The sequence below is a fragment of the Nesterenkonia sp. CL21 genome (genome assembly GCF_031705515.1).
In the GTDB taxonomy this organism is placed as follows: domain Bacteria; phylum Actinomycetota; class Actinomycetes; order Actinomycetales; family Micrococcaceae; genus Nesterenkonia; species Nesterenkonia aethiopica.
Genome location: NZ_JAUTWR010000001.1, coordinates 456,544 through 514,214, shown reverse-complemented (window position 1 = coordinate 514,214; position 57,671 = coordinate 456,544). Strand labels below are relative to the sequence as shown.

The following is a 57,671-nucleotide window of genomic DNA, read 5'->3' as shown; positions in this document are numbered from 1 at the left end:
GCTCGTCCATCAGCTGGTTGGTCTTCTTCGCCGGAACCATGGAGCGCACGGCCACCCAGTTCTCGTCGGCCAGCGGAGAGATGGTCGGCGACTCCAGTCCGGGGGTGATCGCGCTGGCGGCCTGAAGGTGCTCACGACGGATGTCGTAGTCCATCATCACGTACTGCCGAGCCACGAGCACGCCCTGCAGACGGCGGGTCACCCGGTCGGTCCCGGCGGGACGCTCCCCGTGGCGGGAGATCATGATCGCCTCAGAGCGCATGATCGCCTCCCCGAAGGTCTCCATGCCGGCGGCCTTGAGCGTGTTCCCGGTCTCCACGACGTCGGCGATCGCATCGGCCACTCCCAGACGCACCGCGGTCTCGACCGCGCCGTCGAGGTGGACGACCTCCACGTCGTCGAGCCCCTGGTCCTCGAGCCACCGACTGAGCAGACCGTCATAGCTGGTGGCGATCCGCTTGCCGGCCAGGTCCTCGGCCGAGCGGAACCGCCCAGCCGGTCCGGCCAGCCGGAACGTGGACCCGCCGAAGCCCAGTCCCATGATCTCCTCGGCGCCATGGTCCACGCGCGCGTCCTGGAAGAGGTCGCGTCCGGTGATCCCGACGTCGAGGGTCCCGGAGCCGACATAGACGGCGATGTCCCGGGGCCTGAGGTAGAAGAACTCGACGCCGTTCTCCTCGTCGACCATGACCAGCTCGCGCTTGTCACGGCGCTGGACGTATCCGGCCTCGGAGAGCATGGCCATGGCGGCCTCGGAGAGGGCGCCCTTGTTCGGTACAGCTACACGCAGCATGGAGGTGTCGTTCCCTGTTCGGATGTCGTTCGGGTGTGGTGCACGGAGCCGTCGGCCTGCGGCCGACCCTCAGAGATGTCGATAGACGTCTTCGAGGCTGAGCCCCTTGGCCAGCATCATCACCTGCAGGTGGTACAGCAGCTGGGAGATCTCCTCGGCGGCGGCCTCGTCGGTCTCATGCTCACAGGCCATCCAGACCTCGGCGGCCTCCTCGACGATCTTCTTGCCGATGCTGTGGACGCCGGCGTCGAGGGCAGCCACCGTGCCGGACCCCTCGGGGCGGGCGACGGCCTTCTCGGCGAGTTCGGCGTAGAGCTGGTCGAAGTTCTTCACCGTCCCAGGGTATGCCTTTCCGTGGGTCGAGGACGATTTCCTGCGCGGATGCGTCACCTGGGACGTCATGACGTGAGCCGTGCCACCTCGATGGCGGCGGAGACGGCGGCATGCGCCGCCTCGAAGCCCTTGTCCTCCTTCGAGCCGTCCAGACCTGCGCGATCCAGGGCCTGCTGCTCGTCATCGCAGGTCAGCAGGCCGAAGCCGACCGGGACGCCGGAGTCCAGGGCCACCCGGCCCAGCCCGTCCGTGGCCGCCTGGCATACGTAGTCGAAGTGCGGGGTGCCGCCACGGATGACCACGCCGAGGGCGATGACGACGTCGTGGCGCGTCGCGGCGGCCGCGCTGAGAACCGGCAGCTCGAAGCTGCCCGGGGCGCGGACCAGGGTCACGTCATGGATGCCGATGCCGTCCAGGAAGCGACGGGCGCCGGCGATCAGGCCGTCCATGACCGGGGTGTGCCAGCGGGAGGCCACCACGGCCACACGGAGGGGCTTCTCGGCGGCCGCGGTGCGCAGCTGCTCCAGCTCGGTGGCGTCGATCTCAGGGGTTCCGGTGCTGCTCATCTCTCTCCTTGTTCGTCAAGCGGACGCGTGCGCTCCGCAGGCTCCTCATGGTCGGCCACCAGCTCCTCCGGCGGCAGGTCATGCCCTGCGCCACGGGCCTCACGATCCTCCAGGCCCAAGTGGTCCAGCAGGTGGCGCATCCGGTCCCGCTTGGTGCGCAGGTACCGGCGGTTCTCGTCATGGACGACACCGTCGGCCGGCACCTGCTCGACGTCCAGTCCGGCCTTCTGCAGGGATTCGACCTTGTCCGGGTTGTTGGTCAGCAGCCTCAGGCGGGTGATGCCGCAGCTGTGCAGGATCGCCGCCGCGCCGGTGTAGTTCCGCAGCTCCGCGGCCAGGCCCAGCATCTCATTGGCCTCGACCGTGTCCGCGCCCTCCTCCTGGAGCTTGTAGGCACGCAGTTTGTTGGCCAGACCGATCCCCCGGCCTTCGTGGCCGCGCAGGTACAGCAGGTGGCCGCCGTCGCGCTGGATCGACTCCAGGGCGGAGGCCAGCTGGGTGCCGCAGTCGCAGCGGTGGGAGCCCAGCACATCACCGGTGACACACTCCGAGTGCATCCGGATCAGGGGGCGGTGCTCCTGGGCGCCGGCCTCGGAGGCCGGGCGGGACCGGGCGGAGATCAGCAGGTGCTCATGGCCGGTCGAGTGCTCGGTCCATACCTGGGCGGCGAAGATCCCATGGTCGGTGGGCAGGGTCACCACGGGGCCAGAGGTCACCAGGGCGCTGGACTCCTCCTCGGGGTGCTCCCAGGACGCCTGCACGGCGTCCATGACGGCCTCCGGACTGGGCTCGCCGCCGCGGTAGGCGATGAGGTCCGCGATGGAGATCAGCGCCAACCGGTGATCGTCGGCGAACTCGCGCAGCGCCGGCAGTCGCATCATGCGCCCGTCGTCGTGGACCAGCTCGGCGATGACCCCGACCTCCGGGTGCCCGGAGAGCCGGCAGAGATCGACGGCGGCTTCGGTGTGGCCGTCCCGACCCAGCACGCCGGCGTCGTCGGCGATGAGCGGGAACAGATGTCCGGGCCGCGTGAGGTCTTCGGGCCCTGAGGCGGCGTCGGCCAGCAGCGCAGCCGTGCGGGCGCGGTCGGCCGCGCTGATGCCGGTGGTGATGCCGGAGGCGGCGTCGCAGCTGATGGTGTAGGCGGTGCCCTTGGGGTCCTGGTTGTCGGTGACCATGGGAGGCAGGCGCAGATGGTCGGCCCGCTCCCGGCTCATCGGCACGCAGATCACCCCGGAGGAGTGCCGCACCGTGAAGGCCATGAGCTCCTCGGTGGCCGCCGCCGCGGGGAAGATGAGGTCGCCTTCATTCTCCCGGTCGGCATCGTCGACGACGACGACGGGGCGGCCCTTCGCCAGCTGGTTCAGGGCGACCTCCACAGGGTCGAGCACCGGCGCGGGAGTGTCGGGACGGCGCACCGCCGGCGTGACGGCCGCACCGGGTGCGGAGGCCGCAGGCGCGGGCTCAACGAGCGCGGGCCCCTCCGCGCCGCGCTCGAGTGTGCTGCTGCCCGCCTCGGCGTCGAGGTCGAGCATCCTGCGGGTGTACTTGGCCAGCACGTCCACCTCGAGGTTGACCTGGCCGCCGTCTGCGAGTCCGCCGAGCGTCGTCTCGGCGAGCGTGGTGGGGATCAGGCCCACCTCGAACCATGCCTCGAGCGCACCGGGTGCGGAGACCGCGGTGACGGTCAGCGAGACGCCGTCGACGGCGATGGAGCCCTTCTCCGCCAGGAAGGGTGCCAGATCCCGCGGCACGGCGAAGCGGTGGCGCCCGTCGTGGAGGTCACGCTCCACCAGGGTGCCCATCCCGTCGACATGGCCCTGGACGACGTGACCGTCGAGCCGGGCTCCCGAGGGGAGGCACCGTTCGAGGTTGACGGCGTCGCCGACGCCGAGCTGTCCCATCGTGGTGCGTTTGAGCGTCTCGGTGATGAGGTCCACGGTGACGTTCTCATCGTCGATGGCCGTGGCGCTCACGCACACGCCGTTGACGGCGATCGAGCCTCCCAGGGCCAGTCCCTCGACGTGTCCCGGCGCCTCGAAGGTCAGCCGTTCCACCCCGCGGGCCGGGTCGGGGTGCCGTTCGAGCACCCGGCCGACGCCTGTCACGATTCCGGTGAACATGGGTCTGTGCAGCTCCTGTCTTCTCCGGCGCCGGCCATGTCGGCCGCCGCGTCCGATGCGTGATGGGTGGGCGCGGATGCGCCGCGCGGCCCGATGCTGAGCGGGTCCGTGCTCTGCTCCGGCCAGGTCAGAGCGCCCTCTGCCGGCTGGAGATGGACGCAGACGTCGTCGTCGAGGATCCGGACTGCTCCGCCCTCCGCCTGATCGCGGGTGTAGCGCCTCGCCTCGGCCAGCGTGGTGACGCCGATGTCCCCCACGCTGGACGCCCCGGCGCCGAGGATAAGCGGCGCCTGGTACGCGAAGATCTCGTCGACCAGATCCTGGGCGAAGAACGCGGCGAGCACCCGGGAGCCGCCTTCGACCAGCACATGACGGACCGGATGCCCGTCATGCTCGATCGCCCCCAGCCGCTGCAGCGCCTCGAGGGGGTCGTGGGTGCGCAGCTGCACCCAGCCGTCTCCCTCGGGCCGCCCCTGTCGCAGCCGGGCACGTTCCGCCAGCGGTCGCCGCCCCATCACGCAGCGCAGCGGCTGCCGGTCGGCCAGGGTCCCGTCCGGCAGGCGGGCAGTGAGCCGGGGATCGTCCACCTCGGCGGTGTTGCTGCCCACCAGGATCGCGTCGATGCGACGCCGGATGCGGTGCGTGTGCAGCCGGGAGGCCGATGAGGTGATCCATTGACTGGTGCCGTCAGCGGCGGCGATGCGCCCGTCGAGGCTCTGGGCGAGGTGCACGGTGACGAAGGGCCGACCCTCCCGGCGCGCCCGGGCCCAGCGGTTGTTGACCGCGAGCGCAGGGCCGGAGAGCACGCCGGAGACCACCTCGACGCCAGCTGCGCGAAGCACCGCCGCTCCTCCGGAGGCGTCAGGCGTCGGGTCGTCGGCCCCATAGACGACACGTCCCACGCCGGCCTCGAGGATCGCCTCGGTGCACGGGGGCTGACGGCCGTGGTGGCGGCAGGGCTCCAGCGTGCAGTAGAGCGTGGCCCCGTGGAGATCCACGGCTCCGTGGTCACCGCCCGCCGCGACCTGACGCAGCGCGTCACGCTCGGCATGGAGGTGTCCGGCCCCCCGGTGGTGTCCCACTGCCAGGACCTCTCCCTCCGGGGAGACCAGCACCGCGCCGACCAGGGGGTTCGCGCCGCGCGGCCCACGGTGCGCGGCCTCGATCGCGAGCCGCATGGTCTGCTCATGCGCACCGGCGGGATCCGGTGGGCAGACGACGTCGACCGGTTCATCCATCGAGGGACACCTCCCGAGGCCGTGATCGGGACGCCCCCGGGGCGCCGGGGGTCTCCCCGGTGTCTGCGGCGACGTCGTGGCGGACGCCAGTCGTCGCGACGTCTGCGGTCTGACGTCGCTGGACTCGGCTCCAGACGATGAATCCGATCAGCGTGAACACGCCGTAGACGGCGTACATTCCGGCGGAGGCGTAGTAGCCGGCCGACCACAGCAGCGGCACTCCGACGACGTCGACCGCGATCCACAGCAGCCAGAACTCGACCCAGCGGCGGGCCATGCCGTAGGTGGCCAGCAGCGATCCCACAAAGGTCCACGCATCGGCCCACACCGGCTCATAGGAGCCGAGGGCACGCAGCACGGGCGTCAGCGCGGCGGTGCCGAGCACCAGGGCCAGGATCAGGGCGAGCCGGGCACGCGGGGGCGCCCAGCGGGGGGCGACGGCGGCGACTCCGCCGCCGGACTGCTGCGCCCGACGCGCCGACCTCCACTGGTGCCAGCCGTAGACCGAGACGATGAGGAACATGACCTGCCGCCCAGCCTGCCCAAGCAGCGCGGGGTCATCGCTGAGACCCAAGAAGGATCCCAGGAAGACGGTCAGCAGAAGCAGGTTGCCGGCGATGCCCACCGGCCAGGCCCAGACACGGCGCAGCATGCCGCCGAGGGCGCAGGCCAGGCCGAAGACATTGCCGAGGACCTCACGGAGCAGCAGAGGACTGCCGAAGACCAGGACTTCGGCCTCGAGAAGCCAGCGCAGGGCGTCCATTCAGCAGCTCGTCCTTCCCAGACCCGACGGTGGAGTCGGCTCCGGGGATGACGATGCCTGCGCGGCGGCCGGAAAGACGTCGAGGGTGCGCCAGAGGCACCGCCGTCGACCGGCCTTCGTGCTTCTCCCATCCAGACTGTGACTGTCGGTACCGGAGTTCCACCGGTTCAACCGAGGCCGCCGAGGCGGCTCGGGTCGCGGACTTTCACCGCCGGTTCGGACTTTCACCGACCCCGGAGCACGAAGTGTGTCGGGGACAAGTCTGCCACACCGACGACGAAGGCCCGGAATCCACGAGGGATTCCGGGCCTTCTGCTGAGCGGATGACGAGATTCGAACTCGCGACCCTCACCATGGCAAGGTGATGCTCTAGCCAGCTGAGCTACATCCGCACGAGTGATCAGTATAGACCACTCAGTGCGCGATACTGGGATCGAACCAGTGACCTCTTCCGTGTCAGGGAAGCGCGCTACCGCTGCGCCAATCGCGCCTATTCAGCTGTTCGGACCGCAGGCGGGCCGAGCGAGGTGGGGACGGGAATCGAACCCGCGTATACGGCTTTGCAGGCCGCTGCCTCGCCACTCGGCCACCCCACCGTCCCCGTCTCCGGGATTCGGGATCGACTCCTTCGAGCCCATCGAGCGGATGACGAGATTCGAACTCGCGACCCTCACCATGGCAAGGTGATGCTCTAGCCAGCTGAGCTACATCCGCACATCGGCTTCTCCGCGGCATTCCGGAAGGCCTTTCGACCGTCCGTGCTGTCCGCTTTCCGACGACATGAAACTCTAGCTCAGCCCTCGGCCCCTCGTCCAATCGAGCCCCTGTGACCACCCTCACATACCCGCCTGTGACCTGGCGGATCCCTGTCATTCCGGGGGTTCCGGGCTTCACCGGTGAGCCGCATCGCGCTCCGAGGCGACGCGCGGGCAGCGCCGGACACGCGTCCGGGCCTCCCTGCGGACCCGAGACGCCTGCGTGGCAGACTGGACCCGATGACACAGCCCACTCTCGCCCACGCCACCGAGTTCGGTCGGATGTACTCCCGCTCGCTCACCTCCGCGCCCGAGGTCCCCTCCATCACCACGGTGATCGGCCAGGAGCACAAGGACCTCACCGGATGGGCAGGCCACCTGGCCACCCAGGAACTGATCCAGGACGATCGCCTCGCCGCCGCCGTCGGCTCCGCCTCCCAGCTGAAGACCCTGGCCCGTCACGCTGCCTCGGCCGCCGAGCGGTTCCGCGACGCGGCGGCGCAACGCGGTGATCGCGTCCACCACTACGCGGAGCAGGTCGCGCTGCGTGCTCTGGGCACCGACCACGAGGTCGACACCGCGCGGGCGACGCTGGTCCAGCATGGCGAGACCGCCTTCGCCGACCGCTTCGACGAATGGTGGGACCTCTACGGGGTGCGCCCCCTGGCCGCGGAGGTCACGGTCTGGAACCACACGATCGGCTACGCCGGAACCCTGGACCTGATCGCCGAGATCGCCGGGCGGACCTGCGTGATCGACTTCAAGACCAAGGGCCTCGACCGCAGGGGCCGCGCCAAGCCGCTGAGCGAATCCGTCGTCATGCAGCTGGTGGCCGGCATGCAGGCCGAGGAGCGGCTGGTCGACGCGCAGGCCGGCATCTGGGAGCCCTGGCCCCACGGACAGGACTGCCTTCTGATGGCGGTGGCCGTCTCGGAGACGGAGGTCGTCCCCGTCCAGGCGACCCCCGCGGCGCTGAAGGCGCACTGGCACAAGTTCTGGGCGCTGCGGCAGGTCTGGGAGCACGGACGCCGGACTGCTGAGGCCGGGCCCTCGCTGCGCCCGCTCGCACCCCCGCCCGCAGCGGCGTCGGCAGGTGCGACGACGTCGACGGCGAAAGCCCCCGGAGGCGACGGGGTGCCGCCTGTCACACCGGCGGCCTGACCACGCCGAGCGTCGAGCGACCAGCACCGTGCGGCAGTAGGATCGAGGACATGGCAGTTCTCCCGCTCCGCACCCTCGGCGATCCCGTCCTGCGCACCCCGGCTCAGGAGGTCCCCGCGCTGGATGCACGCATCGTCCAGCTCGTCGAGGACATGTACCAGACGATGGACGCCGCCGGCGGCATCGGGCTGGCCGCCCCGCAGATCGGAGTCGGGCTGAGGATCTTCACCTTCGACGCCGCCGGCTCCCGCGGCGCCGTCATCAACCCGGAGCTCTCCCTGACCGGTCCGATCGGTCCCACCCCCCGCGAGCCGAGCCGACCGGCGGAGGGCGAGAACCTGCTGCGCGAAGGGTGCCTGTCGGTCGACGGCGTCTACTCCCCCGTCGACCGGTCGCAGACCGTCGTCCTCACCGGGACGACGCCCGAGGGCGCCGCAGTGCACGTCGAGGCCGCCGGACTCCTCGCGGCCTGCTTCCAGCACGAGGTCGACCATCTCGACGGCCGCCTGTTCATCGACAGGCTCACCGGAGAGGACCGCCGGCACGCCATGCGCGCACTGCGTGAGCCCTCCGCGGGCGGGAAGGGGCCACAGCGCCGAGCCGCCGGGGCCGGGCCGGAGTCCCGCCACGACGCAGGCTCCGGAAGCAGCTTCTTCGCCGGACCCCGCACCTGAGGCGAGAGGACATCATGACCCCCGCACCGAGACCACGGATCCTGTCCGAGGACGACCTCCACGAGGCCCATGGCGCCGTGGACCCCGCCGACCTGCGCGCCGGAGCCCGTCAGGGCCGCATCATCTTCGCCGGCACCCCACCCATCGCTGCCGACTGTCTGCGCTCCCTGCTGGACGACGGCGTCCAGGTGGCGGGCGTGCTGACCCGCCCCGACGCCCCCGTAGGACGCCGCCGCCGGCTGACCCCCTCCCCTGTCGCGCAGGCCGCCGAAGACGCCGACGTCCCCGTGGTCAAGGCTGACCGAGTCGACGCGGCGACCCTGGAGGAGCTGACCGCCCTCGACGCCGAACTGGGGGTGGTCGTGGCCTACGGGGCCCTTCTGCCCGCCCCCGCGCTCGAGGCCCTCCCGCGCGGCTGGGTGAACCTGCATTACTCTGCGCTGCCGCGTCACCGCGGAGCCGCACCCGTACAGCATGCGATCCTCGCCGGGGACGCCACCGCTGCGGCGACGGTCTTCCAGCTGGAGACCGGCATGGACACCGGTCCGATCCATGCCATGTGCGAAGTCCCTCTCTCGCCCGAGCACAGCGCCGGCGTCGTCCTGCAGGACCTCACACGCCTCGGCGGCGCTCTGCTGACCACGCTGCTGCCCGAACTCCTCACCGGAGCCTCCGTGCCGGTCCCGCAGGAGGGCGCCCCGAGCCATGCCCGCAAGCTCACCCGGGAGGACGCCTACGTGGATCCTCACCAGGAGGCTGAGGCCGTGGTCCGACGCATCAACGCGACGATCCCGGAGCCGGGGGCCTGGACCCTCCACGACGACCAGCGGCTCAAGCTGGGCACCGCGAGGGTGTACGAGGCGGAGCTGCCGGAGCCGCTGGCTCGGTCCCGACCCGGCGAGGTCTCGCTCGCCCCGGCGGATCGCACGCCCCAGCACCCCGAGGTCGTGCTCCGCGCCGTCGACGGGGGCGTGGTGCTCAGCGCGGTCCAGCCTGCGGGCAAGCGGATGATCGCCGCCGCGGACTGGCTCCGCGGGCTGCGTGGCCGCGTGACGCTGGGGGCGGCCGCCCCCACCCCCGACGGCCCCACCACCAGCACACGCCCCACCGACACGTCCCGGGAGGACCGATGAGCGGACAGCGCCCACGCCGAGACGGCACCCCCGGAGCCGACGGCGGTCGCCGCCGGGAAGACCACCGGGAGGACCGCCGGGACGCCACCGGCCGACAGCGGAACCGCGGAGGCCCCGACGGGTCCCGGCCGCGCAGCCGCAGCGCCCAGGCGCCGAGCGGGAGACGGAGGAAGGCCGACCCCGCCCGACTGGTGGCCTTCCGAGTCCTGCGGGCGGTGAGTCGCGACGACGCCTACGCGAACCTCACACTCCCCGGAGAGATCCGTCGCGCCCGGCTGGACCGTCGGGACGCAGGTTTCGCCACCGAACTCGCCTACGGCGCCCTGCGCGCCCAGGGGACCTACGACGCGATCATTGCGGCCTGCGTGGACCGGCCCTTGGACGCGCTCGACGCGCCGGTGCTCGATGCCCTGCGCCTCGGCGCCCACCAGCTCCTGGGGATGCGAGTGGACGCCCATGCCGCCGTCTCGGAGACCGTGGCCTTGGTGCGCGCCGAGATCGGGGCCGGACCGGGAGGCTTCGTCAACGCCGTGCTGCGGCGCCTGAGCGCCGAGGACCGTGAGACGTGGATGACGCGGCTTGCCGAGGAGAAGTCGCTGGAGCCGGGCTCCGACGAGGACCTCGGCCTCCGGCACGCGCACCCCTCCTGGGTGGTGCGGGCCATGAAGCAGGCGCTGCGACTCGACGGTCGCTCCGGCGAGCTGGAGGCCGCCCTCGCCGCTGACAATGCCGCCCCGGTGGTGCATCTGGTCGACCTCCCCGCCGCTGGGGAGCCGCGTCTCGCCGGCGCCTTGGCGGCAGGCGCGGAGCCCAGCGACCTGCTCGAGGGGGCGGCGGTGTTCCGCGGAGGGGACGTCGGACGCCTGCCCGGCGTCCGCGAGGGTGAGCTGCGCGTCCAGGACATCGGCTCGCAATGGATCGCCCGCGCCGTGGCGGGTTCCTTCACCCCTGAGACCGTGGACCCCGACGTCGCCGGTGAACACTGGTTGGACCTGTGCGCAGGCCCCGGCGGCAAGGCGGCCCTGCTGGCCGCGCTGGCCGCTGAGCAGGACGCTGCGCTGGTGGCCAACGAGCCCTCTGCGCATCGCGCCGAGCTGGTACGCCAGGCCCTGGCTCCGATCCGGACCGACGCCTGGACGGTGCGCGAAGGCGACGGCCGCACCATCGGCGAGGATCCGGCCGTGGCTGATCTGGTCTCCACCCATGGCGGGTTCGACCGGATCCTGGTGGACGCCCCCTGCACCGGGCTGGGAGCCCTGCGGCGGCGCCCCGAGGCACGCTGGCGTCGCCGCCCCGCAGACCTCGCGGAGCTGACGGTGCTGCAGGAGGATCTGCTCGACGCCGCCGCCGATGTGCTCGCGCCCGGCGGGCTGCTGGCCTACGTGACCTGTTCACCGCATGTGGCCGAGACAGTGGTGCAGGTCGAGGATCTGCTGCGGCGTCGCCCGGGCCTGCGGCTGCTGGACGCCCATGACGCCATGACGGCCGTCAGCTCTCCGCAGGGGGCCGAGCTCCTCCGCTCCGAGCCCCTGCGCGAAGCAGGCGGCGAGACCAGCACGAACAGCCGAACGGTGCAGCTGTGGCCCCATGTCCACGGCACCGATGCGATGTTCTTCGCCCTCCTGTTCCGCCCCACCCAGTCCGACTGACGCATAGGATCAGACCCGTGAACACTCCTGCCGACCCTGCTGCCAGCCCTGCTGCCGACCCTGCTGCCGACCTGGCGGCCGACGCCCAGCACCGACGCTCCCCCTGCATCCACCCGAGCATCCTCAACGCGGACTTCGCGAACCTCGCACGGGAGATCTCCCGGATCAGCACCGCAGACGCCGTGCATGTGGACGTCATGGACAACCACTTCGTCCCGAACCTCACCCTCGGGCTGCCGGTGGTGGAGTCGATCCGGAAGACCACCGACCTGCCCCTGGACATCCACCTGATGATCGAGGACCCCGACATCTGGGCTCCGCAGTACGCGGAGCTGGGCTGCGAGTCGGTGACCTTCCACGCGGAGGCGGCGAAGGCCCCGGTCCGCCTGGCCCGGGAGCTGCACGCCCAGCAGGCCCAGGCGGCGATGGCGCTCAAGCCGGCCACCGGGATCGAACCCTACCTGGACATGCTCGGCGAGCTGGACATGCTGTTGATGATGACGGTGGAACCCGGCTTCGGGGGCCAGGCGTTCCTGGATCTGGTGCTGCCCAAGATCCGACGGGCCCGCCGTGCGGTCGACGACCTCGGCGGGGAGATCGCCATCCAGGTCGACGGCGGCATCAACGCCGAGACCATCCTGCGTGCCGCGGACGCGGGCGCCGACACCTTCGTGGCCGGCTCGGCGGTCTATTCCGCTGAGGATCCCGACGCCGCGATCGCCGACCTGCGGGCGCTGCTGGCCCGCTGAGAGGGGCCGACACACAGTCGGGCCTCACGGCCCGGAACAGGCCCGGAGATGACAGAACCGGCGGTGCTCTCAACCTTCCCCTGAAGAGAGCACCGCCGGTACATCTGGAAGTCTAGCGGAAACCGAAGCGCGGCTGCACCACCGTGGTGTGGTCGCCTCCGACCGGGTGCAGCTCCTCGCGGCGCAGCTCCCCGATGGCCTCCTCGAAGTCATCGAGGTTGTCGAAGCCCCGGTAGACGGAGGCGAAACGCAGATAGGCGACCACGTCGAGCTTGCGCAGCGGTCCCAGAATCGCCAGGCCGACGTCGTTGGCGTCCACCTCGGCATTGCCCGAGGCGCGGACCGCCTCCTCCACCTCCTGGGCGAGGACGGCCAGGTCATCGCTGGAGACCGGGCGGCCCTGGCAGGCCTTGCGCACACCATTGATGACCTTCGAGCGGTCGAACGGCTCAGCGGCGCCAGAGCGCTTGATCACGTTGAGGGAGGTCGTCTCCATGGTGGTGAACCGCTTGGAGCACTGGGGACACTGCCGCCGACGGCGGATGCCGGAGCCGTCCTCGAGCATGCGCGAGTCCACGACTCGCGAGGAGTCATGCCGACAGTACGGACAGAACATCTCGGCACCCTCCTCTCGTCCTCATCGTGGGGCACCGGACCACGACCTGTGATGCCATGATTGTATCCACAACATGTAGAGCGGACAAAATCATTCACCACAAGATGTAGTGCCTCAGCCGTTCAGGCAGCTCGGTCCCAGCAGGACTTTCAGGTCCCCGTACAGCGACGGCGACGGCGTCACCTGGTACTGCGGACCCAGACGCATGACCTCCACCTTGTCGCCTGAGAGCAGCTGGACATGCACCTCGTTGCCGCCGCGATGCCGCTGCAGCACCTCGCCGAGCTGGGTGACGACCTTCTCGTTGGCTCGCTGGCTGGGCACGGTGAGCACCACCGGTCCGCTGTTGGCCTCGCCGTCGAGCTCCGGGACGATCATCTCCTGGGCGGAGATCGACACCGAGCCATCGTCGCGCCGCTGCAGCCGACCCTTGATGGCGACCACCAGGTCCTCGGCGAGCACCGTCGAGATCGGCTGATACGCCTTGCCGAAGAACATGACCTCGATCGACCCGGCCAGGTCCTCCACCTCGACCTTCGCATAGGGGTTCCCCGACGACTTCGCGATGCGTCGCTGCAACGTGGTGATCATGCCCGCGATCGTCACCGTCGCCCCGTCCGGGGGACCCTCCTCGCTCAGCAGCGAGGAGATCGAGCGGTCCGCATGCTGGGCCAGGACCCGCTCCAGGCCCTGCAGCGGGTGGTCGGAGACATAGAGTCCCAGCATCTCCCGTTCGAAGGCCAGCTTGTCCTTCTTGTCCCACTCGGGCAGGTCGGGCACCGTGACCTTCACCGAGTCGCCCAGGTCCACATCGGCGTCGGCGAAGAGGTCGAACTGGTTCTCGGCCTCCTTCTTCTTCTGCCCGATGGACTGGTCGATGGCCTGCTCATGCACCGAGACCAGAGCCCGCCTCGTGTCCCCGAGCTCGTCGAACGCTCCAGCCTTGATCATGGACTCCACCGTGCGCTTGTTGCACACGTGCAGCGGAACCTTCTGCAGGAAGTCTGCGAACGATTCGTAGGCGCCCTTCTCCTGGCGGGCGTCCACCAGACCGGCGACGACGTTGGCGCCCACATTGCGGACCGCACCCATGCCGAAGCGGATCATGTCATCCCCGACCGGGGTGAACGTCAGCGCCGACTCGTTCACGCTGGGCGGCGTCACTGTGATGCCCATGCGGCGGCACTCGGCCAGGTACAGGGCCAGCTTGTCCCGGTTCTCCCCCACCGAGGTGAGCAGGGCCGCCAGATACTCTGCCGGATAGTTTGCCTTCAGATAGGCGGTCCAGTACGCGACCAGCCCATAGGCGGCGGTGTGCGCCTTGTTGAACGCATAGTCGGAGAAGGGCAGCAGGATGTCCCACAGGGCCTGGGCCGCCGCCTCCGAATAGCCGCTCTCCTTCATCCCTTCGAAGAAGCCGACCTGCTGCTTGTCCAGCTCGGCCTTCTTCTTCTTGCCCATCACGCGACGCAGGATGTCGGCCTGTCCCAGCGAATAGCCCGCCACCCGCTGGGCGATGGCCATGACCTGCTCCTGGTAGATGATCAGGCCGTAGGTGGTGTCGAGGATGTCCTCCAGCGGCTCCTCGAGCTCCGCATGGATCGGGCTGACCTCCTGCTGGCCGTTCTTGCGCAGCGCGTAGTTCGTATGCGAGTTCGCGCCCATGGGCCCCGGACGATACAGCGCCAGCGCCGCGGAGATGTCCTCAAAGTTGTCCGGCCGCATCAGCCGCAGCAGGGAGCGCATGCCTCCGCCGTCGAGCTGGAACACGCCCAGCGTGTCCCCCCGGGCCAGCAGGTCATAGGCCGGCCGGTCGTCCAGGTCGAGGGTCTCCAGGTCGACGTCGATGCCTTTGTTGTTCCTGATGTTCTCCAGGGCGTCGGAGATGATCGTCAGGTTCCGCAGACCCAGGAAGTCCATCTTGATCAGACCCAGCGACTCGCAGATCGGATAGTCGAACTGGGTGATGATCGCGCCGTCCTGCTCACGCTTCATCAGCGGGATGATGTCGATCAGCGGATCCGAGGACATGATCACCCCGGCCGCGTGGACCCCCCACTGGCGCTTCAGACCCTCCAGGCCCGACGCGAGGTCGAAGATCTCCTTCATCCGCGGATCGGAGTCCAGGAACTCCCGCATCTCCACAGCCTCGGAGTAGCGGAGCGAGTTCTCGTCATAGATCTGCGACAGCGGCATGGGCTTGCCCATGGCGTCCGGCGGCATCTTCTTCGTGAGCTGGTCGCCGGTGGAGAACGGCTCACCCATCACGCGGGCCGAGTCCTTCAGCGCCTGCTTGGACTTGATGGTGCCGTAGGTGACGATCATAGCGACGCGCTCGTCGCCGTACTTGCGCACCACGTAGTCGATGACCTCGCCTCGACGACGGTCGTCGAAGTCGACGTCGAAGTCAGGCATGGACACACGGTCCGGGTTGAGGAAGCGCTCGAAGATCAGTCCGTGCTGCAGCGGGTCCAGGTCGGTGATGCGCATCGCGTAGGCGACCATCGATCCCGCGCCGGAGCCGCGGCCCGGCCCCACGCGGATGCCGTTCTCCTTGGCCCAGTTGATGAAGTCGGCGACCACCAGGAAGTAGCCGGGGAAGCCCATCTGGGTGATGATCCCGATCTCATACTCGGCCTGCTTCCGAACCTCGTCCGGCACTCCCTGGGGGAAGCGGTAGGCAAGCCCCTTCTCCACCTCCTGGACGAACCAGGACTCCTCGGTCTCACCCTCCGGGACGGGGAAGCGGGGCATGTAGGAGGCCGACTCGTTGAACTCCACCTGGCAACGCTCCGCGATCGCCAACGTGTTGTCGCAGGCCTCCGGGAAGTCGCGGAAGAGATGCCGCATCTCCGCCGCCGACTTCAGGTAGAACTCCTCGGAGTCGAACTTGAACCGGTTCGGATCGTCCAGGGTCGAGTTCGACTGCACGCACAGCAGCGCGCCGTGGGCCTTGTGGTCATGCTGGTGGGTGTAGTGGAGGTCGTTGGTGGCCACCAGCGGGAGGTTCATCTCCTTGGCCAGCTTGAGCAGATCCGCCTTGACCTTTCGCTCGATCTCGAGCCCGTGGTCCATCAGCTCGCAGTAGAAGTTCTCCTTGCCGAAGATGTCCTGGAAGTCACCGGCGGCCCGCTTGGCCTCCTCGTACTGCCCCAGGTGCAGACGGGTCTGGATCTCCCCGGACGGACAGCCGGTGGTGGCGATGATGCCCTTGCCGTAGGTCTCGAGGATCTCCCGGTCCATGCGCGGCTTGAAGTAGTAGCCCTCGATGGAGGCCAGGGAGCCCATCCGGAAGAGGTTGTGCATTCCCCGGGTGTCCTCGGCCCACATGGTCATGTGGGTATAGGCACCGCCGCCGGAGACGTCCTTCTCCCCTGCCACACCGTCGCCCCACTTCACCCGACGACGCTCGGACCGGTGCGTGCCCGGCGTCAGATACGCCTCCAGGCCGATGATGGGTTTGACATCGTACTGCTGCGCGGTCTTCCAGAACTCATAGGCCCCGAAGAGGAATCCATGGTCCGTGGTGGCCACCGCCGGCATGCCCAGACGCTGGGTCTCCTCGAAGAGCTCTCCGATCTTCGCGGCGCCGTCGAGCATCGAGTACTCGGTGTGGTTGTGCAGATGGACGAAGTCTCCGGACATCGTCAGACCTCCTCGATGATGCGCAGGGCCTCCACGAGGTCCTGAGGATACTCGGAGCGGAAGCTCACCCAGTCGCCCGAGGCGGGATGGGTGAAGCCGAGCTCATAGGCGTGCAGCCACTGACGGGTCAGCCCCAGTCGGGCCGCCAGGGTCGGATCCGCGCCATAGGTCAGGTCACCCGCGCAGGGGTGCCCCAGGGCGGAGAAGTGCACACGGATCTGATGCGTCCTCCCCGTCTCCAGTGAGACCTCCACCAGGCTGGCCCGGCCATAGGCCTCGAGCAGCCGGTAGTGCGTGCGGGAGTCTCGCCCGTCCTCGATGACGGCGAAGCGCCACTCGTGCCCGGGATGCCGACCGATGGGCGCGTCGATGGTGCCGTCGACCGGGTCTGGCAGCCCCTGCACGAGGGCGTGATAGGTCTTGCTGGGGGTCCGGGTGCGGAAGGCGTCCTTGAGCACGCTGTAGGCCCGTTCGGTCTTCGCCACGACCATGATCCCGGAGGTCCCGACGTCGAGCCGGTGCACGATGCCCCGGCGCTCCTGGGCGCCTGAGGTGGAGATCTCGACCCCCAGGGCGAGCAGGCCGCCGATCACGGTGGGCCCGGTCCAGCCGGGCGACGGGTGAGCAGCCACGCCCACGGGCTTGTCGACGACGACGATGTCATCGTCATGGTGCAGCACGTGAAGATCCTCCACGACGTCCTCCACCACCTCCAGGGGGTCGTTCCGCACGGGCACCGTCACCTGGAGCGACGTGCCCGCCGGCAGCTTCTCGGATTTCTTCACCGGACGGCCCGTGCGCCGCCCGTCCGCGTGGACCGCCGCCCCGGACGCGAGCCAGCCGGCCGCCTCCGTGCGGGAGATGCCGAAACGTTCGGCGAGCACGGCGTCCGCACGGGATCCGTCACGGTCCGAAGAGACCTCGACGAGCACCGTCGACGACTCCTCGAGGCCGGTCATCGGGGATCCTCCTCCGGTTCGCCGCCGTCGGCCTGCTCCTCAGCGTCGCGGGCCTTCCCCTCGCGCGTCCCGTCGATGTCGAGGCCGAAGACCAGCATCGCGCAGATGCCGATCATGGAGCAGACGATGAACGAATCCGCGACGTTGAAGATCGCGAAGTTCGGCACGGCGATGAAGTCGACGACCTCACCGTGTCCGAAGCCGGGCGGCCGGAAGAGTCGGTCCGTGAGGTTCCCCGCCACTCCTCCGGCGAGGCCTCCCAGGCCGAGCGCCCACAGCCACGATCCCCCAAGCCTGCGGGAGTGCCAGAGGACGAACAGCAGCACGCCGGACATCACCAGGGTGAAGAACCAGGTGTGGTCGGTGCCCAGGGAGAAGGCGGCGCCGGGATTGAGGTGGTACCGCCAGTAGAGCACCGGCGGAAGCACGTCGATCTGCTCGCCCAGTGTCATGGTCGACTCGACCCACCATTTGGTGAGCTGATCGGTGGACCAGGCCAGGACGGCCACGGCGGCGGCCGTCAGGACCGCCGCCCGGCGGGACGGGCCTTCTGCGGAGGAGGGCGTCGACACAGGAGGGAGCTGACCGGTGCTCACAGCTCGGCGCCGGTGGCTTCCTTCTCGATGGAGCCGCGGCTGTTGAGATCCGCGAGCTGGCCCTCGATGTAGTCCTTCAGACGTGCTCGGTAGTCGCGCTCGAAGCTGGTGAGCTCGCTGACCTTGGTCTCCAGGTCGGCCTTCTTACGCTCCAGGACAGCCAGGGTCCGGGATGAGGTGAGCTCCGCCTCTTCGATCATGTTCTCCGCGCGGGTCTCCGCCTCGGTCACGATCTCCGCACGCTTGCGCTCAGCCTCGGCGATGTACTCGGCCCGGGTCTTCTCACCCTCGGCGATGTACTGGTCCCGGGTGGTCTCACCCTCGGAGATGTAGGCCGCCCGCGTCTGCTCACCCTCAGTGATGTACTGCTCGCGGGTGGTCTCACCCTCGGAGATGTACGCCGCCCGGGTCTCCTCGCCCTCAGAGATGTACGCCGCGCGAGTCTGTTCGCCCTCGGCGATGTAGGCCGCCCGGGTCTGTTCACCCTCGGCGATGTAGGCCGCGCGGGTCTGCTCACCCTCAGCGACGTACTGATCGTGCAGCTTCTGAGCCATCGCGAGCACGCCGGTGGCGGTGGAGGCCACACCATCGGCGTCAGCGCCGGACTCGTCGACGGTCTGCACCTCAGGCGCCGGCTGGGCCGGCCGGGTGCCCAGCGGGTACTCCGGATACGCCGTGACGGCGCTGTCCTGGGCGGACGGAGCCTCAGGCTGCTCCTCCGACTCCGGCGCGTCGGTCTCCTCGGAGGCCTCCGGCTCGACCTCCGCCTCCGCGTCAGAGTCCTCGGTGATCGGTGCGAACGTCCCGGTGACCTCGGCGGCGGTGCCGGCGTAGCCGGACAGGCCGGCGTCCTTGAGCTCGTCGGGCTCGAGGTTCGCGGGGTGCTCCTCGAGCTGCTCCTCGAGGGCCGCGACCTGGGCCTTGAGATCCTCGTTCTCCTGGATCAGGCGACGGAACTCGACGACGACGTCATCGAGGAAGTCGTCGACAGCGTCCTTTTCGTAGCCGGGACGGAACTTGGTCTCCGGGAACTCCTTGTTCAGGAGGTCGTCGGGAGTCAGGGCCATGCAGTGTCACCTCGTCGAGAAGCGGTTCAGCGTGAAGGCGCGGTGCCCATCGTCGGCCCGCAGACCTACAGCGTCCTGGGGATGTCGAGCGGTCACCGGACAGAATACCCGGTCCGCGGCCTGGGGTTCGACCTCAACCTTCAAGCGAGGCTTGGAGCTGGACCGGAGAAGGACCTGATCAGGCCATGCCGATGCCGCGCACGACCATCTTGGCGATGACGACCCCCAGGAAGACGATGATGAATCCCATGTCCAGGGCGATTCCGCCGAGATTCAGCGGCGGGATGCGCTTCTGGAGCCAGCGGATCGGCGGGTCGGTGACCGCATAGACCGCCATGGCCACTGCCAGTGCCAGGCCCTTGGGGCGCCACTGGCGCGCATACTGCTGGGTGATGTCGAAGATGATCCGAATCACCAGGGCCAGCTGGTAGACGGTCAGCAGCAGATAGATCGGAGCGGCGATGAGGTCCACGGTTCGGCGTCGTTCCTCTGATCAGTGTCGGTGTCATGTCAGGGCTCGGGCAGATGCCCCGCAGGACCTCGTGTCAGCCCCGGAGGCTCAGCTCTGGTTGAAGAACTGCGCGGACGACGGCGAATCGCCGGCCGCGCGCTCCTCGGCGAGGACCTCCACGTTCTTGGGGGTCAGCAGAAAGACCTTGTTCGTCACACGCTCGATCGACCCGCCCAGGCCGAAGACGAGGCCTGCAGAGAAGTCGACCAGTCGCTTGGCCTCCGCCTCCCCCATATCGGTGACGTTCATGATCACCGGGATGCTGTCGCGGAAGGACTCACCGATGACCTTAGCATCGTTGTAGGAGCGCGGGTGGACGGTGGTGATTCGACGCATGGCGGAACTCTCATCCCGGGAGGAGGGGGCACGCTTGATGGGGGTCACCGGAGCACGGTACTCGGGATCCACCGCGAGGCTGGAGCTGTTGTAGGCGGAGGAGTCCCCCTGCTCGGCGGCTCCCCGCGCCTCGACGTTCCGTGCGCTGCTCGCCGCACCTGCACCGTGTGCCGCCGCATCGATCGAGACGACCTCGGACCCCCGCGAGGTGCTCGAGGCCGGGACGGCCGCCACAGGCCCGGTGCGGAGCGATGAGGCACTGGGCTCGGGAGCCCGCGACGCGGCGGATCCCTGGCGCGGAGCGGGGGCCTCAGCACGCGCCGCGGGACGCTCCTCGGCGCGTGCGCGCTCGTCTTCGTACTCGTCTCCGTCGGCCAGGCCGAGGTAGATCATGGTCTTCTTGAATGCACCGGCCATGAGGTCACTCCTGGGAAGGTCGGGACCTCCGTCGCCCCGCTCGATTCGAGCAGGAATCGCACGCAGGGCGGGAGGTCCTGGGGTTGTCACTGCGCGTCTCCGACACTATCGCGGCGCCGGGCGGTTCCCGAGGACATCCCGTCCGATGCGCAGGTGTGTCGCGCCGTGCGCCACGGCCTCCTCCAGGTCATTGCTCATTCCCGCTGAGACCATGACTGCCTCCGGATGCACCGTGCGCAGCTCCGCGGACAGTTCGGCGAGTCTGGCGAACGCCGGGCCGGGCGGCTCGTCCAGCGGCGCCACGGCCATGAGCCCCGCCAGCCGCAGGCCCTCTGCCGCCTGCACCGAATCGGCGAGCTGCGCGATCTGCTCCGGCCGTGCTCCGCCTCGAGCGTCCGAGGGGATCTCGGTGCGCAGATCCACCTGGATGAGACAGTCGACCTCACGGGCCCGCCCTGCTGCCGGCGCCCCCGCCTCCTGAGACTCGGCACTGCCGGCCGCGGCACGTCGCAGTGCCTTGAGCAGCGAGGAGCGATCCACAGAGTGGACGCTGGAGGCGTAGCGCAGGACCGATCGGGCCTTGTTGGACTGCAGCTGACCGATGAAGTGCCAGCGCGGTGGGGCGAGCGGCCGGTCTGGATGGGCCGCGGTGTGGGCGGCGATGAGCCGATCCACCGCGTCCGCCTTGGCCGAGGCCTCCTGGTCCCGGTTCTCCCCCACATCCGTGACGCCCAGATGCAGCAGCCGCAGGACATCCTCGGCGGGGAAGAACTTGGTGACCACGATCAGCTCCGGGCGTTCACGCCGGCCGACCAGCGCCACGGCCCGATCGATGCGCGCTCGGACGGCGTCGAGCCGTTCCCGGAGCTCCTCGGTGCGGTCGTCCTCCAGCTCGGGCGATGAGGTGCTGTGCAGTTCCACCCCTCCACTCTAGGTCAGGGACGGTGCGGATGCCCGGTGGCTCAGCGTGCGCGCCAGACGAGGCCCGCGAACCGACCCTCGCCCGGTGCACGCCGATGGGAGAACAGCGTGTCGTCCTCGATGGTGCAGCCGGCCAGCTGGCGGACCTCCACGCCGCGGCCGCGCAGCACTTCCTCCGCCTCGGAGCGAAGATCCAGAGCAGGTGTCCCCCAGGTCGTCTCGGAGGCGATCGCGGGCCTGCGCACGGCCAGCTCGTCCCGCATGGCGGCAGGCACCTCGTAGCAGGAGCCGCAGGCTCCCGGACCGATCCAGGCCTGGATCCGTTCGGCGCCATGCTCGTGCAGCGCCGCCACCGTGTTCTCCAGCACTCCGTCCAGGAGCCCGGCACGGCCCGCATGCGCCGCGGCCGTCACCAGGGCCTCGCCGCCAGGGGCCCTGGACGTCCCGCCCGACGCCGTGCGGCCGACCATCAGCACCGGCAGGCAGTCGGCGACCATGATGGCCAGGGGCTCGGCGCCGGCCCGGGAGAACCAGGCGTCGCCGGTCGGTGCGGCGCCCGGAGAGGCAGGATGTGCCGAGGCGTCGAGCACCGTGGCCGAGTGCACCTGATCCAGGAACCGGAGGGTCCCCGGTTCCACACCCATGCGCTGCTGCAACGCGCGACGGCGGACCTCGATCTGTTCGGCGTCCTCATCGCCCACGTGTCGGGCCAGATTGCCGGCCCTGACAGACGTGAAGGCGACGTGGACGTCGCCTCCGGCGGCTGTGTCATGCCACCAGTACAGCGAGTCCACGCCGCCAGCCTCCGTCATCGACGGGTCGTCACTTCAGGAAGTCGGGCACGTCCAGATCATCGCTGCGGCTGCCGGTGTAGTCCGACTCCACGATGTCCGGGATGTCCTGCTCCTCCTGGCCCTGATGCGCCTGGCGCTGGACCGGCGCGGTGTCGTGCTCGCCGCCGTGGTGCTGCGGAGCGGCGTGGGAGGGCTGCTGGACGGGCACGGTCCCGGGCACGGAGTTTCCGGAGACGGGGACCGTCCCCGGAACGGTCGCCGGGGCGGGACGCTGCGCGGGTGCCGGGGACGCGGCCCGCGGCGCCTGCGGAGCGGACGCCTGCGGCGCCGCCTGAGCAGGAGCCTGAGCAGGAGCCGAGGTGGCGTCGACCTGGTCGAAGCCTGCGGCGATCACCGTGACGCGAGCCTCGTCGCCGAGCGCATCGTCGATGACCGCGCCGAAGATGATGTTCGCCTCGGGATGGGCGACCTCCTGCACGAGACGGGCGGCCTCGTTGATCTCGAACAGACCCAGGTCGCTGCCGCCCTGGATGGACAGGAGCACGCCGTGGGCGCCGTCGATGGAGGCCTCGAGCAGCGGCGAGGCGATCGCCAGCTCAGCGGCCTTGACCGCACGGTCCTCGCCGTTGGCCGAGCCGATGCCCATCAGTGCCGATCCGGCGCCCTGCATCACGGACTTGACGTCGGCGAAGTCGAGGTTGATCAGACCCGGGGTGGTGATCAGGTCGGTGATGCCCTGGACACCGGAGAGCAGCACCTGGTCCGCCGAGCGGAAGGCGTCGAGGACCGAGACGTTCTTGTCGGAGATCGAGAGGAGACGATCGTTGGGGATGACGATGAGGGTGTCGACCTCGTCGCGCAGCGCCTCGATGCCGGTTTCGGCCGAGGACGCCCGGCGGCGGCCTTCGAACGTGAACGGACGGGTCACCACACCGATGGTCAGCGCACCCAGGGAGCGCGCGATGCGCGCGACGACGGGCGCACCGCCGGTGCCGGTCCCACCGCCCTCGCCGGCGGTCACGAAGACCATGTCAGCACCCGTGAGCACCTCTTCGATCTCCTGGGCGTGGTCCTCGGCGGCCTGTCGGCCGACCTCCGGGTTGGCGCCGGCGCCGAGACCTCGCGTCAGCTCGCGGCCGACGTCGAGCTTCACATCGGCGTCGCTCATCAGCAGTGCCTGGGCGTCGGTGTTGATGGCGATGAACTCGACGCCCCGCAGGCCCACCTCGATCATCCGGTTGACGGCGTTGACTCCGCCTCCACCGATGCCGACGACCTTGATCACGGCCAGGTAGTTGTTCGGTGTTGCCACGTTGTGTGTCCCTTGCTCGTCTCTCACGTCATGGGCACGGAGACCCCCGTCGCCCGCTGAGTCGCTGCGCGACTCCTCACTGTCCATCCACCGAAACCGCCTGGGCTGTTCCGGCTGACCCGTCGGACTTCCCGGCCGGACCGGTATGGTTCGCGGTCACACCGGGCCGGTGCTCGGGAAGCCCTGACGTCGCTGCGCTCGTCGAGCAGACGGGAGCCTCCGTGCTCATGACATTCTTCTGCTGGTCCACAACCCTCGGCAACGTTCAAGTTGCACTTGAACCTTAGGCATCCCGCGAACGTTCGACCTGGCTCGAAGGTTGTTCTGCCCGCCACTCTACCGGCGCCGCCTGGACACCGCCCGACCATCCGGCGCGGCGGCGCGCCACGGAGCCCTGACGGGCGAGTTCACCGCGTCACGGGCGTGTCCGGAGTGGAGATGTCGATCGTGTCGACCTCCGTGAAGTCCTCGGCCTCGGAGGCCAGGATGGCTTCCAGGACGACGGCCTTCTCAGCGCCGCGCTCGGCTCCTCCCCAGACGACGGTCCTGCCGTCGTCCAGGATCAGCCGGACCGAGTCGATCGAGTCCGCCGTCGCGGAGTCCATGGCCTCGCGCGCGCTGGCCGGCAGCTCCCCCAGCACGGCCACGATGGTGCTGAACACGGCGTCGTCCCGCAGGGCGGCCTCCTCGCTGATCCGCGGCGTCGCGTGGTCGTCCGCCTCGGGGTCCTCCGGATCCGCGAAGGTGCGGATCACCTCGCCGTGCTCGTTGTAGAACTGCAGCTCGTCGCCGTCGAGGACCTCCGCCACCGGCGGATGCTCGATGATCTCCACCGTCAGCGTGTCCGGGAGCTCCCCTTGGACCACGACGTCGTCCACCACCGGTTCCTCGGCGAGCAGCTCCTGGACCTGGGCGTTGCCCACCTGTGGCAGCGGTCTGCCGTACAGCGGCTGAAGAAGCTCCTGGGCGCGGGACTCGGTGAGCAGATCGTTGCGCTCCACCTGGATGTGATGGATCGTCAGCAGCGGCGAGAAGTACAGCACCCCGACCACGGCGACGAGGACCCCGACCAGTCCTATCGTCCACCCGAGGCGACGACGTCGGCGACGACGGGTGCTGACCACCTCGGGCTCGGGGAAGGGCAGCGGCTCGGCGTCGTCGTCCTCGTCGAGGTGCCAGTCCTGTGACTCGGAGGGAGGCCCCGCGACCGGGCGACTGCTCGATCGTTGCGGAGGCGCGTCACCGGGGTCCTCGAAGACCTCCTCGGCAGTGCGCCGTGATCGGCGCGGCATCTCGGTCTCGAGAGGCACGACGACGTCCCCCTCGGTGGGCCCGGCCCCTGCCGGGCCGCTCTCGGCGACCCGTGAGGCGGTCTCCTGCGCAGGGGCCTCCTGGAAGACGTCGTCCTGTGGCGGCTCGGCGCCGGCGTCCCCGTCCACCGACGGGGGCCTCGCCGCGGCCCTCGTCGGTCGACGAGGTCGGCGCGGTGGGCGCGGTGGGCGGGGGCTCATCCGCGCAGAGCCTCCACGAGGTCCGGCCCCAGGGCGGTCACGTCCCCCGCCCCGAGCGTGAGGACGATGTCGCCGGAACGGGCCGCGTCGGCCACCGCCCGCACCGCGTCCTCCCGGCCCATCCGGGCACCCCGTGGAGCGTCGTCCCGAGCGAAGAGCGGGTCAGCGATGAGCCCCGAGGTGACTCCCGGCAGCGGCTCCTCCCGGGCAGGATAGATCTCCAGCACGGCGACCGTGTCGGCCGCGGCCAGGGCTTCGGCGAACTCCTCGGCGAAGAGACTCGTCCGGCTGAACAGGTGCGGCTGGAAGACCGCGTGGACCTGCCCGTGCTCCCCCACCGCGGAACGGGCGGCGGCGAGCACGGCGGCCACCTCGGTGGGATGGTGGGCATAGTCGTCATAGACGCGCACACCCCGGTGCTCGCCCCGGTGGTCGAAACGGCGGGCCGCCCCTTGGAAGTGCTCGAGCGCCTGGGCGCCCTCGTGCAGATCCAGGCCCGCCCGCAGGCCGACGGCCAGGGCCGCGAGGGCGTTCAGCGCATTGTGACGGCCTGGGACGGCCAGCTGCACCTCGGCGCTCTCCCGGTGCTCCGGCACCCCCGACGTGCCCGCGGTCACCCCGGAGTCCTCACCGTTCCCGGCCCGCGTGACGACGAACCGCTGGCCCAGGGCGCCGACGGCCGCTTCGATGTGCTCCCCCAGGCGCAGGTCCGCCTCCGCGGAGGAGCCGTAGGTGGTGACCGTGACGCCACGCCTGGCCAGTGCCGGGCTGACCTCTGCCAGCAGGCGCCGTGCCCCGTCGTCGTCCTGGCAGATGATGAGCTCGCCGCCGTCGAGGATGCGCTCGGTGAAGTCGACGAAGACCTGGTGCACCGCCTCGGCTGTGCCGTGGTGATCGAGGTGATCAGCCTCCACATTGGTGATGACCGCCACCTCGGGCCGATAGTTCAGCAACGAGCCGTCCGATTCGTCGGCTTCGGCCACGAACCACTCCCCGCCGCCGGCGGCGGCGTTGACACCGAGGCCGGCGACCGTCGCCCCCACGGCGAAGCTGGGCTCGAGACCGGCCTGTTCGAGCAGCACCGTCGTCATGGAGGAGGTGGTGGTCTTGCCGTGCGTGCCCGCCACCGCGACGGAACGGCGGCCCGACATGACGGCGGCAAGCCCCTCGGAACGGTGAAGGACCCGCAGACCGCGGCGCACCGCCTCGTCATGTTCCGGGTTTCCGGCCGTCGCGATGGAGGAGGCGATGATCGTGGTGATCGGCTCCCCCGTCTCCTCCTCCACCGAGGACAGGTTCTCAGCCCGGTAGCCGACCCGGACAGGCGCTCCGGCAGCACGGAACTCGTCCAGGACCGGCAGCTCCTTGCCGTCAGTGCCGGAGATGGGCACTCCTGCCGCCTGCAGCAGGCGTGCCACGGCAGAGACCCCCACCCCGGCGAGTCCCAGCAGATGCACCCGCCCCAGCTGGGCCGGGGTCAGCGGGTCGCGGCCGGGCTCCCCGGCGGGGCTCGGCTCGGAGCCGGTGGCGGTGGTCATGCCTGTCCCTCCCGGCGGGCGGCGTTGAGCGCCGCCTGCGCCATACGATCGTCGGCGTCAGTGATGCCGCGTTCTGCGGCGTGGCCCTCCATGGTCCGCAGCAGTCGCGGATCCTCCAGCAGAGGCACCACATTGCGGCCGAGCCACTCCCTGGTCAGGTGCTCGTCTTTGACCAGCAGGGCGCCGCCGGCGTCGACCAGCTCCCTCGCGTTGAGCTCCTGCTCCCCGTTGCCGATCGGCAGCGGCACGAACACAGCGGGCAGCCGCACGGCGGCGATCTCGCACACGCTCGCGGCACCGGACCGGGCGATGATGAGGTCGGCGGCGGCATAGGCCCGCTGCATGCCGTCCAGGTACTCGCGCTGATGGTACCCCTCCCGGCGGACCGGGGAACCGTCGTCGCCGAGCACAGCCTTGTCCCGGCCGGTCAGGTGCAGCACCTGTGCTCCCGTGGCCAGCAGGTCATCCAGCGACTCCGCCACGGCCCGGTTGACCGAGGCAGCCCCGGAGGACCCCCCGGTCACCACCAGCGTCGTCCGATCCGGCTCCAAGCCCAGATCCTCACGGGCCGAGGCGCGGGCGGCGGTGCGGTCCAACTGAGAGATCCCCCGGGACATGGGCATCCCCACCCACTGCGCCCCCTTCAAGGGAGTGCCCTCGAACGCCACGCCGATGAACGCCGCCACCCGAGAGCCCAGGCGGTTGGCCAGCCCAGGCCTGGCATTGGCCTCATGCACGATGATCGGCACGCCGATCCGGCGCGCGGCCAGATAGACGGGGGTGCAGACGTAGCCGCCGACGCCGATCACGACGTCGGCCCCGCGCCGGGTGAGGATCTCTGCGGCGTCGTCGATCGCTGCCCGGAAGCGTCCGGGGAAGCGCAGCATGTCCCGCGACGGTCGACGCGGCATGGGGACCTTCTCGATCGTGTCCAGCGAGAAGCCCGCCTCCGGGACCAGGCGGGTCTCCAGCCCGGTCTCGGTGCCGATCATCGACACCTCCGCCTCGGGAGCGAGGCGCCCGACGGCGTGGGCGATCGCGATCATCGGTGAGACGTGGCCGGCGGTGCCGCCGCCGGCCAGGACCACGGACAGAGTGCTCATGGTGTGTCGGCCTTCTTCCTGTCGTCGCCGGCGCCGAGGCGGATCCTCGCCGGGCGCCGACGGTGTGCGGTGGGGAGACTCACGGAAGGGGGAGCGCCGCGGGGCGCGCGGGCCGGTGCCGAAGGCGCCGGGGCGGGTCCCTCCGCGGACGTCGCGACGTCCGCAGGGGCGGCCTCCCTCGGATCGGCAGGATCCTGGGCACGTTCCTGCCGCCGACGCCGGTGGGCGAAGTTCAGCACCACGCCGACCGCCAGCAGGGCACAGGTCAGCGCCGACCCGCCATAGGAGATGAACGGCAGCGGCACACCGATGACGGGAAGCAGCCCCGTGACCATGCCGATGTTGATGAAGGCCTGGCCCACCAGCCAGGCAGCGATGCCCATGCAGGCCAGGCGAGCGAAACGGTCGTCGCTGTTGGCGGCGATGCGGAAGATCCCGACGATCAGCGCGCCGAAGAGCAGCAGCACGACCAGCGTGCCCAACAGTCCCAGCTCCTCGCCGAGCACCGTGAGGATGAAGTCGTTCTCCACCTCGGGGATGTAGTGCCACTTCTGCCGGGACTGGCCGAGCCCCACACCCCAGAAGCCGCCGGTGGCGAGCGCGTAGATCCCCTGCTGCGACTGATGGCAGGGGTCGGACGCATGGTCGCAGTTCATCCCCAACCACGCCTGGATGCGGAACAGTCGGTTGGCGCTGGTCCAGGCCAGCAGCAGCACGGCGATGACCGCCGAGGCCGCGGTCACGACGAAGTAGCGCCAGGACACGCCCACGGTGAACAGCAGCGTGCCGACCATCAGCAGGATGATCAGGCTGGTGCCGAGATCTCCGCCGAGCAGCACGAGCAGCAGGATGGACAGGGTGCCGGGCAGCACCAGAGGCATCGCCCAATGGACGAACCGGCGGACCAGTCGGCCCTTGCGGGTCAGCACGGCCGCGCCCCACAGCACGAGCGCCAGCTTCGCCAGCTCGGAGGGCTGACCGCCGATCGAGCCGATGCGGATCCAGTTCCGCGACCCGTTGACCTCGTGGCCCAACGGAGTGAAGACCACCAGCGCCAGCAGGATGCCGGAGAGGATCATCAGCACCCATCCCAGCAGACCGAGGGATCGGTCCGGGAGCCGGGAGATCACCAGCATTCCCAACAGCCCACCGACGGCCCACATCGCCTGCCGAGTGAACAGGGTGAACGAACTGCCGGACTCGCCGAAGGCGTCGACCGACGAGGAGGACAGCACCATCGTCAGTCCGATGGCGGTCAGGGCCAGCGTGGATCCCAGAACGAGCCAGAAGTTGGTGTGGGCGCTGCCACCCTCCATGAAACCCCAGAAGCGACTGATCCGAGCAGACCAGCGGGAGGCGCGCTCGGCCTTCCAGCTGCCAGGCTCTCCGGATGCCTGGCCGGCGGCATCGCTGGACGCTGCCGAGCCGACAGGCCCTGCAGGGTCGGCAGGGTCGGCAGAGTCGGCCGTACCCGCCGGATCCGGCGGGCCGGCCTCGACGAGCCGCAGCCGACTGCGCAGCTCCTCGGGGCTGGGCGTCTCGCCCGCCCCCGTCGTCGTATCGGCCTCATCACGTGCCGGGGTGCCCAGGGCCGGGGCCTGTGCTCCCGACTCCTCGACACCGCTCTCGTCCGCCTCACGGGGCGCCCCCGGCGCGGAGGATGAGCCATGCGACCCTTCCTCCGGCGCGAACCGTCTGACGGATGGGAGACGCGGTCGTCGGTCGTCCATTCCGTCCTCCTGATCGGTGGTGCTGTGCTCAGCGGTCTTCTGCCCGCCGCAGCGGCTGCTCCTCGCCCTCTGCAGGCTCCGTGTCTGCGGGCTTCATGTCTGCGGGCCCGGGATCGGCCGGTCCGTGGCCGGGCTCCGAGGTCCCCTGCGCGGATCGCCGCTCCATCAGCTCGGCCACCGCGGCGATGAAGGCATCCCCCCGGTCGCCGTAGGAGTCGAACTGGTCCATCGACGCCGCGGCCGGGGCGAGGAGGACCGTCTGCTCGGGTTCGGCGACGTCCGCGGCCGTCTCCACAGCCGCACGCATCGCCTCGGCGCCGTCGGCACCCGCCAGGCGGCGCTCCAGCAGGCTCAGCGGTGCGCCTCCATCATCACCCACACGGCCACCGACCACCGGCACGCCCGGCGCGTGTCGTGCCAGGCTGGACCTCAGCTGGGAGGAGTCTGTACCCACCAGGATGACGTGTCGGAGGCGGGAGGCCGCCTGTGCCACGAGGTCGTCGTAGACGACTCCCTTGGGCAGTCCCCCAGCGATCCAGACGACGTCCTGGAAGCTGAGCAGGGAGGCTGCCGCAGCATGCGGGTTCGTCGCCTTGGTGTCATTGATCCACAGCACGTCCTGGGACTTCGCCACCGGCTGGATGCGGTGCTGGCCGGGTTCATAGGCCCGGATGCCCTCCCGGACCGCATCCGGCGAGACGCCTCCGGCACGCGCCAAGGCCGCAGCGGCCAACGCATTGGCCACCAGGTGCTGCGGGGCCACCGGGCCGAAGTCGGCGAGCTGGCCGATCTCCAGAGCCTGGTGACGACGTTCGACCAGGAAGGCACGGTCCACCAGCACATCCTCCACCATCCCCAGCATCGAGAGCCCCGGGGTGCCCGTCGTGAAGCCGACCGCGCGGCAGCCCTCCTGGACGTCCGCGTCGGCGACCATCTCCTCCGTGACGGGATCATCGACGTTGTAGACGCACGCCACCCGCGTGTTCTCGTAGATCCGAGCCTTGTCCGCGCGGTAGCCCTCGAATCCCCCATGCCAGTCGACATGGTCAGGAGCGAGGTTCAGCACGGCGGAGGCCGCCGGGTCCAGAAGCTCGGTGTAGTGGAGCTGGAAGCTGGAGAGCTCCACGGCCAGCGCGTCGAAGCCCTCAGGATCGCGGATCGCATCCAGCACCGGCATGCCCACATTGCCACAGGCGACCGCCCGGCGACCGTCCGCCCGCAGCATGGACTCGAGGAGCCCGACAGTGGTGGTCTTGCCGTTGGTGCCGGTCAGGACCAGCCACTCCGGCGTCCGCGCACCGGGCCGCGGACCCAGGCGCCAGGCGAGCTCGACCTCGGACCAGACCGGGATCCCAGCCGTGGAGGCCTCCGCGATGATCGACGCATCAGGGCGCCAGCCCGGAGAGGTCACCACCAGCTGGGCAGGCTCACCGGCCACCGTCGGCAGCGCCGCGGTGTGCTCCGGGCCGAGCAGCACCTCGGCGACCCCGACGATCTCGAGGGTCTGCGCATCGCGCCGCTGCTTCTCCGCCGTGCCGCCGTCGACGACGACGACCTGTGCGCCCAGCTCGACGAGGGTGTCCGCCGCGGCGAACCCGGAGACGCCCAGGCCGGTGACCACGACCCGCAGACCCTCCCACGGAGCGTCCCAGCCCATGAGGTCCGGTCGCACCGTCGGGCGTCGGCGGTCGTCGCCGTCCGGGGCGCCGTGCGCGCTGTCCTGCCCGACGCTCACTGGGTGAGCACCCACTCTCCGTAGAACACTGCCAGGCCCAGGCCGACCGCCAGTGCCCCGACGATCCAGAAGCGGACCACCACGGTCACCTCCGCCCAGCCCTTGAGCTCGAAGTGGTGCTGCAGCGGCGCCATCAGGAACACCCGTCGCCCGCCGGAGATCTTGAAATAGCCCACCTGGATGATCACCGAGAGGGTGATGAGCACGAACAGCCCGCCCAGGATGATGAAGAGCAGCTGCGTGTGGGTCAGGATCGCGAAGGCGGCGAGAGCGCCGCCCAGTGCCAGCGATCCCGTGTCGCCCATGAAGATCTTCGCCGGAGAAGTGTTCCACCACAGGAACCCGATCAGGGCGCCCGTGATGATCCCGGCGAGCAGCGCCATGTCCATGGGGTCGCGGACCTGGTAGCACACGCTGTCCACGGCGCGCACAGCACCGCAGGTCTGGTTGGACTGCCAGATCGACATGATCGTATAGGCCGCCGTGACCATCGCCGTCGCACCGGCGGCCAGGCCGTCCAGCCCATCTGTGAGGTTCACCCCGTTGGTGGTGGCGGTGGCGATGAGGTTCGCCCAGATGACGAACAGGATCGCCCCGAGCACCGGGCCGGCGAAGGCCAGATCGATCACCGTCTCCCGCACGAAGGAGATCGCCGTGGACCCGGGCGTGATGCCCCGGTGGTCCGGGAAGTTCAGGGCCAGGACGGCGAACAGCACGCCCACCACGCCTTGGCCGGTGATCTTGGCCCAGGGAGTCAGCCCCAGGGACTGCTTCCGGGAGATCTTCGCGAAGTCGTCCGCGAAGCCCACCAGTCCCATGCCGACCATCAGCAGGAGCAGCAGCAGCCCTGAGGCGCTGGGCCCCGACGTCTGCTCCCGAGTGAGCAGCATGAACAGGTGCGCCAGGAAGTAGGCGACGACCACCGCGATCAGGATCACCGCACCGCCCATGGTGGGAGTGCCGCGCTTGACGTGGTGGGACGTCGGGCCGTCGTCGCGGATGAACTGTCCGTAGCCGCGCTTGACCAGCAGCCGGATGAACAAGGGGGTGCCCAGAAGAGTCAGGACAAGGCCCAGCACAGAGCCGATCACCACTGCTACCACGAGCCACCTGCCTTCCCGCCGTCGACGTCCGCGGACCCCTTCGCGGCGATCCGGTCTCCCAGCAGTCTAAGTCCTGCACTGTTCGACGACTTGAACAACACGACGTCCCCGGCGCTCAGCTCCTGGTCCAGATGGGCCTCGGCCTCCTCGACCGTGGCCACCCAGTGGACCTCGGAGCCCCAGCTTCCCTCCGCAACGGCCCCCCGGTAGAGCGGATAGGCCTCCTCGCCGACCACCAGGGTGCGATCGATGTTGAGCCGGACCACCGTCTCCCCGAGCTGCGTGTGGCGGATGATCGATTCCTCACCCAGCTCCAACATGGCGCCGAGCACGGCCACGGACCGTCGACCCGTAGGTCGGGTGATCATCGCCAGAGTGCGCAGCGCCTCGCGCATCGACTCCGGGTTGGCGTTGTAGGCATCGTTGATGACGGTCACGCCGTCGGGCCGCTCGGTGCGCTCCATGCGCCACCGGCTCCCCGGGCCCCGGCCCTCAAGACGGGCCGCGATGCTCGCAGGGGCCACGCCCGCCGCACGGGCGGCCGCGGCGGCGGCCAAGATGTTGGTCACGTGGTGGACGCCGGTCAGTCCGCTGGCGAGCTCGTGGACCTCCTCACCGAAGGCCAAGGTCAGATGGGGGTGCCCCTCCTCGTCCAGGCGGACGTCCCGTGCTGTCACCGCCCCCGGCAGCGCATCCATCGAGTCGGAGGAGAACCAGGTGACCGGCGCGGAGGACGCGTCGGCCATCCGGCGCACCTGGGCGTCGTCGTCGTTGAGCACGACCGTCCCCTCGGGGCCGACCTCCTCCACCAGCTCCTGCTTGACCTCCGCGATCCGGTCGGCCCCGCCGAACTTGCCGGCATGGGCCGAACCGACCATCAGGACCACCCCGATGTCGGGACGCACCATCTGCGCCAGATACCGAATGTTCCCTGGGCCGTCGGCCCCCATCTCCACGACGAGGTGCCGAGTGTCCAGCGAGGCGGTGAACACCGTCAGGGGCACACCCACTTCGCCGTTGTAGGAGCCCTGCGGGGCGACGGTGGGCCCCTCCTCCTCGAGGATCCCCTTGAGCAGGTCCTTGGTGGTGGTCTTGCCCGCCGATCCGGTGATGCCGATGACGGTGGTCGGCGAATGCGCGCGGATCCGGCGGACGATCTCCGCGGCGAGCCGGCCCATCGCCGCAACGACGTCGTCGACGATGACCGCAGGGTGGGTCCGGCCGTGAGGGTCAGTCGTCTCTCGCTCGGCCAGCACCAGCACCGCGCCGGCGGCGAGGGCAGCATCGATGAAGAGATGACCGTCGGTGGTCTCGCCCGGCTTGGCGATGAACAGGGCGCCGGGCTCCATGGCGCGTGAATCGGTGTCTGCCGCCGAGGCGATCACCGCCTGCGGGTCGTCGATGCCGACGAGGCGGCCGGTGGTGATCTCGGCGATCTCCGCCGCAGAGAGCTCGATCATGCTGTCTCGGGTCCGATCTGTGGGGGTCGTGGCGGTCAGGTCGAAAGCGCGCCCACCGCGCCCGGAAGGCGCCGCGGGCGGCGGGCGGGCTCAGCCGGCGTCGTCCGGCGCGTGGGCACGGCCGGACGGCGTGCTGTCCTGGACCGTGCTGTCCTGGATCTCCAGAGGCCGGTGACCATGGCGCAGCAGCGCCTCGCGGAGCTCGACGCGATCGTCGATCGGTCGGTGGTCGCCGTCGAAGTCCTGGTGGATCTCATGGCCGCGCCCGGCCAGGATCACCGTGTCCCGCGGCGACGCCGAGGCCACGGCCCGTTCGATCGCCTCGGCCCGCGGCCAGATCTCCTCCAGACCAGTGGTCAGCCCACCGGACTCCACGGCCTCACGGGCCCCCGCCATGACGTCGTCCCGGATCTGTGCCGGGTCCTCGCCGTGGGGGTCGTCGTCACTGACGATGACATGATCGGCCATGCGGACGGCGATCGCACCCATGGTGGGACGCTTCGAACGGTCCCGATCCCCCGCGGCGCCGATGACCAGAATGATCCGGCCCTCCCCCTTCGTGGCGGCCACTGCGTCAAGGGTGCGGATCATCGCATCCGGGTTGTGGGCGAAGTCCACGATCGCCGCCGGCGACTCGCAGATGACCTGCATCCGGCCCGGCACGGAGATGGTGAACGGGTCCGATTCAAGGGCGTCGACGACCTCCTCGCGGGTGAAGGGCACATCCGGAGCCTCAAGGACCATGACAGCCGCCAGTGCGGCGTTGGAGACGTTGAAGAGTCCCGGCAGGCCGGTACGGGTTCTGATGCGGGCCCCGCTGCGGGCGTGATGGAGGGTGAAGCGATGCCCCATGCCGTCGGGCGCGACGTCGACCACCTCCCAGTCCACCTCCGCGGCCTGGCCCGCCGTGGCCAGGGTGACGACCCGGCCGGTGGCCACCGAGGCCATCTGATGGCCCCACGGGTCGTCCACCGTGATCACGGACGTCCTCGTCCTGCGGCGGGTGAACAGCTCGGCCTTGGTGGCGAAATACTCCTCCATGGACCCGTGCAGGTCCAGGTGGTCCTGGGTGAGGTTCGTGAAGCCGGCGACGTCGTAGTGGAGCCCCGCCGTGCGCCGATAGCTGATCGCATGGGAGGAGACCTCCATGGCGGCCGCGGCGACGTCACGCTCCCGGAAGAGCGCCATGAGGCTGTGCAGCTGCACCGCCTCCGGCGTGGTCAGCTGCGAGGGGATCGTCTCCTGGCCAGCACTGATCTCGATGGTGCCGATCAGCCCGGTGCGCCGTCCTCGCCTCCCGTGCAGCGTATCGAGCAGGGAGCGCAGGAAGTACGTGGTGGTGGTCTTCCCGTTCGTTCCGGTCACACCGAACAGGGACGGCCCCGAGTCCTGCGTGTTTCCGTAGATCACCGCGGCGGCGGGGCCCGCGGCCTGGCGGACGTCCTCCACCTGCAGCACCGGGAGCCGATACCCGACCTGCTCACGCACCTTGTCCGCGCCGGCGGCGTCGGTCAGCACGGCCGTCGCCCCGGCCTCCACCGCCTGACGGATGAAGTCCGCGCCGTGGGCGCGGGCGCCGCTGACGGCGACGAAGAGGTCACCTTCCCCCACGGCGTGGGGATTCATCGCCGCACCCGTGAGCAGCGTCTCGTGCTCGCGCCGACCCACCGGAGTCAGCAGCGGCTCATGGCCCGTCGCCTGAAGCTCCTCGGCCAGTCGACCCACCGTGGTTCCCGCCACGTGGCGGGGCCTGAACACGCTGTCCTGCTCCGCGACGGAGAGCGGGGTGTGTGAGCTGGGCATCGGGCCTCTCGTTCCGGTCGGTCGATGATCATGGGGGATGAGGGGTGGTTCCGCCTGTGGGCCGGACCGTTGAAAGTTGTATCACGGCTCGGCGCCGACGGCCTCGCCGGCACGATGCGATATGCATGACACCCGCCGTGATGCCCCGTCAGCGCCCTGCAGGGGGACGCAGGCGCCGTCGGACCGAGTCACCATGGCCGGTCCTGGTCGTCACCGGTGAAGGCGTCGTAGGACTCCGACTCCTCGCCCGACGGCGGGACGTTCCGCGTGCTCAGGACGTGGGACATCACCTCGGAGAACGTGTCCACCACGGTCCAATCCCGCCATTCGCCCTGGGGCCGATGCACTGTGACGGCCACCAGATACTGCGGGTCGTCCAACGGGGCGACCCCGATGAAGGACGTCGTATGCCCGTCGAAGCCGCCGCCCTCTCCGGCCGCCTGCCCGGTACCGGTCTTCCCGCCCACACGATAGCCCGGGATCTGGGCGCCCGTGGCGGTCCCGTGGTCCACCACGCCCTCCATCAGCTTGAGCATCTCCTGCGAGGTCTCCGAGGAGAAGATCCTCTCCGAACCGCTCTCGACGGGGTGCTCGGATCCGTCCGGATCGATGTAGGCGTCGATGAGCTGGGGGTCCACGCGGACGCCGTCGTTGGCGAAGGTCTGGAACTGACTGATGTTGTGCAGGACCGTCGTCGTGTACCCCTGGCCGAACTGGGTCGTGAAGGGCTGCCTGGCGTCCCACTCCTCCGGGGAGCGCAGGACCGACGTCGCGGACGAGGTCAGGCCGACGTCGATGTCCTCGCCGATGCCGACCCGCCGCATCCAGTCATAGCGTTCCTGCTCCGTGAGCTCGTTGCCGATCATGACCGTGCCGGTGTTGTAGGAACGGGCGAAGATGCCGGCCGCCGTCATGTCGAAGGTCTCGTGCCGCATCGAGTCATTGATCACCTGGCCGTCGAACTCCTGCCGGTTCGGCACCGTGAACGCGTCGGTGGGCGCCACCGCTCCCTCTTCGAGCGCCGCAGCGAAGGTGATCCCCTTGCCTGTGGAGCCGGGCTCGAAGTCCTGGGTCAGGGCCAGCGGTCGGCGGAACAGCTCGTCCGTGGCCCCGGGATCGGCCGGGTCCACCGTCTCGGAGTCGGCCATGGCCATGATCTCTCCGGTCCGCACGTCCATCACGGTCACATTGCCCCACAGGGCGCTGTACTCGTTGGCCTTCTGAGCGATGGCCTCCTGGGCGAACCACTGCAGGTCCTGGTCGATGGTCAGGCGCACGTCCTGCCCGTCCTCGGCCGGAATCTCCTCGAACGTGGCCGTGGGGATCCTCACCCCGTCGCCGGCGATCTCGAACGTGCGCTCACCGTCCGTGCCGGACAGCGCCGAGTCTTGGGCGAGCTCGATGCCGTCCAGCGGAGTGCCGTCGGAGCCCACGAACCCGAGGATCGATCCAGCGACGGCACCCGCAGGATAGGTCCGTTGGGAGACCGGCTCCGCGTACAGGCCAGGGATGTCCAGATCCAAGGCCCTGCTGCGTTCGTCGGGGGTCACGGACCGGGCGACCACGGAGTAGGCCCGATCTCCCGCCATGCGCTCGGCCAGGTCTTCCGGCTCCGCATCCAGGATCGAGGCCAGGTCGGAGATCGCAGTCTCCAACGGCATCGTCGTCCACAGCCCGGTGACCTCGTCCCGGACCCGGAAGTCATCGATGAGCCGCTGATCGACGACCAGGTCGTAGCGCTGGACGCTGGTCGCCAGGGTGCGCCCGTCGACGTCGAGGATCTCACCGCGCTCGGCGGGAAGGGGCACGCTGCGGAGGCGTTCGGACACGGCGGCCTGCGCATGGCCCGAGGGATCGAGCCCCTGGACATGGAAGAGGCGCACCCCGAGGACGAGCAGCAGAGCGACGAGGGCGGCGAGTCCGATGCGCATGCGCTGGGACATGAGTCGTCCATCACGCGTGCGACGATCGTCCACGCTCTGAGTCGTCACCATCGCTGCTGCGGACCTCCGGGATCTGCTCGTCGGTCGGCGTCCGGTGAGGACGCCGGCGGGACAGACGGCCGGCCGGCTGGTCAGTCGAGGCCGGGCGCGGGGATCGTCCCGCCATTGAGCCGGTCGGGGCTGAACCCGCGTCCGTCGTCGGCGGCGGACTCGCTGTCCGCCTGCTGACCATTGTGCCCCGGGGTCGACTGGGTCAGGGTGTTCAACGCGCCGGAGCCGAGCAAGCCGGCAGGCGCCCCGCCGGCCTCCTCTGCGACGTCCAGGGAGGGCGCGGCCTCATCTCCCGGCTGGACCGGGGTGGAGACGAAGCTCGAGGGCCGGTCGGACGAGTCGGCGGCCTCTGCGGGACCAGTGACGGTCCCGCCGTCCAGTTCGAAGGCGCCCGCTGCCGCAGGCATGACCATGCCCAGAGAGACGGCGTTGTCAGAGAGCACCTGGGGTGACTGCAGGTGCAGGACCTGCTGCTCGAGAGCCTGGTTCTGCTGGGTGAGGAGCTGGTGCTGCTGCGTGAGTTCCACCACGCGGTACTGGGTGTTGGAGACGTGGATGTTGATCGCGAGGACGACGGCGAGGGCAGCCACCATCAGAGCGATGATGCCCGCCGTGAGACCGCGGTGGCGCCGACGCACCTTGGGCAGGGCCCGCAGCGTCGGTGCTGCGGTGCCCAGAGACGACGGCTTCTCGTCCGGTGAGGGCGTCGCTGACAGTTCCCACTCGGGAACAGCCTGTGTGCTCATCGCGTGGTCCTCCTCGCCCTGATCTTCTCAGCTGATCGCAGTTTCGCGGAGGCGGCTCGCGGGTTCTCCGCCATCTCTGTGGCATCCGGGACCTCCGCGCCCCGGGTGACCGCCCGAAACGTCGGTCGGTGTTCCTCCAGCTCCACCGGGAGGCCGGGCGGCGCGGAGGACTTCGTCCGTGCGGCGACGGCCTGCTTGACCAGCCGATCCTCCAGAGAGTGGTAGCTGAGCACCACGAGGCGACCACCGAGGTCGAGCGCGTCCATGGCTCGCGGGACCGCGTCCTCGAGGACGTCGAGCTCCCGGTTGACGGCGATGCGCAGAGCCTGGAACGTCCGCTTGGCAGGGTGTCCGCCGGTCCGCTTGCTCGCGGCGGGCACCGCGGCATCGACGACGGCGGCCAGGTCACCGGTGGTCAGGAAGGGGCGCTCGGCGCGGCGCGCGACGATGCGCCCGGCGATGCGCCCGGAGAAGCGCTCCTCGCCGTACTCCTTGAGAATCCGGCGCAGCTCCGGCTCGGGGATCCGCGCCAGGAGCTCGGCGGCGGTCTCATCCGCGGAGTCCTCGGCGGCGTCCATGCGCATGTCCAGCGGGGCATCGTAGGAATAGGCGAACCCACGATCGGCCTCGTCCAGCTGCAGGGAGGAGACGCCGAGGTCGAACAGGATCCCGGCGAGACCCTCGTCGGAGCTCAGCTGCTCGCGGGCGACCTCGTCCGCACGGTCGTAGACGGTACGGACGCCGCGGAACCGGTCGCCGTGGACAGCCAGGCGGTCACCGGCCAGCGCAAGCGCCTCGGTGTCGCGATCGAGACCGATGACCCGGACGTCCTCGTCGGCCGCCAGGAGCGCCTCGGTGTGCCCGCCCATGCCCAGCGTCGCGTCGATGACCACGGGCCGACGGCCGGCGGCACGGACCGCAGCCACGCCGCCGAGCAGCAGCTCGATGCAGCGGTCGCGCAGGACCGGGACGTGCCGGTCGCCGGTGGCCCGCTCAGCCATGTTCGCCTCCAGATGCCGGAGAGGATCCTTGATCCAGCTCCCCCTCCGCGCCGAGGCCGCCTGACACCGGGGAAGAGATGTCAGGATGCCTTCGGAGCGGCTGGAGAACTCGCCCAAGGACCCTCTCGCCTGTTCGTCGTTTCGCACGGTGTTCGGTCCGCTGCGGCGCCTTCGGGACGCCGTGCACCTGGACCGTGCTCCTAGAAGATTCCGGGGATCGCCTCCTCGTCGGTCGACGAGAACTCGGACTCCTTCTCCTCCAGGTAGGAGTTCCATGCCGCGCTGTCCCAGATCTCGGCACGGTCCCCCGCACCGATCACCGTGACATCACGATCGAGTCCCGCGTACTCCCGCAGCGCCGCCGGGATCGTGATGCGGCCCTGCTTGTCCGGAGCCTCGTCCGAAGCTCCGGAGAGGAACACGCGGATGTAGTCACGTGCCTGCCGAGAGGTCAGTGGGGCCTGTCGCATCTGCCGGTGCACGTTCTGGAACTCGTCCGTGCTGAACACGTAGATGCACCGCTCCTGCCCGCGGGTGAGGACCAGGCCGTCGGCCAGCTCGTCACGGTATTTCGCGGGCAGGATCAGACGACCCTTCTCGTCCATGCGCGGGGTGTAGGTGCCGAGGAACACAGCGCCCACCGCCTCACATGTCCGTGCAGTCTCGCCCTCCAGGAACCCTCTTCCCTCTGACGCCCTCCACTTTACCCCACTTTCCCCCACTTTCAACCCAATCGCCCCCACGCGTCGCCTCGACAACCCCCACCGACGGCGCCGAGCAGCCCATGAATCCTTCTGACCTGCAGTTTCGTGAGGATCTGAGCCGTGGGGCGCAGTGGAGGGAGGTGGAGGACCCTGTGCTCCCCGCACCTCCGCGGACGGGACGCAGCAGCCCGGACACGGGCTCGAGCCGGCATCTGACGCCCCGGAGACCACGGCGCGGGGGTCCTGAGACCGCGACAGTGGAGGAAAGGTGGAGGAAAGTGGAGGAGGACGGCGAAGAGCGCCGGTCACCGGGACGGGACACGGCGGATCGCGACCATGCACGAGCAGCGCAGGTCACCCAGGGCATGATCCAGTGCCACCCAGCACCTCGTTCACCCACGGACTCATTCACCCACGGGCTCATTCACCCAGGGCCTCGTTCACCCAGGGCCCCGATCACCTCGCGCGTCTTCCACCCCGCCGCGTGGCCCGCAGGCACAGGAAAGCCCTCCCGGGAGAGTTCCCAGGAGGGCTTGCGATATCACAGCCATCTCACGCGACGCCGCCGAACGGGGCACCGTCCCGCGCGCCATGTGCCTTCACACGGTGAGCTGCGGAGGTCGCGGAGTCGCTCGGATCAGCCGCTGTCCCGCGGGACGGTCGCTCACGCCTCACTCACGGCCGACGCCGTGGCGACGGCACGCGACCGGTGACGCGGCGTCATTCCTGACGACGCCGCTCTTCCCAGCGCTGCTCGAGGCCGCTCATGAACGAGCCCGACGGGCTCGGAGTCGTGCCGCGGGGGCCGCCTCCGCCTCCCCCGCCGCCGTCGCCGCCGGAACCGCCGCGGGATGACCCGCCACTGTTGGCCCCACCGGTGGTCGCGAAATAGACACCCGCACCCATGACGAGGAATCCGACGACGCCGACCGGAATCCACTGGCTGTAGATGCTGAAGAGCAGGACGACGAGACCCAGCACGGCCACGAGAAGGCCCAGCACCAGGTTCCGGATGTTCACCTTCCCGGTGGGGACTTCCTGCATCGAGGTCGCGAAGCTGGGATCCTCAGACTGGAGCTGCTCCTCCAGTTCCTTCAGCATGCGCTGTTCTCGCTCCGAGAGTGGCATCGTGAGGCTCCTTGCAGTCGCCGGCGGTCGCTGTCCCTGGACGTCCTTCTTCGCCCAGCGTCCAAGCTGGTTCGCCTGGAATCTCATTCTACCGTCTCGCCACGCCCGAGACCTAGCTGTGATCCGCCCCGTGACCGTGCTGTGACCGTCCGTCCAGCGGGCGTTCAGACTCGCTCCCCTCCCAGGTCGGAGCGGGTGCGAACCTGAGCGGCTGCTGCACCGCGGCGCCGAGGGCCTTCGCGTCGCACACGGCCCAGAGGTGCCGCTGAGAGGCTGTCACACCGCCGCCGGGCCGGCTCAGCAGGGATCACTCCGTGCCCGCGTCACGGCCGCTCGGTGTGCCCTGGCTGGTCCCCTCCTCGCTGCCGCGCCCCTCGGGACGCAGCAGCGAGGCAGGACCCACGGCGGCTCCCGGAAACCGCCGCGCCACCGCATCCAGGACGTTCTCCGCATCGATCCAGTTGGTCTCCGCGCGGTCGAAGCTGAGCTGCAGCGCACCCCCTTCGCGGCTGAGCCGCTCAGCCCGCACACCGATGAGCCGGACCGGCTGGGGGCGGGCTCCCAGACGATCCAGAAGGCCCGCAGCCCGGGTACGGATGGTCAGCGCCGACTGCGTCGGGTGGGTCAGTGTGGTGCTGCGAGTCAGAGTCTCGAAGTCGCGATACCGCAGCTTCAGGCTGACGCCCTGCGCCGACAGCCCTGCCGCGCGGAGCCGGGCCGCGATGCGATGGCTGAGCCGCAGAATCTCCTCGTGCAGCGTCTCCGTCGACGACACGTCCTCAGCGAACGTCTCCTCCGCACCGATGCTCTTCTCCTCGCGCTGAGTCTCCACCTCCCGTTCGTCGTCTCCCCAGGCCAGGCGTCTCAGCTGTGCGCCGGCGACGCCCAACCGCCGACGAAGCAGGTCCTCAGGCGTCTCCGCCAGCTGTCGTACGGTGGTGACCCCCAGGCCTTCCAACACTTCTGCCGTGCGTCCGCCCACTCCCCACAGCGCCCTCACAGGCAGGCTGTGCAGGAACTCCAGGCGCCGCGCCGGCGGCACCACAAGCATTCCGTCCGGCTTGGCCCTGGTGGAGGCGATCTTGGCGATGAACTTGCGGTCCGCGATGCCGACCGTGCAAGGGAGCCCGAAGATCTCCCGGATCTCTCGACGAATCCGGGCTCCGATCTCCGCCGGAGACCCCAGTCGCCGTCGGGCGCCGGTGAGGTCCAGGAAGGCTTCGTCGACGCTGAGCTGCTCCACCGTGTCCGTCACCGTAGAGAAGTACGTCATGATCTCCTGGGAGATCTCACGGTAACGGGACTGATGCGGGGCCAGCACCAGCGCCTGCGGGCTGAGCTGCCTTGCTCGGGCCAGCGGCATTGCGGAGCGGACACCGTCGGCGCGGGCCTCGTAGGAGGCCGAGAGCACGACCGAGCGTCCAGAGTCCTGGGCCACGATGAGCTTGCGGCCGCGCAGCTCAGGGCGATCCAGCAGCTCCACCTCGACGAAGTAGGCGTCCATGTCGACATGGGCCAGGACCCGGGGCGTCCGCTCCGGCTGCCGGGTGCGCTGTGCCTGCATGCTCCCAGAGTACTCAGGTCCTCCGACACGTGACGCCCGTCGCCTCACCCGCTCCGCCGCCCCACAGCTCCCGCCCCCAGCCGAGTCCCCGACAGCGCACCGGCCGCCTCCCGACAGACCCTGGCAGAACTCGGCGGACCGGATAGGCTGGCATCCGCCGCGCCGGCCACCCGGCGTCCCCGGCCCCATCGCCCCACCACCAGGAGGTCTCCCGCGTGCGGACTTCGGACTTCATCGCCCACGTCACCGCCTGCGTCGCCGCCCAGCTGAGCTCCCACAGGTCCGAGGTGGCCGCCATCGCTCCGGAGGCCGCCCCGCTGGCCGACTCCCTGGAGGCGATGGCACGCGGCGGCAAACGACTCCGCCCCGTGCTGGCGTGGTTGGGATGGCGGGCCGCCGGCGGTGACGCGGCCTCCCACCCGGCGCTGGACAGCCTCTGTGTGTCCTTGGAGCTCTTCCAGGCGGCCGCCCTCGTCCATGACGACGTCATCGACCGCTCCGACACGCGCCGGGGACTGCCCAGCACGCATCGCCGGTTCGAGACCCTGCACCGCGACGAGCGTCTGGCCGGGGACGAGGGGCACTTCGGCACCGCGGCCGCCATCCTCACCGGCGATCTGGCGCTGTCCTGGGCAGGTGAGTCCTTCGCCGGGGCACTCGTCGAGGCCACGACGCTCCACGGCGCCGAGGAACCTCTGCACGCGGCGCGCCGGAGCTTCCAGCAGATGCACACACAGGTGATCTCCGGCCAGTACCTCGATGTCCTGGCCGAAGTGGCCGGGCCCGCCCCCGATGAGGCCCAGGCGATCGACCGAGCTCGCCGGGTCGTGCGTTACAAGGCGGCCCGGTACTCGACCGAGCACCCCGTCGTCCTGGGCTCGGCGCTGGCTGGTGCGCCTGAGGCCCTGCGCAGCGGTCTGGCCGCCGCCGCGCTGCCCGTGGGCGAGGCGTTCCAGCTGCGCGACGACCTGCTCGGCGTCTTCGGCGATCCCGAGACCACCGGAAAGCCCGTGGGAGACGATCTCCGTGAGGGCAAACGGACCGAGCTCATCGCCTACGGCCTCTTCCGCTCCTCCGCGGACGACGCGGCCGAGCTGGAGACCATGCTCGGTGACCCTGAGCTCTCCGCGGACGCCGTGGCCAGGGCACGGGAGATCCTCACCGCCTCGGGCGCCGTCGCCGAGGTGGAGCGCACCATCGACAGCCTGCTGGAGACCAGCGCCGCAGAGGTCACCAGGCTGCGAGGTGCCGGCGTCGCCGAGGACGTGCTCGACGACTTCCAGGAGGTCAGCGACCGACTGGTGCGGCGCAACCGATGAGCACCGCCGGGACTTCGCTAGGCTGGACCCAGTGAGCACCGAACAGTCGGATCCGTGGATCGGCACCACCGTCGACGGACGTTACGAGATCGAAGACCGGGTGGCCCGCGGCGGCATGTCCACGGTCTATCTGGCGCGCGACGCCCGCCTGGGCCGTCACGTCGCCCTCAAGGTGCTCTTCCCGCACATGGCGGAGGACCGCAAGGTCGTCGAGCGCTTCGAACAGGAGGCTCGCAACGCTGCCCTGATCTCGCATCCGAACGTCGTCCAGGTCCTGGACCAGGGCCAGACCCGAGAGACCGCCTACCTGGTCATGGAGCACGTCCCCGGAGCGACGCTGCGGACGCTGCTCAAACGCGGCCCCATGACTCCTCGGCTGGCACTGACCTACGCGGAAGCCATCCTGCAGGGCCTCGGCGCCGCCCACCGGGCGGGGCTGGTGCACCGCGACATCAAACCGGAGAACGTGCTCGTCTCCCGCGACGGACGGATCAAACTCGCCGACTTCGGGCTCGCCCGGGCCGCCACCCACCACTCGGGCACCAGCACGCTCATGGGCACAGTCGCCTACATCTCCCCCGAGCTCCTCTCCGGGGAGGGCGCCGACGAACGGGCGGACATCTACGCCGTGGGGATCCTGCTCTATGAGATGCTCACCGGCGTGCAGCCCTACACCGGGGACTCCCCGGTCCGGGTGGCCTTCCAGCACGTGAACTCCACCGTCCCTGCGCCCTCATCCACGGTGCCCGGGCTCTCCTCCGCGCTGGACGAGATCGTCCGGGCGGCCACACGCCCCGCCGTCGAGGAACGGCCCAAGCATGCCGACGAGCTGCTCGCACTGGTGGTCAGGTGCCGCGAAGGACTGACCAACGAGGAGCTGGACCATCAGCCGGTCGGCGCAGACCACCCCGCCGAAGAGCTGCGCCCGGGGGCCGATCCCGCCGGCACGGCGGTCATCCCCGGGGCCGAGGGATCTGCGCTCCCCTCCGCACCGGGCGAGGGGGCCGAGACTCGGACGGGATCGGACGCTTCACCGACGGACGCCGGCGCAGGCCCCACTCCCCAGGATCCTGACGCCACCGTCGCGCTCAGCGCCCAGGAGGAGTTCCCCACCCGCGTGGAATCGGACGCTTGGGACGACGACGTGGCCGCAGCCCTGCTGCATGCCCGCTCCGGTGCCACCCTCGATGAGGACGAACGACAGACCGTGGCCGAGGTTCCCACCGAGGCCTTCCGCCTGCCGGAGGCCACCGGCGAGGGCGACGTAGGCACTGAGGACCTCTCGGGCGCCGGCCAGGACGGTGAGCAGGCCCTCGCCTCCGGCCCGCAGGACGAGGCGACGTCGGTGATGTCGCCGGTACGGCCCACCTCCTCCGGCCACGGGCCGGCCGAGCCGACGTCGGAGTTCTCCGCGGTCGGCGCTCCACGGCCCGTTCGAGACCCGGAGGCGGGGGACGCCGATCACGAGGACGGGACCTTCGCGCGTGGACCGGCCACCTGGCTGCGTCGACGCACGGAGTCGTCCGGCGATGATCGGCGCAGACGCCAGCGACCGCTGGTGGACCTGGACCGGCCGACGCCCACACGCACCTGGCTGACGATCGCCGTGATCATGATCTGCGGTGCTCTGCTGGTGCTCTTCGCCTGGTATCTGGGGCTCAGTCCGGACCTGATCCCCAGCCTCGGAGACGGCGACGCCCCCGAGCCCTCGGCGCTGCTGGCCGAGCTGCTCCGGGGCGACTGAGACGCCCGGCCCGCCCACACGGGCAGGCCGGGCGAGGTGGCGACGGCAGGGATCAGATCACTTCACCTGGGTGAGCGCCTCCGCCACCAGGAAGGCCATCTCAAGGGACTGCTTGTGGTTCAGTCGGGGGTCGCACAGCGACTCGTAGCGAGAGTCGAAGGCCGACTCGTCGATGATGTCCGAACCGCCGAGACACTCGGCGACGTCGTCACCGGTCATCTCCACGTGCAGGCCACCGGGGTAGGTGCCCAGGGAGCGATGCACCTCGAAGAAGCCGCGGACCTCGTCCATGACATCGTCGAACTGCCGCGTCTTGTAGCCGTTCTTGGCGGTGATGGTGTTGCCGTGCATCGGGTCGGTGACCCAGACGACCTTCGCCCCCGAGTCCCGGACGGCCTCGACCAGCGGCGGAAGCTTCTCCCGGATGTTCTTGGCCCCCATCCGCGTGATGAAGGTCAGTCGACCCGGCTCGCGCTGCGGGTCGAGCTTGTCGATCAGTGCGAGGGCGTCCTCCGGGGTGGTGCCCGGGCCCAGCTTCACACCCAGAGGGTTGTGCACTCGGGAGAGGTAGTCCACGTGTGCGCCGTCGAGCTCGCGGGTGCGCTCTCCGATCCACACGAAGTGCCCGGAGGTCACATACGGCTCGCCGGTGCGGGAGTCGATACGGGTCAGTGCGCGCTCATAGTCGAGCAGCAGCGCCTCATGGGCGGCGTAGAACTCGGTGCGCTTCAGACCGTCGAAGTCGGCCCCGCAGGCCTCCATGAACCTCACGGCGCGGTCGATCTCGCCGGCGATGGACTCATAGCGCGCGTGGGCAGGGTTCTCCATGAAGCCCTTGTTCCACTGCTGGACGGCCCGCAGGTCGGCGAATCCGCCCTCGGTGAAGGCCCGCACCAGGTTCAGCGTGGCCGCAGAGGTGTGGTAGGCCTGCACCATCCGCTTGGGGTCCGGGTGCCTGCTCTCCTCGGTGAAGTCGAACCCGTTGATGATCTCCCCACGGAAGCTCGGCAGGGTCACCTCCCCCCGGGTCTCCATGTCCGAGGAACGGGGCTTGGCGAACTGGCCGGCCATGCGGCCCATCTTCACCACGGGCAATGAAGCGCCGTACGTCAGCACCACGGCCATCTGCAGCAGAGTCTTCACCCGAGCGCTGATCTTGTCGGCGGTCGCACCCGCGAAGGTCTCGGCGCAGTCACCGCCCTGCAGGAGGAAGGCCTCGCCCTGAGCCACCTTGGCCAGCCGTCGCTTCAGCTTGTCCACCTCACCGGCGAAGACCAGCGGAGGGTTCGAAGAGAGTTCACCGACGGCGGCGTCGAAGTCCGGGTGGTCACGCCAGTCCGGCTGCTGTCTGATCGGCAGTCGGCGCCACTCGTCGAGACCCGGATAGTCGGCGGCACCGGTGTGGAGGATCTCTCCGGGCGCGGTCAACGGGGTCTGGACGGGGGTCTTCTCTGGCGTAGTAGTCACGTCACCAGCCTAGCCCGGCGTCGGCGGCCGGCCCAATGCGACCATGGGCAGTCCAGATTCTGGACTGACGCGCCACAGCCCTGGGCCGGCCGCCGCGCCCGCCGATCCCCGGGTCAGTCCTTCCGGTCGGCGGCCGCCTGGGCATACAGGTCGTCGACGACCTCCGCGTAGTCCTTCATGACGCTCGGACGCTTGATCTTCATCGACGGCGTCAGATGGCCGGACTCGATCGTGAAGTCCTCCTCCAGGAGCCGGAACGTGCGGATCGACTCCGCGCGGGAGACCGACTCGTTGGCCCGATCCACCACCGACTGGACGTGCGCAACGATCTCCTCCCGCCGGATGAGCTCTCCCATGGGCGTCTCCGGGTCGATCCCGTGCCGCTCGAGCCACTGCGGCAGCGTCTCTCCGTCCAAGGTCACCAGAGCGGCGACGAACGGTCGCCCGTCGCCGACGACGACCACCTGGGAGACGATCGCGTCCGCACGGATCTGGTCCTCCAGCTGGGCCGGGGCGACGTTCTTGCCCGCCGCCGTCACCAGGATCTCCTTCTTCCGCCCGGTGATGGTCAGGAAGCCGTCATCGTCCAGCGACCCCAGGTCGCCGGTGCGGAACCAGCCGTCCTCGGTGAAGGCCTCGTCCTTGAGCTCAGGGCGATTGCGGTAGCCGCTGAAGACGCAGACGCCCTTGCCCAGCACCTCGCCGTCGTCGGCGATCCGGACGGCACAGCCCGGCAGGGGAACTCCGACGGTGCCGATCCTGTAGTTCTCCGGCGTGTTGACCGTGATCGGGGCGGTGGTCTCGGTGAGACCGTAGCCTTCCATGATCATCACCCCGATGCCGTGGAAGAAGTGCCCCAGCCGCGCCCCGAGCGGACTTCCGCCCGAGACAGCATGCGTCACCCGCCCTCCCATCCGGGCATGCAGCTTGGAGTAGACCAGCTTGGAGAACAGCTTGTGCTTCAAGTTCAGCCCGAAGGGGACCTTGCCGGCCTGCTGAGCCTTCGACCAGTCGATCGCCGTCTGCGCCGCCTTGGTGAAGATTCCGCCCTTGCCCTCGGACTCGGCCTTCATCATCGCGGCGTTGTAGATCTTCTCGAACACGCGCGGCACGGCCAGCAGGAACGTGGGCCGGAAGGTGCCGAGGTCGTCCACCAGCTCCTTGATGTCGGCCGTATGGCCGACTCTGGTGCCTGCCGCCACGGACAGCACCGAGATGAACCGGGCGAAGACGTGGGCCAGCGGGATGAACAGCACCGTGGAGGAGTCCTTGTTGACCACGTGCCCCAACGAGTGCGTGGTCTGCAGAGACAGCTCGGTGAAGTTCCCGTGGGTGAGTTCGCAGCCCTTCGGACGGCCGGTGGTCCCGGAGGTGTAGATGATCGTGGCGAGATCGGACAGGCCCGCCCGCGAGCGCCGTCGCTCGATCTCCGCGTCCTCCACCTCGGCCCCGGCCGCCCGCAGCTGATTCAGGTCGTCGTTGTCCAGGCGGAGCACGCCGGCCGGGATCTGCAGCTTCTCCTGCGAGACCGCGCGATCGACGACCTTCTCATGGGAGGCCGAATCCACGACGACGAGGCTGACCTCGGAGTCCTCGACGATCCAGGCCACCTGCGCCGGCGAGGACGTCTCGTAGATCGGCACAGTGATGCAGCCTGCGTACCAGATCGCGAAGTCGAGCAGAGTCCACTCGTAGCGGGTCGGGGCCATGATCGCGACCCGCCCGCCCTCATCGATGCCCCGAGCGACAAGACCCTTGGCCAGGGCCACGACGTCGTCGCGGAACTCCCGGGCCGTCACGTCGGTCCATTCCCCCGGGGACAGCTGTCGCCCGAAGAGCACGTTGGTCGGGTCCTGCTCGACCTGGCGCTCCAGCAGGTCAGTGGTGTTCAGCTCCGCAGGGACCTCGATGGCCGGGGGAACGACGTTTTCCTTCACGACGGGACTCCTCTGTCTCTGTCGACGGACCGGGGCGGGCCGGGAGCTCGTTGCCTGCCCCCGACCGGTATTTCTACTAGGTAGTAACGACCTTGTGGTGCGACTCACACTAATGAGTCGACCGGGGTCCTGTCCACGTGGGCTCCGGACCCGCTGCGCGTCCGGGCCTCAGGCGTCCGACTACACCTGCGCGCCGTCGCCGGATCCGCTGCGGTGGCGCGGCATCTGCAGGAACAGGGTGACCAGGCCGGCCAGAATGACACCGATCAGCACGGGGGCCGTCCAGGACGGCATCGTCGCCGGCAGCCAGGTCAGCACCAGGAGAGCCACGAGTCCTCCGACGGCCAGCACGGCGCCGAGTACGACCCCCGGTTTGGCGCCGGCCAGCGGATTGCGTGGATTGGGCGGCCGGAAGTCGTCGATCTCCTCGAGCGCTTCGTGGTCCACGGACCAGTCGCGCGGCCCCTGGCCTGCTCGGCCCACGGGCCGGGAACCTCCTCCACGGCTGAAGATGGCACTGGGCTCGTCATCACGGTGTCGGGTCATGCGTCCTCCCCTGAGAGTGTCGGCGTCATAGGCTGGCCCGCCTCCGCCTCGCCCCGTCGCGCGGCGGCGAGGAACTCGAGCGTCAGCCGACCGACAGCGTCGGCGTCATGGTCCAGGGTGGCGACGTGGAGCGAGCGCTCCAGCACCACCTGGGTCAGGTTCCCCGGATCCATCCTGTGCACCAGAGTATCGGCTGAGGCCCGAGGAAGGACATTGTCCGTCGCCGATCTCAGCAGCAGCACCGGTGCGCGGACGAGGTCGAGCTCCCGACGAACGTGGGCGACGATCCGCCCGAGAACGGCCACGCCGCGTACGGGGGTGCGGTCATAGGCCTCCTCCACCACCCCAGGTTTGGCGATGTCGCCCGCCACGGGCGCCACTGAGGGCAGGACTCCCCCGGCCAGTCGAGCGAACCCGAGCTGCAGGGGCTTGAGCCGCAGGCAGGGATTGATGGTGACGGCCGCGAAGGGCGCGCGCCGGGCGGCCACATGCATCGCCAGCGCACCACCCATGGAGAGTCCGACGACGGCGACGTGCGACCGTCGCGCCGCCAGGCGGTCCCAGCCCGCGAGGGCAGCGCGCAGAATCTCCCCCGCAGACGTAGCATTCAGGTCCTCCCATCGCGTGCCGTGCCCCGGCAGAAGGGGCACCTCGACGGCGTACCCCGCCTCTCGGAGCACCTGGGCCACCGGCTCCATCGAGGCGGGCGTGGAGGTGAAGCCGTGGAGCAGGAGGACTCCGGGTGCGCCCGGCTCGGGCCGCTCGGGATCATCACGCGTGTGAGGCATGGCACCACAGTAGCCGCTGGTCCACGCACTACAGTGGAGCTCGGATGAGGACGGGGCCCCTGCGCGGTCCGCCCTCTCCGGTCGTCACTGCCCCTGTCCGCCCAGGAAGGACTCCTCGGCCCGTGTTCTACTACGTCGCGAAGACCTTCGCCGTCGGCCCGGCGGTCAACGCCGTCTTCCGCCCCTGGGTCAAGGGGCTGGACAACATTCCGGAGGAGGGTGCGGCGATCCTCGCCTCGAACCACCTGTCCTTCTCGGACTCCGTCTTCCTGCCGGTGAAGGTCCCCCGACCGGTGCGCTTCCTCGCCAAGAAGGACTACTTCGTCAAGCAGGGGCCCACAGGCTGGGTGACCAGGAAGTTCTTCGACATCACGGGGCAGATTCCCATGGACCGCTCCGGAGGGCGAGCCAGCCAGGACTCGCTCAACGCCGGAGAGCGCGCCCTGCGCGAGGGCGCCCTGCTGGGCATCTATCCGGAAGGTACGCGCAGCCCGGACGGACGCCTGTACCGGGGCAAGCTCGGCGTCGCCCGTCTCGCCCTGCGGACCCAGGTCCCGGTGATCCCGGTGGCGATGATCGGGACGGACAAGGTCCAGCCCATCGGCAAGAAGCTCCCGTCGATCCGCCGGGTGGGCGTGATCATCGGGGAGCCGCTGACCTTCGAGGCCTATCACGACAACGCCGAGGACCGCTTCGCCCAACGGGCGGTGACCGACGAGATCATGTATCAGATCATGCGCCTCTCCGGGCAGGAGTACGTGGACAAGTATGCGGCCGATGTGAAGCGGCGCATGGAGTCTGGGGAAGGCTGACACCAGGGCCCCCGCACCGGTCCGCGGTCTGGACGACGCCGACACGACGACGCCGGGGAGCCCCGTTGGGGCTCCCCGGCGTCGTCGCACGAGCGGCGCTCGGCGGCCGGTCATCCTCGGGCCAGACGCCCTCGGGTCGGCCGATGATCACGGCGTCCGTCAGACGCCGGCCTCCTCGAGGATGCCGCGGCACTCCTCGAAGGCCGCGTCCTCGGCCCAGGAGTCTCCACCCTCCTGATGCTCCACCAGCGTGCGCTGGATGACGCAGTAGGTCGGCTTGCGCTCGTAGTCCCCCTCGTGCAGGGTCGCGTCGCCCTCACCCGGGAAGGTCCCCGGCACCCAGCTGTGGGCGTCCAAGGTGCCCCAGATGGTGAACGAGTTGCAGTTATCCACCTCCAGGCAGGCCTGCAGGACGGTCTCGAACCGTTCGGCAGCGCCGGCGCGGTCCTCATCGTTCATCCTGTCGTCCTCGCCGACGTCTCCGCGGACGTCGATCTCGGTGACGGCCGTATGCAGTCCCAGGGCGTCGAAACGCTCGAGGTTCTCCTGGTAGGTCTCGTCGAAGCCATAGTTCATGCTCAGGTGAGTCTGGGCACCGAAGCCGTGGACCGGGACGCCGCGCTCCAGCTGACCTTGGACGAGGTCGTAGTAGGCGTCGGACTTCGCGTTAACGCCGTCGACGTTGTAGTCGTTGTAGAACAGCAGCGCGTCAGGATCCTCCTCGTGGGCCCAGCGGAAGACGTCGTCGAGGACCTCGACGCCGAGCTCGCGGATCCAGATGTTCTCCTCGTCGCGGATCGTGGCGTCGGCGTCGTCTCCGAAGATCTCGTTGGCGACATCCCACTGCTGGATGCAGCCGGCATAGCGAGAGACCACAGTCCGCACGTGGTCCTCCAAGATCCCGCGGAGCTCTTCGGGGCTGTGGTCTCCCTCCTCCAGCCAGTCGGGGTTCTGCGAATGCCAGGACAGCGCATGACCTCGGACGTCCATGTCATGAGCCTGGGCGAACTCCACGACGGCGTCGGCGGCCTCGAAGTCGTAGACCCCCTCCTCGGGGTGGACGAACTCCCACTTGAGGTAGTTCTCATGAGTGATCGAGGAGTACTCCGCAGCCAGATGCTCCTGGTAGCCGTCCTCCCCGAAGAACGGGTCGGTGCTCCCCTCATCGTCGAAGTGGCCACCGCCGGCCGCCACATTGCCGATGCGGATGCCGTCGTCGCTGTGGGCGCGCAGCGAGTCCCGGCCGGCGTCGTAGTCGGTGCGTCCGCCCTCCGGAGCGAAGGCGCACTCCGCGGCCCCGGCGTCGTCACCGCCAGGCCGCCCAGGATTGTCCGGCTTGCCGGGATTCTCGGGGCGTCCGGCATTGCCGGAGTTGCCCGGGCTGTCGGGGCGCCCGGCGTTGCCGGAGTTGCCCGGGCTGTCGGGGCGCCCGGCGTTGCCGGAGTTGCCCGGGCTGTCGGGGCGCCCGGCGTTGCCGGAGTTGCCCGGGGCGCTCTGCTCCTGCGCACCGTCCGGACTGTAGGCCGCAGCCGGCTGCGCGGCAGCCGCGCCCAGTGACACCGTCAACAGCCCGGTGCACAGGGCGGCGGCGAGTCGCCGCGTGGTGGTCTGCGATGGCATGAGTTTCCTCCTGAGATCGAGTGCTCGGTCAGACATCCAGGAGTGGAGCGCTCTCACTGAGCGGCGACCTGAGCCGGGCCCGCCTCGTCGGCGCGATGTGATCCACCCCATGTTTTGTCTTCCCAAGAGACTATTTATGGCAAGCCCCTGTGTCAACCATCACAGAGTTCCGTCTCTCTGCCTCGCAGACGCAGAAGGGCCCCGGAGGAGATTCCTCCGGGGCCCTTCTCTCGGCTCGTGCGCGAGGGGGGACTTGAACTGACCTCGACCCTCTCGCGCCTCGAATCTCGACGGGGCGTTCTGCCGCGTAAAATCAACGATCTAAAGCATCTCGCCTGTGGATAACTCCACCGCGGTACCCCGGGATACACGTTGCTTAGCACTTTCGTTAGCACTTTTCGCGGCCCGGGCGACGCCAACGCCTGTCCCGCTCAGGCTGGCGGTCGGCAGCCCGCAGCGACGGTACTCGGACGCGTTCACTCCGAAGTAGCGGCGGAAGATGATCGCGGCATGACAGCGACTGAGCCATCCGACCTGCCGGTAGATCTGGCTGATCGGCTGATCAGTCTCACGCACTACTTTAGCCATGCGCCGCGCACGCAGGATCGACAAGAACGTGTGCGGGGTGACACCGAACGCATCCAGGAAACCTGCGCGAACTGGTTCGGCGATAGACAAGCGTGCGTAGCAAGTTCCGAATACGACCCCTGGGTGTTCAAGGCACGTTGTGCCCGGCGGCCTGAACGAGTCCATACCACTCGCCGCGGGTCAGCGGGATCTCCGAGCCTGCCGCGGCGTCGGTCACGCGCTGGGGTTTGGTAGTGCCGAGCACGACCTGGATGCCCGCGGGATGGCGAGTGATCCAGGCACTGGCGATCGCGATCGGTGTCACCTGGTACTTGTCGGCCAGCCGGGCTAGTTCCTCGTTGAGCTCTGCGTAGTCCGGGGAGTCGAAGAACACGCCGTCCTGGAAGCCCTTCTGGAAGGGCGACCATGCCTGCAGCGTGATCTTGTTGATCCGTGCGTAGTCGACGATGCCGCCGCCATCGCGGGTGATCGATCCCTCGAAGCCGGTCATGTTCGAGGTCAGACCCTGAGCGATGATCGCCGCGTGGGTGAGCGAGAGCTGCACCTGATTCGCCACGATCGGCTGGGTGACCGCAGTTTTGAGCAGGTCGATCTGACGCGGCGTGTGGTTGGAGACGCCAAAGGCGCGCACCTTGCCGGAGGACTCCAGGTGATCGAAGGCGCGGGCGACTTCCTCGGGTTCGACCAGCGCATCGGGGCGGTGCAGCAGCAGTACATCGAGGTAGTCGGTGTTCAGCGCCTTGAGTGATTCTTCGGCGGAGTTGACGATGTGGTCGTAGGACTGGTCGTAGCCCCAGGGGTCGGCGATGATGCCGGTCTTGGTCTGCAGCGTGACCTGCTCGCGCTCTGACGAGCTCAGTTGCAGGGCTTCGGCGAAGCGGCGCTCGCACAGGTGGGTGCCGCCGCCGGGGTGGTTGAAGCCGTAGAGGTCGGCGTGGTCGAAGAAGTCGATCCCGGCCTCACGCGCGGTGCGGTACAGCTCGCGGATCTGCTCATCGCTGCTGCCGGCGATACGCATCATGCCCGCGATGATGCTGGGCACCTGGGTATCGGTGTGTCCGAAGGGGACGGTCTTCATGGAACTCCTCGTCATGATTCGTCGTGGTTCGTCGGCTGCGACTTACGATGCGGGGTCGATGCGCAGGATGCGGTCGTCGCCTTCGCCGGGGTCGCCGCGCCCGTCAGTGTTGTTCGTCAGCACCCACAGCGACTCATCGGGGGCGATGGTGACATCGCGCAGACGCCCGTGCTCATCGACCAGATGCTCGCTCGACGAGCCCAGATCATCCAGCGGTACCTCGATCAGCCGGGAGCCACGCAGGTTCGCGATGAAGATCGACTCCTCGGTCACCGCGATGCCGCTGGGGCTGGCCACGGCCGGTTCCCACTGCTGCAAGGGGTCGGTGTAGTCGCTGTCTTCGGCGATGCCTTCGACCTCTGGCCAGCCGTAGTTGCCGCCTGGCTCGATGACGTTGAGCTCGTCCCAGGTGTCCTGGCCGAACTCGGAGGCATACATGGTGCCCTCTTCGTCCCAGTCGATGCCTTGGGGGTTGCGGTGGCCGTAGCTGTAGACCAGGGAGCGGTCGAAGGGGTTGTCCTCCGGGACGGTGCCCTCGGGTGTCATGCGCAGGATCTTGCCCGACAGTGAGTCGAGGTCCTGGGCGTTGGATGTGGTGCCGGCGTCGCCGGCGGTGGCGTAGAGCATGCCGTCGGGGCCGAACGCGATCCGGCCGCCGTTGTGGTAGCCCGCCGCCGGGATTCCGTCGAGAATCGTCTCCGCCTCCCCGAGGCTGAGCGCGCCTGGTTCGCCATCGATCGGGTAGCGGGTGATGCGGTTGTCCGCATCGGTGGTGTAGTAGGCGTAGAGGTAGTCCTCATGCACCGCGATGCCCAGCAGCCCACCTTCACCGCGGGGTGCGACCTCGTCGATGACGATGATCTCCCGGGCAGCGCCGTCATCGTCGAGTTCGACGATGCGACCGGTATCGCGTTCGCTGACCAGCGCCGTGTCTTGGTGGAAGGCGATCGACCAGGGAGCAGCCAGCTCTTCGGCGACCGTGGTGAGCTCGTCGGTCTGCTGCTCTGGGGCGCTCTCGGACGCTACAGGGTCAGACGGAGCAGACCCGGTTTCCGGCTCTGCCGAACACGACGAGAGAGCCAGGATCGCGGCCAGGGCCAGGGTTACGCGGCGCGCTGTCGTGGGGATCACGAGGTCACCTCGATCGTCACCGGCTGCGAGCTGTCCCATCCGGACAGTAGCGACACATCGCCGTGAATCTCACCGATCCGCACGATCCCGGTGAACCGGGGCACGTCGGTGTAGTAGAGCACGACGACCTCGTCGGGGGCGTAGTAGCCGATCGTGCCTGCCGGGGCACTCTCACCCTCGGGCATGCCCTCCATCGTCAATGGCTGGGGCGGCTCGGCGGTGACTTCCTGTCCGCCGTAGTCGGAGAAGTCCAGCGTCAGCGGCAGCTGCTCGATGAGGTCCTGTGCGGCGGGATTGTCCCACAGCACGGCATCGAACTGGTCCTCGCCGACGGTGATGCGGATCGGCGTTTCGGCCATGGTCTCCTCACTTTCGGGCGCCGGTGTTTCTGACTGAGCCTGCGTCTGCTCCTGTGACGGGGTGGGTGTCGCCGACGGCGGGGCGTTCTCCTCGGCCGCGCAGCCTGCCAGGCTCACTGCCAGCACCACTGCTGCCAAGGAGATGCGCGCACGCCGCCTGGACATCATTCGCCGACGAAGACCCGGAACTGACCGCGGTTCTGATGCAGCTCCCAGATCCGCTCGGCCAGCGCGTCGGGCTCGTGGTCAGCATCCCCACCGCCGATGCCGCGCGGGATGATCAGCTGACCGACATGGATGCCCTCACCGGTCAGGGCGTCATGGAGCATCTGGCCGTAAGCGCTCTCGGCGGCGAAAGCCACCGAGGTCCCGGCCACGCCTCCGCTGGGGGTGACGGCACTGCCACCGTTGATGAACAAGATGGTTCCCCGGCCCAGCTCCCGCAGACCCGGCAGCACGTGCTGGACGGCGGTGACCGGCCCGTAGACCGACTGCTCGATGGGGCCGACGAGATCCTCGGCGGTGGTCTCCAGCTCCGGTTTCATGAACTCCTTGGCCGGCTTGGGGCTGTACTGCAGCACCTCGATCGGGTCCAGGTCGTTCGCGGCGGCATCCAAAGCCGCTCCCAGGGCCTGCGGGTCACGGGCGTTGGCCGCGTATCCGCGGGCGGTGATGCCCTCGTCGGCGAGCTCCTTGGCGAGAGCGTCGACGTTGTCCTGACTGCGCGAGATGAGCGCGACGGAGAATCCTTCACGGCCGAACCGGCGAGCGGCGGCCTGGCCGAGACCCGGGCCGGCTCCGATGATGGCGAACGTGGTCATAGATGATCACTTTCCTCTCTGATCGACGGAATTCGATCTCCACCGTAGGCACGCAGCAGCTCTACCTGGGAGACCCTGGGAGTACCCCCATCACCAGGGACTCCCACCACGGCCGCAACAGTGATGCCATAGATCCTGGGCTTCGCTGTGCCTGCTGCTATTTCTCGCGTGTGAACGCAGCGAGCCCAGACATCATCTGTTTCCTACCGAGAGAATCACTCCTTTTCCCATGTCCGAAGAAACTGCGCAGGCGACGCCTGTCTCGTCCCGGCTGCCGCTGGTGGTCTATGTCCTCGCCGCCGGGGTGCTCCTCATGGGCACCACCGAGTTCATGGTCGCCGGCATTCTGCCCGAGATCGCAGGCGACCTCGGCGTCAGCGTGGCCAACGCCGGGCTGATGATCACCGTGTTCGCGATCGGGATGATCGTGGGCACCCCGCTGATGGCCATCGCGACCCTGAAACTCCAGCGTCACCTGACCCTGACCCTGTCGCTGGTCGTGTTCGCGATCGGTCATGTCGTGGTGGCATTGACGGAGAGCTTCCCGTTGATCCTGGGCATGCGGTTCGTCACCGCCCTGGCCACCGGCGCGTTCTGGGCAGTGGCAGCGGTGGTCGCCGCCAAAGCCGTCGGAGCCAAACTCAGCTCGCGGGCGCTGGGGATCGTGCTCGGCGGTGGCATGCTCGCCAACGTCATCGGCGTGCCGCTCGGCGCGTTCGCCGGGCAAGCCATCGGATGGCGCGGACCGTTCTGGGCGCTGGCTGTTCTCGCGCTTGTGGCCGCGGTGGTGATCCTCAAGCAGGTGCCCGCCGATCCCAGCGACGCGCCGCTGCCGTCCCTGAAAGCTGAGTTCTCTGCCCTGCGCGATGGCCGGGTGTGGCTGGTGTTGGCCGGCTGCGCGATCGTGTGCGGCTCCTCCCTGGCGGTCTACAGCTTCATCTCCCCGCTGCTGACCGAGAACACCGGCCTGGCCGCGTCCTCAGTGCCGTTGGTGCTGCTGGCCTATGGCGTCGGCGCGCTCATCGGCTCCAATCTCGGCGGCCGGATCGGTTCCTTCCGCCCCTACGGGGTCCTGTTCACCTCCGCCACCGCGACCCTGCTCGTGCTCGTAGGCCTGGCGCTCTTCTCCCAGGTGACGGTGATCACGGTCGTCCTGGTGTTCGCCCTGGGCCTCTTCGGCATGTCGACGAACCCGATCCTGATCGGCAAGGCCGTCACCTACGCCACCCA

General features: G+C 69.4%; 49 protein-coding genes, 4 tRNA genes and 1 riboswitch (2 of these 54 only partly in view). Of the genes, 9 read left to right on the top strand and 44 right to left on the bottom strand.

Going from position 1 to position 57,671, the window contains the following annotated elements; all coding sequences use genetic code 11:
* The 10 genes from hisG to Q7C18_RS02220 form a co-directional block, all read right to left on the bottom strand.
* Positions 1–793, bottom strand: the 5' portion of a protein-coding gene (gene hisG, locus Q7C18_RS02265; protein ID WP_311023952.1) for an ATP phosphoribosyltransferase. Its footprint begins 59 nt before the window's first position; only the first 793 of its 852 coding nucleotides appear in the window; it begins with the start codon at positions 791–793; its stop codon lies beyond the left edge, outside the window.
* A 69-nt stretch (positions 794–862) separates the two neighbouring features.
* Positions 863–1,126, bottom strand: coding sequence for a phosphoribosyl-ATP diphosphatase (locus Q7C18_RS02260; protein ID WP_070162201.1), 264 nt, complete (start codon positions 1,124–1,126; stop codon positions 863–865).
* A 65-nt stretch (positions 1,127–1,191) separates the two neighbouring features.
* Positions 1,192–1,692: a 6,7-dimethyl-8-ribityllumazine synthase gene (ribH, locus tag Q7C18_RS02255; RefSeq protein ID WP_311023950.1), complete on the bottom strand. Its 501-nt coding sequence runs from the start codon at positions 1,690–1,692 to the stop codon at positions 1,192–1,194.
* A complete protein-coding gene (ribB, locus tag Q7C18_RS02250) occupies positions 1,689–3,815 on the bottom strand; it encodes a 3,4-dihydroxy-2-butanone-4-phosphate synthase (RefSeq protein ID WP_311023948.1) in 2,127 nt (708 codons plus the stop codon). Before ribB ends, ribH begins: the two co-directional genes overlap by 4 nt.
* The gene (ribD, locus tag Q7C18_RS02245) at positions 3,797–5,053 is read right to left on the bottom strand and encodes a bifunctional diaminohydroxyphosphoribosylaminopyrimidine deaminase/5-amino-6-(5-phosphoribosylamino)uracil reductase RibD (protein WP_311023947.1); all 1,257 of its coding nucleotides are present in this window, start codon (positions 5,051–5,053) and stop codon (positions 3,797–3,799) included. The genes ribB and ribD overlap by 19 nt, the downstream gene beginning before the upstream one ends.
* On the bottom strand, positions 5,046–5,816 hold the full coding sequence (gene pnuC / locus Q7C18_RS02240; RefSeq protein ID WP_311023946.1) for a nicotinamide riboside transporter PnuC: 771 nt from the start codon (positions 5,814–5,816) through the stop codon (positions 5,046–5,048). Before pnuC ends, ribD begins: the two co-directional genes overlap by 8 nt.
* Positions 5,817–5,930: 114 nt before the next feature.
* Positions 5,931–6,062: riboswitch (FMN riboswitch) on the bottom strand.
* 72 nt (positions 6,063–6,134) lie between these two features.
* Positions 6,135–6,208: transfer RNA gene (locus tag Q7C18_RS02235), tRNA-Gly, on the bottom strand.
* 26 nt (positions 6,209–6,234) lie between these two features.
* Positions 6,235–6,306 (bottom strand) — tRNA-Val (locus Q7C18_RS02230).
* Between the two features lie 35 nt (positions 6,307–6,341).
* Positions 6,342–6,412: transfer RNA gene (locus Q7C18_RS02225), tRNA-Cys, on the bottom strand.
* 44 nt (positions 6,413–6,456) lie between these two features.
* Positions 6,457–6,530, bottom strand: a tRNA-Gly gene (locus tag Q7C18_RS02220).
* Positions 6,531–6,811: 281 nt separating this feature from the next.
* On the opposite strand from Q7C18_RS02220, the gene Q7C18_RS02215 reads away from it, so the two are divergent.
* From Q7C18_RS02215 to rpe, 5 genes are all read left to right on the top strand, one after another.
* Positions 6,812–7,732: a cytochrome gene (locus Q7C18_RS02215; RefSeq protein WP_070162193.1), complete on the top strand. Its 921-nt coding sequence runs from the start codon at positions 6,812–6,814 to the stop codon at positions 7,730–7,732.
* Positions 7,733–7,782: 50 nt separating this feature from the next.
* A complete protein-coding gene (gene def / locus Q7C18_RS02210) occupies positions 7,783–8,406 on the top strand; it encodes a peptide deformylase (protein WP_311023943.1) in 624 nt (207 codons plus the stop codon).
* Between the two features lie 14 nt (positions 8,407–8,420).
* The gene (fmt, locus tag Q7C18_RS02205) at positions 8,421–9,539 is read left to right on the top strand and encodes a methionyl-tRNA formyltransferase (protein WP_311023942.1); all 1,119 of its coding nucleotides are present in this window, start codon (positions 8,421–8,423) and stop codon (positions 9,537–9,539) included.
* On the top strand, positions 9,536–11,188 hold the full coding sequence (locus tag Q7C18_RS02200) for an RsmB/NOP family class I SAM-dependent RNA methyltransferase (RefSeq protein ID WP_311023940.1): 1,653 nt from the start codon (positions 9,536–9,538) through the stop codon (positions 11,186–11,188). The genes fmt and Q7C18_RS02200 overlap by 4 nt, the downstream gene beginning before the upstream one ends.
* 71 nt (positions 11,189–11,259) lie before the next feature.
* Positions 11,260–11,937, top strand: a complete 678-nt coding sequence (rpe, locus tag Q7C18_RS02195) for a ribulose-phosphate 3-epimerase (RefSeq protein ID WP_311024429.1) — start codon at positions 11,260–11,262, stop codon at positions 11,935–11,937.
* A gap of 112 nt (positions 11,938–12,049) precedes the next feature.
* On the opposite strand, the gene nrdR is transcribed toward rpe, so the two are convergent.
* The 24 genes from nrdR to dinB form a co-directional block, all read right to left on the bottom strand.
* Positions 12,050–12,553 (bottom strand): transcriptional regulator NrdR, encoded by a 504-nt coding sequence (nrdR, locus tag Q7C18_RS02190; protein ID WP_070162374.1) that lies wholly within the window; start codon positions 12,551–12,553, stop codon positions 12,050–12,052.
* Positions 12,554–12,667: 114 nt separating this feature from the next.
* Entirely contained in the window at positions 12,668–16,198 is a 3,531-nt protein-coding gene (gene dnaE, locus Q7C18_RS02185) for a DNA polymerase III subunit alpha (protein ID WP_311023938.1), read from the bottom strand.
* 2 nt (positions 16,199–16,200) lie between these two features.
* Entirely contained in the window at positions 16,201–17,157 is a 957-nt protein-coding gene (locus Q7C18_RS02180; RefSeq protein ID WP_311023936.1) for an RluA family pseudouridine synthase, read from the bottom strand.
* Positions 17,154–17,729: a signal peptidase II gene (gene lspA / locus Q7C18_RS02175; RefSeq protein ID WP_083277781.1), complete on the bottom strand. Its 576-nt coding sequence runs from the start codon at positions 17,727–17,729 to the stop codon at positions 17,154–17,156. Before lspA ends, Q7C18_RS02180 begins: the two co-directional genes overlap by 4 nt.
* Before the next feature lie 20 nt (positions 17,730–17,749).
* Positions 17,750–18,820, bottom strand: a complete 1,071-nt coding sequence (locus Q7C18_RS02170) for a DivIVA domain-containing protein (RefSeq protein WP_311023934.1) — start codon at positions 18,818–18,820, stop codon at positions 17,750–17,752.
* A 178-nt stretch (positions 18,821–18,998) separates the two neighbouring features.
* On the bottom strand, positions 18,999–19,292 hold the full coding sequence (locus Q7C18_RS02165; protein ID WP_070162384.1) for a YggT family protein: 294 nt from the start codon (positions 19,290–19,292) through the stop codon (positions 18,999–19,001).
* Positions 19,293–19,379: 87 nt separating this feature from the next.
* Positions 19,380–20,084: a cell division protein SepF gene (locus Q7C18_RS02160; RefSeq protein WP_070162386.1), complete on the bottom strand. Its 705-nt coding sequence runs from the start codon at positions 20,082–20,084 to the stop codon at positions 19,380–19,382.
* Positions 20,085–20,189: 105 nt separating this feature from the next.
* Positions 20,190–21,005 carry a YggS family pyridoxal phosphate enzyme gene (locus Q7C18_RS02155; RefSeq protein WP_311023931.1) on the bottom strand — a complete coding sequence of 272 codons (816 nt, stop codon included), beginning with the start codon at positions 21,003–21,005 and terminating at the stop codon, positions 20,190–20,192.
* Positions 21,006–21,046: 41 nt separating this feature from the next.
* Positions 21,047–21,799 (bottom strand): polyphenol oxidase family protein, encoded by a 753-nt coding sequence (locus Q7C18_RS02150; protein ID WP_311023929.1) that lies wholly within the window; start codon positions 21,797–21,799, stop codon positions 21,047–21,049.
* Positions 21,800–21,827: 28 nt separating this feature from the next.
* On the bottom strand, positions 21,828–23,111 hold the full coding sequence (gene ftsZ, locus Q7C18_RS02145) for a cell division protein FtsZ (RefSeq protein ID WP_311023927.1): 1,284 nt from the start codon (positions 23,109–23,111) through the stop codon (positions 21,828–21,830).
* A gap of 407 nt (positions 23,112–23,518) precedes the next feature.
* Positions 23,519–24,550: an FtsQ-type POTRA domain-containing protein gene (locus tag Q7C18_RS02140; RefSeq protein WP_311023926.1), complete on the bottom strand. Its 1,032-nt coding sequence runs from the start codon at positions 24,548–24,550 to the stop codon at positions 23,519–23,521.
* 68 nt (positions 24,551–24,618) lie between these two features.
* On the bottom strand, positions 24,619–26,160 hold the full coding sequence (gene murC, locus Q7C18_RS02135) for a UDP-N-acetylmuramate--L-alanine ligase (protein WP_311023925.1): 1,542 nt from the start codon (positions 26,158–26,160) through the stop codon (positions 24,619–24,621).
* A complete protein-coding gene (gene murG / locus Q7C18_RS02130; protein WP_311023924.1) occupies positions 26,157–27,263 on the bottom strand; it encodes an undecaprenyldiphospho-muramoylpentapeptide beta-N-acetylglucosaminyltransferase in 1,107 nt (368 codons plus the stop codon). The genes murC and murG overlap by 4 nt, the downstream gene beginning before the upstream one ends.
* Positions 27,260–28,993: a putative lipid II flippase FtsW gene (gene ftsW / locus Q7C18_RS02125; protein WP_311023923.1), complete on the bottom strand. Its 1,734-nt coding sequence runs from the start codon at positions 28,991–28,993 to the stop codon at positions 27,260–27,262. The genes murG and ftsW overlap by 4 nt, the downstream gene beginning before the upstream one ends.
* 28 nt (positions 28,994–29,021) lie before the next feature.
* A complete protein-coding gene (gene murD / locus Q7C18_RS02120; protein ID WP_311024428.1) occupies positions 29,022–30,650 on the bottom strand; it encodes a UDP-N-acetylmuramoyl-L-alanine--D-glutamate ligase in 1,629 nt (542 codons plus the stop codon).
* A 74-nt stretch (positions 30,651–30,724) separates the two neighbouring features.
* The gene (gene mraY, locus Q7C18_RS02115) at positions 30,725–31,831 is read right to left on the bottom strand and encodes a phospho-N-acetylmuramoyl-pentapeptide-transferase (RefSeq protein ID WP_311023921.1); all 1,107 of its coding nucleotides are present in this window, start codon (positions 31,829–31,831) and stop codon (positions 30,725–30,727) included.
* Complete coding sequence (gene murF / locus Q7C18_RS02110; RefSeq protein ID WP_311023920.1) at positions 31,825–33,291, bottom strand: UDP-N-acetylmuramoyl-tripeptide--D-alanyl-D-alanine ligase; 1,467 nt, start codon at positions 33,289–33,291, stop codon at positions 31,825–31,827. Before murF ends, mraY begins: the two co-directional genes overlap by 7 nt.
* A 90-nt stretch (positions 33,292–33,381) precedes the next feature.
* On the bottom strand, positions 33,382–35,094 hold the full coding sequence (locus tag Q7C18_RS02105; RefSeq protein ID WP_311023919.1) for a UDP-N-acetylmuramoyl-L-alanyl-D-glutamate--2,6-diaminopimelate ligase: 1,713 nt from the start codon (positions 35,092–35,094) through the stop codon (positions 33,382–33,384).
* Positions 35,095–35,282: 188 nt separating this feature from the next.
* Positions 35,283–37,037 carry a penicillin-binding protein 2 gene (locus tag Q7C18_RS02100; RefSeq protein ID WP_311023918.1) on the bottom strand — a complete coding sequence of 585 codons (1,755 nt, stop codon included), beginning with the start codon at positions 37,035–37,037 and terminating at the stop codon, positions 35,283–35,285.
* A 131-nt stretch (positions 37,038–37,168) separates the two neighbouring features.
* On the bottom strand, positions 37,169–37,834 hold the full coding sequence (locus tag Q7C18_RS02095) for a hypothetical protein (protein WP_311023916.1): 666 nt from the start codon (positions 37,832–37,834) through the stop codon (positions 37,169–37,171).
* Positions 37,831–38,835, bottom strand: coding sequence for a 16S rRNA (cytosine(1402)-N(4))-methyltransferase RsmH (gene rsmH / locus Q7C18_RS02090; protein ID WP_311023914.1), 1,005 nt, complete (start codon positions 38,833–38,835; stop codon positions 37,831–37,833). The genes Q7C18_RS02095 and rsmH overlap by 4 nt, the downstream gene beginning before the upstream one ends.
* A 200-nt stretch (positions 38,836–39,035) precedes the next feature.
* Entirely contained in the window at positions 39,036–39,467 is a 432-nt protein-coding gene (gene mraZ / locus Q7C18_RS02085) for a division/cell wall cluster transcriptional repressor MraZ (RefSeq protein ID WP_070161768.1), read from the bottom strand.
* Between the two features lie 792 nt (positions 39,468–40,259).
* The gene (locus Q7C18_RS02080) at positions 40,260–40,667 is read right to left on the bottom strand and encodes a DUF3040 domain-containing protein (protein WP_085437113.1); all 408 of its coding nucleotides are present in this window, start codon (positions 40,665–40,667) and stop codon (positions 40,260–40,262) included.
* Positions 40,668–40,974: 307 nt separating this feature from the next.
* Complete coding sequence (dinB, locus tag Q7C18_RS02075) at positions 40,975–42,231, bottom strand: DNA polymerase IV (RefSeq protein WP_311023912.1); 1,257 nt, start codon at positions 42,229–42,231, stop codon at positions 40,975–40,977.
* Positions 42,232–42,446: 215 nt separating this feature from the next.
* Between dinB and Q7C18_RS02070 the strand changes: the two genes are divergently transcribed.
* Positions 42,447–43,550, top strand: coding sequence for a polyprenyl synthetase family protein (locus Q7C18_RS02070; RefSeq protein ID WP_311023911.1), 1,104 nt, complete (start codon positions 42,447–42,449; stop codon positions 43,548–43,550).
* A 31-nt stretch (positions 43,551–43,581) separates the two neighbouring features.
* Positions 43,582–45,294, top strand: coding sequence for a protein kinase domain-containing protein (locus tag Q7C18_RS02065; protein ID WP_311023909.1), 1,713 nt, complete (start codon positions 43,582–43,584; stop codon positions 45,292–45,294).
* Positions 45,295–45,351: 57 nt separating this feature from the next.
* Here Q7C18_RS02065 and Q7C18_RS02060 read toward each other — a convergent pair whose 3' ends face one another.
* The 4 genes from Q7C18_RS02060 to Q7C18_RS02045 all read right to left on the bottom strand — a co-directional run bounded on the left by Q7C18_RS02060 (position 45,352) and on the right by Q7C18_RS02045 (position 50,032).
* Positions 45,352–46,722: a class II 3-deoxy-7-phosphoheptulonate synthase gene (locus Q7C18_RS02060; RefSeq protein WP_070161711.1), complete on the bottom strand. Its 1,371-nt coding sequence runs from the start codon at positions 46,720–46,722 to the stop codon at positions 45,352–45,354.
* Between the two features lie 152 nt (positions 46,723–46,874).
* Positions 46,875–48,698 (bottom strand): AMP-dependent synthetase/ligase, encoded by a 1,824-nt coding sequence (locus Q7C18_RS02055; RefSeq protein ID WP_311023907.1) that lies wholly within the window; start codon positions 48,696–48,698, stop codon positions 46,875–46,877.
* A gap of 180 nt (positions 48,699–48,878) precedes the next feature.
* Positions 48,879–49,244: a hypothetical protein gene (locus Q7C18_RS02050; RefSeq protein WP_070161713.1), complete on the bottom strand. Its 366-nt coding sequence runs from the start codon at positions 49,242–49,244 to the stop codon at positions 48,879–48,881.
* Positions 49,241–50,032: a carboxylesterase gene (locus Q7C18_RS02045; protein WP_085437117.1), complete on the bottom strand. Its 792-nt coding sequence runs from the start codon at positions 50,030–50,032 to the stop codon at positions 49,241–49,243. The genes Q7C18_RS02050 and Q7C18_RS02045 overlap by 4 nt, the downstream gene beginning before the upstream one ends.
* 122 nt (positions 50,033–50,154) lie before the next feature.
* Between Q7C18_RS02045 and Q7C18_RS02040 the strand changes: the two genes are divergently transcribed.
* Positions 50,155–50,844, top strand: coding sequence for a 1-acyl-sn-glycerol-3-phosphate acyltransferase (locus Q7C18_RS02040; protein ID WP_070161718.1), 690 nt, complete (start codon positions 50,155–50,157; stop codon positions 50,842–50,844).
* A 159-nt stretch (positions 50,845–51,003) separates the two neighbouring features.
* Here Q7C18_RS02040 and Q7C18_RS02035 read toward each other — a convergent pair whose 3' ends face one another.
* From Q7C18_RS02035 to Q7C18_RS02015, 6 genes are all read right to left on the bottom strand, one after another.
* Positions 51,004–52,464: an endo-1,4-beta-xylanase gene (locus Q7C18_RS02035; protein WP_311023904.1), complete on the bottom strand. Its 1,461-nt coding sequence runs from the start codon at positions 52,462–52,464 to the stop codon at positions 51,004–51,006.
* Between the two features lie 321 nt (positions 52,465–52,785).
* Complete coding sequence (locus tag Q7C18_RS16740; RefSeq protein ID WP_396954319.1) at positions 52,786–53,217, bottom strand: helix-turn-helix domain-containing protein; 432 nt, start codon at positions 53,215–53,217, stop codon at positions 52,786–52,788.
* The gene (locus tag Q7C18_RS02030) at positions 53,180–54,130 is read right to left on the bottom strand and encodes an aldo/keto reductase (RefSeq protein WP_311023902.1); all 951 of its coding nucleotides are present in this window, start codon (positions 54,128–54,130) and stop codon (positions 53,180–53,182) included. The genes Q7C18_RS16740 and Q7C18_RS02030 overlap by 38 nt, the downstream gene beginning before the upstream one ends.
* Positions 54,131–54,172: 42 nt before the next feature.
* Positions 54,173–55,261 (bottom strand): PQQ-dependent sugar dehydrogenase, encoded by a 1,089-nt coding sequence (locus Q7C18_RS02025; RefSeq protein ID WP_311023900.1) that lies wholly within the window; start codon positions 55,259–55,261, stop codon positions 54,173–54,175.
* The gene (locus tag Q7C18_RS02020) at positions 55,258–55,620 is read right to left on the bottom strand and encodes a cyclophilin-like fold protein (protein WP_311023899.1); all 363 of its coding nucleotides are present in this window, start codon (positions 55,618–55,620) and stop codon (positions 55,258–55,260) included. Before Q7C18_RS02020 ends, Q7C18_RS02025 begins: the two co-directional genes overlap by 4 nt.
* 164 nt (positions 55,621–55,784) lie before the next feature.
* Complete coding sequence (locus Q7C18_RS02015) at positions 55,785–56,441, bottom strand: SDR family NAD(P)-dependent oxidoreductase (RefSeq protein WP_311023897.1); 657 nt, start codon at positions 56,439–56,441, stop codon at positions 55,785–55,787.
* A 229-nt stretch (positions 56,442–56,670) separates the two neighbouring features.
* Between Q7C18_RS02015 and Q7C18_RS02010 the strand changes: the two genes are divergently transcribed.
* Positions 56,671–57,671 carry the 5' portion of an MFS transporter gene (locus Q7C18_RS02010; protein WP_311023896.1) on the top strand. It continues 217 nt past the right edge of the window, so the window shows 1,001 of its 1,218 coding nt (coding positions 1–1,001); it begins with the start codon at positions 56,671–56,673; its stop codon lies beyond the right edge, outside the window.

Excerpts from the sequence above, each read along its gene's own strand:
- Q7C18_RS02030 (WP_311023902.1), bottom strand. The coding sequence starts at position 54,130 with ATGAAGACCGTCCCCTTCGGACACACCGATACCCAGGTGCCCAGCATC.
- Q7C18_RS02215 (WP_070162193.1), top strand. The coding sequence starts at position 6,812 with ATGACACAGCCCACTCTCGCCCACGCCACCGAGTTCGGTCGGATGTAC.
- Q7C18_RS02050 (WP_070161713.1), bottom strand. The coding sequence starts at position 49,244 with ATGACCCGACACCGTGATGACGAGCCCAGTGCCATCTTCAGCCGTGGA.
- ribB (WP_311023948.1), bottom strand. The coding sequence starts at position 3,815 with ATGTTCACCGGAATCGTGACAGGCGTCGGCCGGGTGCTCGAACGGCAC.
- Q7C18_RS02105 (WP_311023919.1), bottom strand. The coding sequence starts at position 35,094 with ATGCCCAGCTCACACACCCCGCTCTCCGTCGCGGAGCAGGACAGCGTG.
- dinB (WP_311023912.1), bottom strand. The coding sequence starts at position 42,231 with ATGCAGGCACAGCGCACCCGGCAGCCGGAGCGGACGCCCCGGGTCCTG.
- def (WP_311023943.1), top strand. The coding sequence starts at position 7,783 with ATGGCAGTTCTCCCGCTCCGCACCCTCGGCGATCCCGTCCTGCGCACC.
- Q7C18_RS02180 (WP_311023936.1), bottom strand. The coding sequence starts at position 17,157 with ATGACCGGCCTCGAGGAGTCGTCGACGGTGCTCGTCGAGGTCTCTTCG.
- Q7C18_RS02045 (WP_085437117.1), bottom strand. The coding sequence starts at position 50,032 with ATGCCTCACACGCGTGATGATCCCGAGCGGCCCGAGCCGGGCGCACCC.
- rsmH (WP_311023914.1), bottom strand. The coding sequence starts at position 38,835 with ATGGCTGAGCGGGCCACCGGCGACCGGCACGTCCCGGTCCTGCGCGAC.
- Q7C18_RS02015 (WP_311023897.1), bottom strand. The coding sequence starts at position 56,441 with ATGACCACGTTCGCCATCATCGGAGCCGGCCCGGGTCTCGGCCAGGCC.
- murG (WP_311023924.1), bottom strand. The coding sequence starts at position 27,263 with ATGAGCACTCTGTCCGTGGTCCTGGCCGGCGGCGGCACCGCCGGCCAC.
- Q7C18_RS02020 (WP_311023899.1), bottom strand. The coding sequence starts at position 55,620 with ATGGCCGAAACGCCGATCCGCATCACCGTCGGCGAGGACCAGTTCGAT.
- Q7C18_RS02200 (WP_311023940.1), top strand. The coding sequence starts at position 9,536 with ATGAGCGGACAGCGCCCACGCCGAGACGGCACCCCCGGAGCCGACGGC.
- dnaE (WP_311023938.1), bottom strand. The coding sequence starts at position 16,198 with ATGTCCGGAGACTTCGTCCATCTGCACAACCACACCGAGTACTCGATG.
- murF (WP_311023920.1), bottom strand. The coding sequence starts at position 33,291 with ATGATCGAGCTCTCTGCGGCGGAGATCGCCGAGATCACCACCGGCCGC.
- Q7C18_RS02170 (WP_311023934.1), bottom strand. The coding sequence starts at position 18,820 with ATGGCCCTGACTCCCGACGACCTCCTGAACAAGGAGTTCCCGGAGACC.
- nrdR (WP_070162374.1), bottom strand. The coding sequence starts at position 12,553 with ATGTTCTGTCCGTACTGTCGGCATGACTCCTCGCGAGTCGTGGACTCG.
- ftsW (WP_311023923.1), bottom strand. The coding sequence starts at position 28,993 with ATGGACGACCGACGACCGCGTCTCCCATCCGTCAGACGGTTCGCGCCG.
- murC (WP_311023925.1), bottom strand. The coding sequence starts at position 26,160 with ATGACCACCGCCACCGGCTCCGAGCCGAGCCCCGCCGGGGAGCCCGGC.
- Q7C18_RS02080 (WP_085437113.1), bottom strand. The coding sequence starts at position 40,667 with ATGCCACTCTCGGAGCGAGAACAGCGCATGCTGAAGGAACTGGAGGAG.
- murD (WP_311024428.1), bottom strand. The coding sequence starts at position 30,650 with ATGGGCTGGGACGCTCCGTGGGAGGGTCTGCGGGTCGTGGTCACCGGC.
- ribH (WP_311023950.1), bottom strand. The coding sequence starts at position 1,692 with ATGAGCAGCACCGGAACCCCTGAGATCGACGCCACCGAGCTGGAGCAG.
- pnuC (WP_311023946.1), bottom strand. The coding sequence starts at position 5,816 with ATGGACGCCCTGCGCTGGCTTCTCGAGGCCGAAGTCCTGGTCTTCGGC.
- ribD (WP_311023947.1), bottom strand. The coding sequence starts at position 5,053 with ATGGATGAACCGGTCGACGTCGTCTGCCCACCGGATCCCGCCGGTGCG.
- fmt (WP_311023942.1), top strand. The coding sequence starts at position 8,421 with ATGACCCCCGCACCGAGACCACGGATCCTGTCCGAGGACGACCTCCAC.
- Q7C18_RS02160 (WP_070162386.1), bottom strand. The coding sequence starts at position 20,084 with ATGGCCGGTGCATTCAAGAAGACCATGATCTACCTCGGCCTGGCCGAC.
- Q7C18_RS02095 (WP_311023916.1), bottom strand. The coding sequence starts at position 37,834 with ATGAGCACACAGGCTGTTCCCGAGTGGGAACTGTCAGCGACGCCCTCA.
- Q7C18_RS02100 (WP_311023918.1), bottom strand. The coding sequence starts at position 37,037 with ATGTCCCAGCGCATGCGCATCGGACTCGCCGCCCTCGTCGCTCTGCTG.
- Q7C18_RS16740 (WP_396954319.1), bottom strand. The coding sequence starts at position 53,217 with ATGGACTCGTTCAGGCCGCCGGGCACAACGTGCCTTGAACACCCAGGG.
- Q7C18_RS02035 (WP_311023904.1), bottom strand. The coding sequence starts at position 52,464 with ATGCCATCGCAGACCACCACGCGGCGACTCGCCGCCGCCCTGTGCACC.